The sequence below is a fragment of the Bacillus sp. FSL W8-1127 genome (genome assembly GCF_038006725.1).
In the GTDB taxonomy this organism is placed as follows: domain Bacteria; phylum Bacillota; class Bacilli; order Bacillales; family DSM-4216; genus Bacillus_O; species Bacillus_O smithii.
This window is the reverse complement of the sequence record NZ_JBBOVU010000001.1, coordinates 2,652,890-2,710,560: the sequence shown is the minus strand read 5'-3', so window position 1 is coordinate 2,710,560 and position 57,671 is coordinate 2,652,890. Positions and strand designations below refer to the sequence as shown.

Below are 57,671 nucleotides of genomic sequence, written 5' to 3'. Positions count from 1 at the left end.
AGGGTTGTTTTCCCGCAGCCGCTCGGCCCTAATAAAGAAATAAATTCGCCTTCCTCCACGGTCATTTGAATATTATGAACAGCTTCGAAAGCTGCTTCGGGGGTAAAGTAAGTATGAGAGACATGATCGATTTCGACGAAACTCAAGAATAGCCCCTCCTTAATCTTTTATGGCTTTCTCGGCAAATGAAGTGTTTACAAGAGTTTTGTAATCTACTTGCTTAGGAAGTTCACCGGCTTCCTTCATGATCGATTGCAAATGATTCCATTCTTTTGGATCGAGTATTGGATCAGTTGCATAAGTTCCTTGATTTTTATACCGATCAATCGCTTTCGCGAGCATATCGGTATCCGTATCTTTAAAATAAGGGTGGATGACTTGCGCAATTTCTTTCGAGTTATGGTCAGCGACCCATTGCTGAGCTTGGTAGATGGCACGGGTAAATTTAGAAACAGCAGATTGGTGAGATTCCATATAGCTTTTTGTCGCCATGTAAGAAGTATACGGAACATGGCCTGATTCTTTTCCGAACGAAGCGACGATGTATCCTTTTCCTTCTTTTTCAAAAATGGAGGCTTGAGGTTCAAATAATTGTACGAAGTCTCCGGTGCCGGAAGCGAATGCGTTCGGGATGTTGGCATAGTCGATATTTTGTATCAGATGGAGATCTTTATGCGGGTCAATTCCGTTTTTCTTTAACACGTATTCTCCGACCATTTGCGGCATACCGCCTTTACGTTGCCCGAGAAAACGGGAGTCTTTTAATTGGCTCCATGTAAAGTGATCTATCTTCTTCCTGGAAATGAGGAACGTTCCGTCTGTTTGGGTCAATTGAGCAAAATTAATAACTGGGTTTTTAGAGCCGCGAGTGTAGACATAAATCGATGTTTCCGAGCCTACAAGCCCGATATCTGTACCGCCCGACAACAGAGCGGTCATCGTTTTGTCGCCGCCCCAAGTGGTTTTTAACTGTACGTCCAATCCTTCTTTTTTAAAAAAGCCTTTGGCGAGCGCAACGTATTGGGGGGCATAGAAAACCGATCGTGTCACTTCTGCAACTCTTATTTTTTCTGTTTTTTGAGTTGTTTCATTCGATTGGCAAGCACTTAACCCAATGATTAACACGGCAGCAAAGAGAATGGAAAACGACATTTTAAACGTACTCGACATGGACAATGCCTCCTTTAGTCATTTTATAGTACGTTTGATTCATCCTATTTTATGATGACGGCAAAAAATGTGTGAACGCCCATTTTGAAATGCGTTGCAAGAAAAGCTGTACAATGGGCGAATAGGATGTGCCGTTTTTTGCCTCAATTTCCAAAAAACAGTAATTTATCAGTTTTAGTACAAAGTACATAGGATCGTGGAAACAAATTCTTGGAGTTGAACAAAAAACGGCTGCAAGCAAGAGAACGGGAAAGGTGGTGGTAACGTGCAAGATGGTCAGATCATTGAACGATATGTTTTTCCTTCTCCTAGTCCAAATGTGAATCTTTTTATGATTACCTATTGGTCAAGCGGTTTAAGGGTGAAAGGGTTGCTTGCGGTGCCGAAAAAAGAAGGTCTGTATGATGGATTATTATACTTGCGGGGCGGGATCAAAAGCGTCGGTATGGTTCGACCGGCCCGAATCGCGCAATTTGCTTCGGAAGGATTTGTTGTATTTGCACCTTTTTACAGGGGAAATCAAGGAGGAGAAGGAAATGAAGATTTCGCGGGAAAAGATCGTGAAGATGCTTTTTCCGGTTTTGAATTGTTAAAAAGAAATCCGAAGGTGGATCCTAACCGAATTCATATTTTCGGCTTTTCCCGCGGCGGTGTTATGGCACTGCTGACAGCGATTGAAAAACGGGATGCTGCTTCGGTCGTTTCATGGGGCGGGGTAACAGATATGGAATTAACTTATGAAGAGCGGAAGGACTTAAGAAGGATGATGAAAAGGGTGATCGGCGGAAGTCCGAAAAAAGTGCCAGAAGAATATAAGTGGAGAACACCTATCTATCATTTAGAAAATCTTTGTTGTCCAGTGTTGATCATACACGGGGGAAAAGATCAAAATGTATCAATTGAACACGCTTACCGCTTGGAAAAAAGACTGAAAGAATTGGGAAAACGTGTGACTACTTGGTATTTTCCGAACTTCACTCATTATTTTCCGCCCGCAATGAACCGCAAAATGGTGACATCCTCTTGTCAATGGATGAAAAATCAGGTCCTGTCGTGATAGGATAAGGGAGAGAACGATATTTTCATTGGGAGGGCATAAACGATGGGAATGCCGCTGGAACTGAATACAATGATTGTGACAAAAGGAAATGAGGAAAGAGTGGGAGGAAATCTATTTCAGTTAAGAAAAAAAGGGTATCGTCTTTATCCGCTGCATGTACCTGTTCCTGTCAAAAAAACGTTGGATGGCGATATTTCAGGTACCGCTGTGATTGAAAAAGTAGTGTGGGAAAATCAGGAAACTCTCATCACATACAGGCTTATTGCTTTAAACTCCACGAACTGAAAAAATCAATAGACTGTTCACCTTTTCAAAGGCAGAAAATAAGGGGTTGCGCAACAGCACCCTTATTTTTTATGTGCGCCCGGCATGTACATGAACTATAGGGTGTAAGTCCCGAACCCCGAAGACAGAAGTAGAGGTTAGCCAAGAGCAAGGGTGTCCGTGGTGACGCGGAATCTGAAGGAAGCTGGAGGCAAAACACCGGTCCGAGGAACACGAACCTCATATAAGGCTAGGTATGATTGAGTGAGTTTGCATAACAAAACAAAGCTCTTTCTGTCGAAGGTCATATCGAGTAAATGAGGCGGATAGATGGTGTGAAAGTGCATGTACTTACCCGGGGAGGTCTGGCGGATATGTGAAGTACTCTTCATAACCTACTTAGTGATAAGTAGCTGAACCGTCAGAAGTCAGCAGAGGTCATAGTATTAGTTGGTCTAGAACAACTAAGAAGGACCGAACAATTAAGAGAGAATAGCCCTTGGTATTCAGTGAGTCATGATGAACACAGAAAACGTAGTACCTCACTTGAGGGAGGAAGCGGTGAATCCCGTGGGAGACCTCTTGGAGGGTGGAGTGACCACTGGCATAAAGAGAACAGCTATTCACGGAAGTTATAAAGACTTGCGTCAATTATCTTAATTGAACCGCCGTATACGGAACCGTACGTACGGTGGTGTGAGAGGACGGGAGTTAATCGCTCCCTCCTACTCGATTTCTAATCATTTTTTAAACATCTTCCAACTGATCTACGAAGTGCATGGACCGTGTTGGTGATGGGGCATTTTGAAAGGAAAAATGGACCAAAATGATCATAAAAGCAACTATCCCCTTCTTCCGCAAGAAAATTATTGCGGGGGAAGGGGATGTTTGACGTTGGATCTCGGTATTATTGGATATCTTTCAAACGGCCGATCTTTATTGAATAGGTCCACCCAATTTTTCAATTTCTGCGGGTACATTGGTAAATTTCTTAAAGTTTTCGCGGAAGCGGGCCGCCAATTCCAGTGCTTTTTCTTCATATGCTTTTTCATCCTGCCATGTTTTTTTCGGCAGCAATACTTCGTCCGGCACTCCCGGAACATGAAGAGGGATCTCCAGACCGAAAATTTCGTCTTTCTGAGTTTCGGTATTAGCTAATTCGCCTTCTAAAGCGGCTTGAACCATTGCACGTGTATAGGATAGTTTCATTCGGGATCCGACGCCGTATTCTCCGCCTGTCCATCCGGTATTGACCAAATAGACTTGCACATTATGTTCATCGATTTTTTCGCCGAGCATTTCTGCGTATCGTGTAGCCGGAAGAGGCAAGAATGGCGCTCCAAAGCATGTGGAGAATGTTGCTTCAGGCGAGGTAACGCCCCTTTCCGTACCGGCTAATTTGGATGTGTATCCGCTTAGAAAATGGTACATGGCCTGTTCTTTTGTCAATTTGCTGATAGGGGGCAGAACACCGAAAGCGTCTGCGGTCAAAAAGATAATCGTGTTTGGATGACCTGCAATACTTGGAACGACAATATTATCGATCGCGTCAATTGGATAGGCGGCACGAGTATTTTCTGTCAAAGAAGAGTCGTTATAATCCGGAATCCGAGTATTTTCATCTAATACTACATTTTCAAGAACGGACCCAAAGCGGATCGCATGATAAATTTGCGGTTCCTTTTCTTTAGAAAGCCCGATGCATTTTGCATAGCAGCCGCCCTCGATATTAAAGACTCCTGTAGATGACCATCCGTGCTCGTCATCTCCTATTAAACGGCGGTTCGGGTCTGTGGATAAAGTAGTTTTTCCCGTTCCAGAAAGCCCGAAGAACAGAGCAACGTCTCCTTCAAAACCGACATTGGCCGAGCAGTGCATCGATAAGACGCCGGATTCCGGCAAGAGGTAATTCATGATCGAAAAAATGGATTTCTTCATTTCTCCGGCGTATTCAGTTCCGCCAATCAATATGACTTTGCGTTCAAAAGAGATAATGATAAAGGTTTCTGATCTCGTTCCGTCAACTTCAGGATCAGCTTTAAAATTAGGGGCTGAAAGAATGGTAAATTCCGCCTGATGACCTGCTAATTCTTCTTCCGTCGGACGGATAAAAAGCTGATGGGCAAAAAGATTATGCCATGCGTATTCATTGATTACTTGAATCGGAAGGCGATGAGATGGATCGGCGCCGGCGAATCCTTTAAATACGAAAATTTCTTCTTGTTCTTTTAAATAACGAATGACTTTATGGTATAATTTATCAAAAACTTCTGGAGAAATCGGCTGGTTCACCGGTCCCCAGTCTATTTTGTCTTTGGTTGATGGCTCTTTTACAATGTATTTGTCTTTTGGTGATCTCCCGGTATATTTTCCGGTTTGAGCGCGAACGGCGCCGGAAGAAGTTAATACGCCTTCTTTTCTGGAAAGGACTTTTTCCACCAGTTGTGGGACAGATAATTGAACATGGACATTGGATCCCTTAACTAATTCCAAAATTTCATTTGAAATGACAGAATTCATAAATAATAACCATCCTTTTGTTTTTATTTTTAGATGTTATTTTCGAGTTCACTTAAGAAATAGTATAACACTTTTATTCGATTAGTCTATACTATTTATCGTAAATTTTTGTCTATTTTTTTTCATCTTTTCCTTAATTGGCATGCCTATTCTATACTATATAAAAGGAAGAAAAAAGGGAGAAACAGGATATGATTCAGAGTTTTTTGGTTCAGGTTTTAATGAGTCCGTTTAAACCGTCTGTTGCGACGGGTTTAAAATAGAATTTATTTCTATTTCAGGAAGAAAACATTGCGTCAACGGAAAGACAAAATTTTGTTGACACCCGTTTGGTTTCTACGTTATAGTTTAACATTGAACGGATACTCTTATCCTGAGTTGGCGGAGGGACAGGCCCGATGAAACCCGGCAACCTTCTCAACGACAAGCGATGATTTTGAAGCCGTCAGGTAAAAGGACATGCTTCTTATGTCGTACCGGCGACGCGAGAGGCTTGTGAGAAAGGTGCTAACCTGATGCAAGGTGTAAATACCTTGAACGATAAGAGTGAAAGGCGCATGTAACCAAAAACCTTTCCTCTGCATTCTTTTGGGAAAGGTTTTTCTTTTTGATTGAGTTTGGCGCTGGACCATTGAGATTGCCGGTCCTTTGGAAACGGGCAATCATACCATACTACGAAAGGAAACGAGTACCGTTTAAAAATAAAGCGAACATTCATTTTCAAATGTTTTGACCCCAAAAAGATAAGGCTTACTTTCTCTGTTGTCAAGACCTTAACTGGCGGGTTAAAAGAAGGAAATGGAATTGATCGAAACTGCGATAGGAGGAACTTTGATGTCAAAAAAACGCCGTCTTTTCACTTCAGAGTCTGTCACCGAAGGGCATCCAGATAAAATTTGCGACCAAATTTCTGATGCCATTCTCGATGCTATTCTCGAAAAAGACCCGAATGCAAGGGTGGCTGCTGAAACTTCAGTAACAACTGGGCTTGTGCTGGTTTCTGGAGAAATTACGACGTCTTCTTATGTGGATATTCCCAAAATTGTACGCCAAACGGTGCGGGATATTGGCTATACCCGGGCGAAATACGGTTTTGACGCAGATACTTGCGGTGTCTTGACGTCTATCGATGAACAATCTCCCGACATTGCTCAAGGGGTGGACCGCGCCCTGGAAGCAAGAGAAGGATCGATGACGGATGAAGAAATTGAAGCGATTGGCGCGGGCGACCAAGGTTTGATGTTCGGATTTGCCTGCAATGAAACGGAAGAATTAATGCCGCTTCCTATTTCTTTAGCCCATTCTTTATCCCGCCGGTTGACAAAAGTGCGCAAAGAAGGGATTATTCCTTACTTGCGTCCGGACGGAAAAACGCAAGTAACGGTTGAATATGATGAAAACGACAAGCCTGTGCGCATCGATACGATTGTCATTTCGGCCCAACATCATCCGGAAATCACGTTAGAGCAAATTCAGCGCGACATTAAAGAACATGTTATTGACCCAATTGTTCCAAAAGAATTGATCGATGATGAAACGAAATATTTCATCAATCCGACCGGCCGTTTTGTTATTGGAGGACCTCAAGGTGACGCCGGATTAACGGGACGGAAAATTATCGTAGACACTTACGGCGGCTACGCAAGACATGGTGGAGGAGCTTTTTCCGGGAAAGATCCGACGAAAGTAGACCGATCTGCAGCCTATGCTGCCCGCTATGTAGCTAAAAATATTGTGGCAGCTGGACTGGCAGAAAAGTGTGAAGTACAGCTTGCTTATGCGATTGGGGTAGCTCAGCCGGTATCGATTTCCATCGATACATTCGGAACTGGAGCTGTATCAGAAGATGTATTGGTAGACGTCGTGAGAAAGAACTTCGACCTGCGTCCAGCTGGAATTATCAAAATGCTTGATCTGCGTCGCCCAATTTACAAACAAACAGCTGCATACGGCCATTTCGGACGCACCGATTTGGACCTTCCTTGGGAAAAAACAGATAAAGCCCAAACGCTTCGCGAACAAGCATTAAATCAATAGACAAATGTACAGGAGTTACACTTTTAGCTGTAGCTCCTTTTTCATTTGAACGTGAAGATTATTTAATGAATCCAAATATTGTGGCCATCTATAGTGGAGAATAAATGGTACAATTGATGAATCATCGTGAAAAAGGGGATACTTATACAACATTCCAATAGGCAAACTCTCCTACAACTAGAAAAGGACTGATAAAAAATTCGACTTTTGAACTTGGACGCTTTTCCTGTTGAGGTATTGGAAGTGATTTGATTTTGGAACTTCCGGAATGAAATGGAAATTTTTCATGAAATAAATTCCTTGCCAAGATTCACAATTTCGTTAAACTAGTAATGTGAACTTAAATTACAGAAAGGTGATAGTCATGTGCGGCTTTATCGGTTGCGTTTATGATCATAAAGATTATCCGAAATTAACGGAAGAACAATTTAAATTAATGAACGATATCATTTATCACCGTGGTCCTGATCATGATGGATTTTATCAAGATGAACACGTTCAATTAGGATTTCGACGTTTAAGTATTATTGACCTTGAAAACGGAAACCAACCGCTGTCATTTGAAAATGAACGATATTGGATTATTTTTAATGGCGAGATCTACAATTATGTGGAATTACGGGAAGAACTTTTAAAAGAAGGCGTTGAATTTGCTACTTCGTCTGACACAGAAACCATCGTCGCTTTGTACAGCCGCCTAAAAGAAAAAGCTGTAGAAAAGCTTCGCGGTATGTTCGCTTTTGTGATCTGGGATAAAGAAGAACAAGTGTTGTTCGGTGCAAGAGATCCGTTCGGCATTAAACCATTTTTTTATAAAGAAGAAGGAGGACGTACTTTTTTTGCTTCCGAAAAGAAGAGCATTTTGCTTGCCAGTGAAGAAAGCAGCTTAAATGCGAATGCCGCTCAACATTATTTTACGTATCAATACGTTCCGGAACCTGATACATTGCATGCGGAAATTCAAAAATTGGAACCTGGCCACTATTTTATTAAAAAAGTCGGCGAAAACATGACGATTCGCCGTTATTGGAAAGCCGCTTTCCAACCGATTTACCGCGAAGAAGACGAATATGTGAAAATGGTGCGTGAGGCGCTTCTTGATTCTGTAAAAGTACACATGAGAAGCGATGTGCCTGTCGGATCCTTCCTTTCAGGGGGAATTGATTCTTCTTTTGTTGCTGCGATTGCCAAGCAATACCATCCAAAGATTAAAACATTCTCTGTCGGATTTGAACGCGATGGATATAGTGAAATTGATGTGGCTAAAGAAACAGCGGAAAAATTGGGTGTGGAAAATATTAGCTACGTGATCACACCGGAAGAATATATGAAAGAACTGCCGAAGATTATTTGGCATATGGATGATCCGCTGGCCGATCCGGCTTGTGTTCCGTTGTACTTCGTAGCTCGCGAAGCAAGAAAACATGTAACAGTCGTATTATCAGGAGAAGGAGCAGATGAACTTTTCGGCGGCTATAATATTTATCGTGAACCGCAATCGTTAGCTGTTTTTCAAAACATACCGGAAGTTGGGAAAAAATTGCTTCGATTGTTGGCTTCCATTTTGCCTGATGGTGTGAAAGGGAAAAGCTTTATTGAACGCGGAGTTACGCCGATGGAAGAACGGTACATCGGTAATGCGAAGATGTTTGGAGAAGAGGAAAAACGGAAACTATTGCGACAATATCGCGACGGCCTTGAATATACTAACATTACAAAGCCATTTTATGCAGAAACGGTCGGTTATGACGATGTCGATCGCATGCAGTATATTGATATTCATACATGGCTGCGCGGTGACATTTTGTTAAAGGCAGATAAAATGACAATGGCCCATTCTTTGGAATTGCGCGTTCCATTCCTTGATAAAGAAGTATTTGAAGTGGCGTCCAAAATTCCAACGCGCTATAAAACCGCTCATGGCACGACCAAATACATCCTTCGAAAAGCTGCAGAAGGAATTGTCCCTGATCATGTATTAAATAGAAAGAAACTGGGATTCCCGGTGCCAATTCGCCATTGGCTGAAAGCAGAAATGCATGATTGGGCTGTGACCATTATTAAAGAAAGCGAAACGGGGCATCTTATTAACAAGCAATATGTATTAGATTTACTGGAAGAACATTGCCAAGGGAAGAAAGATAACAGCCGTAAAATTTGGACCGTTCTTATTTTTATGATTTGGCATGCTGTATATGTAGAAGGCAAATATGAATTTCAAACACAAAAACAACGGGAAATGCAGCTTGTGTAATAATGGGTAAAAAACTAGGGGAGATAGGTAATGGCCTGTCTCCCCATTTGCACCCATGCTTTTTCAAAGGAGTCAATGGGTGCTTTTTGATTTTTTACATTGGTTAGTGGATCGTTAAAATACACATACTGATCGTCATAACCGGTGACTAATACCGAGTGTTCTTTATAAGTAATTTTTATTTTTCCGCTCTCCGTATGCCAAGTTTGAAACGCGCTGTCCGGCAGCTTATTGTAAGTGGTATTGATGATAACCCAAACTGGGCGGCCGTCGGAAAGATGGACTTTTAATTCTTCAAAATCCGCTCCTGTCAAATCTAATGCCTTCTTGCCTTCTGGCAAATATTTATTGGCCAGTTCCAAAATGGGCTTATGATAAACTCCCAGTCCGGGTTTAGAAAGCGTATACATATCGCCGACAAATCCGTTGTCAGGGTCGCCGAAAAAAATAAGTCCATTCTCCACTCGATAAGTGGCAGGGTTCTTTTTCACTTCTTTGGCCAGTTCCATTTTATCGACGGAGACGCCTGCTGATTGAAGGAGCATGGCCAAGCTTGTCACTTCGCATCCCCGTGGCAGTTCCGGCAATTGAGAAATGAGAGGGGAATCAAGCAAAACGCTCTCTTTTACTTTGACTGTAGAATAATGAGTCCAATGATGAAATGCTATAAGCGATTTTTGGAACGGAATCGAATATTTGACTTCATCCCGGAAAAAGACTGAAAGAAACAAGAAAAAAAGCAACGCTATTAAAACGGCCGGTTTCCATTTGTCGCGGAAATATCTTATGATAAAAAGAAGAAGGATTCCTAAACTAATGAGAAAAAAGAATAAAATCATGAAAGTAAAATTCATTCAGCACCACCTAAAACATTTTTGAGAGCACCGGATGGAAAACAAAATGGATGTTTGAATCAACACCGGCGCATGAGCCTGCTTGGAAAGTGGATGGCAGGAATGGGATAATGGTTTTTGGACATACTACTAATCCTTTTGATTTTGCAGCTGCTTATAATACTGAGCTTTTTCGGCATACTCCCGGACAATTCGTTCCATTTCGCTTTTATCATGTTCATTTATGGGACGGATGACTTTGGCTGGCCGTCCGAAAGCCATTGAGTGTGGAGGGATGACTTTTCCCGGCGGTACAAGGCTGCCGGCTCCGATAAAAGCCCCTTCTCCAATTTCGGCGCGGTCGAGTATAATAGAACCCATACCGATAAGAGCCTTTTTACGAATGATGCAACTGTGCAAAATCACTTGATGGCCGATTGTCACTTCATCTTCCAATATTAACGGATTATTTGGACTTTGATGAAGTACGGAGTTGTCTTGAATATTGACTTTTTTACCGATGATCGTTGGTGCAACGTCTCCTCTGATGACGGTGTTGAACCAAACGCTGGATTCTTCGCCAATTTCAACATCTCCCGTAATGGTGACATAATCAGCGATAAAGGCAGAATCAGCGATTTTCGGCGTTTTTTCGTGATAAGGATAGATCATGACCGTTCTTGGCTCCTTTCTTTGCTCCTTTCTTTGCTCCTTCTACCTTATTCTATCGAATTTTAGAAGATTTGTATAATGTGGTGGGTATCTTCCTTGCCAAATCTGTATTTTTGCTACATGATGTGAACGGGAGAAAATCTATCTCAGCAAGTGGCCGTAATGGATAAAAGTCGACACTGTTTAAAAAAATTGGATTCTATAAGCGAAGTGTCGGTACTTATCAACGAAGCCGTTTAACGTCGGGAGAGCATGAAAGGAACAAGAAACGGAGGCAAAAGGGACCTCTAGATCTGTAAAAAAGCGAGGTTGATCAACATGTGGAAATGGGATCCCGAGGATGGACAAGGAAAGGGCGTCATTGTCATGATTCACGGCGCTTTTGAACATCATGGCAGATATGGATGGCTCATTGAAATGTGGAGAAATTCCGGTTTTCATGTAGTAATGGGCGATTTGCCCGGGCAAGGAACGACATCCAGGTCTAAGCGCGGCCATATTGAGCGTTTTGATGAATACATATCGGCAGTGAAAGAGTGGATACAGGCTGCCTACCAATTTGATTTGCCTATATTCTTGCTTGGACATAGTTTAGGAGGGCTTGTTGCCATCCGTCTATTGCAGGAAGAGCGAGTCAAACTGGCCGGGGTGATCTTGTCTTCGCCTTGTTTAGGGCTTCTGCACACGCCGCCAAAAATTCTTGATGTTCTTTCCTATGGTTTAAATTCCCTGGTGCCTTCCGTTAAATTTGCAACGGGATTATCCATTGAAATGGCGACGAGGAATAAAGAAGTACAGGAAATTGATTTAAACGATACGTTGTACGTGACAAAGGTGTCAGTCCGCTGGTACAGGGAAATGATACAGGCTGTAAAGCTTGCGTTCACAGATGTTTCGAAAATGCCTGATATTCCATTTTTGGTCATGCAAGCAGGAGATGATAAAATTGTAGATAAGTCTGAAGTGAAAAAGTGGTTTCAGCAATTGTCTCTTTCAGAAATGCATTTCAAAGAGTGGCCGAAACTGTACCATGAAATTTTTAATGAGCCGGAAAGAGAAGAGGTTTTCGCATATACGAAGAGTTTTGTCGAAAATTGCTTGCGTTCCATTGGCTATGTGGTTGATTAAAAGAGGTGAGAATATTGACCATCCCCACCCATCCATTTTCATTAATGGGGCAGGCTTATCGTAAAGTATTTCCAACTGTTCATAAAGAATTAAACAAATGGAAACAAAAGGCGAACTCGATACCTGATCAAGAATTGAAAAAACAAGCACTTGCCAGTATCGAACATAAAACGTTTCATTGTGAAGGCGGTTCGATTTTAGCGCTGCTGTCCGGCGAACATATCGGAGAAGCTGTAAAGTTTATTGTCGCTTACCAGACGATCAGCGATTACTTGGACAATTTATGCGACCGGAGCACTTCTCTTGATCCAAAAGATTTTGCTGCCCTTCACGAATCGATGATAGATGCGTTAACGGTAGGAGCTCCTTTTCGCCCTTATTACCGATTTCGAAACGAGCAGGAAGATGGCGGCTATTTACGGGAATTAGTCGGCACATGCCAGTCAGTTTTGCAAAAAATCAATCATTATCCGGCTATATCTTCCTACTTGCTTGAACTTTGCCGATATTATTGCGATCTCCAAATACATAAGCATGTTTGTGTGGAAGAAAGAGAAGAACGATTAAAAAAATGGTTTTCTCGCTATAAAGATCAGCTTCCGAAGATGGAATGGTTTGAGTTTTCGGCTTGTTCAGGTTCCACTTTGGGCATTTTTTGCTTAGTTTCTTATGCATTTAGAGACGATTTCAAGCCGGAATATGCGTCCATGATTCGAGAAGCCTATTTTCCGTATATCCAAGGTCTTCACATTTTATTGGATTATTTTATTGATCAGGAAGAGGACCGAAAAGGCGGAGATTTAAATTTTTGCTTTTATTATGACAGTCAAGAAGAGCTTTTGTCCCGCTTTCAATATTTTATTCAAAAAGCGGATAGCAGCACGAAACATTTGCCTCATGCCAAATTTCATCAATTGATCAACAGGGGGCTCCTTGGCATTTATTTATCGGAGGATAAAGTCAACCAACAAAAGGATGTTCAGTCTTTAGCGAAGAAAATTATCCGTTTTGGAGGTTCGACCAGCTACTTTTTCTATTATAACGGCAGAATGTATCGAAAATTTCGTCAGCATGTGTCCAAATAACTTTTTTCTGTTTGGACAGAAACATACAAAAAGAGCCGTTTTTCATCCGTTCGTTCATTCATGGAATGTTTCCGAAAGTATTGGTGACGTTAAGGAAGAGCAATTTATTAGACAATTAGCTACTCATAGTGAATAATGAAACAATCAAACCAAAGTTTTCAATAAGGGGATGTAAAGAAGTGGCTTTAAAATTAAGTGTTTTAGATCAGTCGCCCATTTCAGAAGGAATGACGGCGGAAGAAGCACTCTCCAATACAGTGAAATTGGCTCAGCATGTAGAAAAATTGGGATATGAGCGTTTTTGGGTTTCTGAACACCATGATTCAACCACTTTAGCAGGATCTTCACCGGAAGTGTTGATATCCTATCTGGCAGCCAAAACGAAAAAAATCCGGCTAGGTTCCGGCGGGGTAATGCTCACTCATTATAGTCCGTTTAAAGTGGCGGAAAATTTTCGTGTTTTAGAAGCGCTGAATCCGAAACGAATCGATTTAGGAATAGGACGTGCCCCCGGTGGAATGCCGAGAGCCACGCTGGCGTTAAACAACGGCCAGTACCGCAAAGTTGACCGTTATTCGGAACAAATTGATGAACTGCTCACCTATCTATACGATTCGCTGGACGAAAGTCATCCGTATTACGGATTGAAAGCTTCTCCTGTTACACAGACTGTTCCTGAAGTTTGGATGCTCGGTTCCAGCCTTTCCAGCGCAGAACTGGCTGCTCAAAAAGGACTGCCCTATACATTTGCCCAGTTTATCAATGGGGAGGGAGGTCCGGAGTTTACAAAAGAGTATCGCCGTCAGTTCCGACCGTCCAAGTATTTAAGCGAGCCTAAAAATATGGTAGCGGTTTTTGCCATTTGCGGAGAAACAGAAGAAGAGGCGGAACGAATTGCTTCAAGTTTAGACTTAACTTTACTTATGCTGGAACGGGGAACGCCGCTGAACGGAACTCTAAGCCCGGAAAAAGCCGCTCAATATTCGTACGATTCATTGGAACGAAAGATCGTTCAGGAGAATCGAAAACGGATGATTATCGGTGATCCAAAACAGATCCACGATCAACTCTTGCGCTTAAGTGAATTATATGAAACAGAAGAAATTGTGTTGGTGTCCATCACATACAGCTTTGAAGACCGTTTGCGCTCTTATGAACTGATCGCGGAAGAAGTGCTTAAGTAAAAGTCAATCTGAGTTAAAAAGAAAAGGCAACTGGTTTATCAGCCAGTTGCCTTTTTTCATCTTTCAATCTCGCCTAGGATGTCATTTCCTTTTTTCCAAGGCAATAATAAACGGCGGATCGTTAATTTGATTGATAAATTGGTAAAGCAGCACATGAGCGATGGATTGATCAATGCTGCGGACAAAAGAACAAAGTTCGTCTTTTTCTCTTTTTCCTTCTTCATGGCCGTGATAGACAACCAACACAATGACGCCTCCAGGAGCCATGATTTCGAGCAATTGTTCGACCGCTTCTTTAGTCGTTTCCGGTTTGGTGACGATCGATTTGTCGCTTCCGGGTAAATATCCGAGATTGAAAATCGCCGCGGTAATTTTTCCGTGAAACTTTTCGGGAATCGTTCGGATTAGTTCTTCATGTCCTCTATGATAGAGGACGACTCGATCAGTCAGTTGGTGCTGCTCCAAACGTTCTTTCGTTTTTTTCAACGCTTCTGTTTGGACATCAAAAGCAAATACTGTCCCCTTTTCCCCTACTAAATTGGCAAGGAATACCGTATCATGCCCGTTGCCCATGGTGGCATCTACGACAGCATCTCCTGGCGTCACTGCTTTTTCCAAAAGCGTCCGCGCATAAGGCAAAATTCCTTCTAATATCATTGATTTCACCTGCTGTTCATCATGAATGGACTTTGGCTTTTTTGAAAAATTTTCCTTGCCAGCTGTTTCGGCGCTTCAGTTCATCGTCAATGGCGTTTAAAACTTCCCATTTATTGACGCTCCACATCGGACCGACCATCAAATCGATCGGACCGTCGCCGGTAATACGGTGAATGATCATTTCAGGGGGCAGAATTTCTAATTGATCGCACACTAGTTGAACGTATTCATCAAAGGATAGAAATTTCAACATTCCCTTTTCATATTGTTTGACCATCGGTGTTCCTTTTAACAAATGAAGAAGATGGATTTTAATCCCTTGAACGTCCAATTTGGCGACAGCTTCAGCGGTTTCCATCATCATGTCATATGTTTCCAACGGCAAACCATTAATAATGTGGGAACAAACTCTGATGCCGTGTCGGCGAAGCTTTTCTACTCCTTCTACATAACAGTCAAAATCATGCGCACGATTAATCAATTGAGCGGTTTTTTCATGGACGGTTTGCAATCCCAGCTCGACCCATAAGTAAGTTCTTTCATTCAACTCTGCCAAATAGTCCACTACATCGTCGGGAAGGCAGTCCGGACGTGTGGCAATCGACAATCCTACTACTCCTTCTTGTTTTAAGACCGTTTCATATTTTTCCCTTAATACTTCTACGGGTGCGTGAGTGTTGGTAAACGCTTGAAAATAAGCCATGTATTTTGCATCTTTCCATTTCTGATGCATTTTTGCCTTTATTTTATGAAACTGTGTTTCCAAATCGTCGGCGCGGTCGCCTGCAAAATCTCCGGAACCAGCCGCACTGCAAAATGTACAGCCGCCGTATGCGACGGTGCCGTCCCGATTTGGACAATCAAAACCGCCGTCTAAGGCAACTTTAAATACTTTATGTCCAAACACCTGACGTAAGTGATAATTCCAGGTGTGATAACGTTTGTCATTGTTGCTGTATGGAAAAGGGTTTTCCATTTGCATTCCTCCTAACGTACAAATTTTATCATGAAGAGCGAATACATTCCAATAGAACAAGAATGTCACGTAAAAGTAAATAAAGATTCCATTTTTAAAAGGGAATGTAGTTGGCTGAGAAGATTGAAAAATCACGATTTTTTAAAAAACATGTCAACCGAACTTTACCAACTATAAAGGATGAAATGTGGAAAAAACTATTTAAGAGGCGGATGAAAGCCGCTTCAATTTGTCAAGGAGGCAAAATCATGGCTACGAGAGACTCCATCGATCATTTTCTTCAGACTTGCGAAAATGTAATTTTAAAAGCCCAAGAGCAATATCAGGAAGGGGCTTTGCAGGGGCATTATCATGATGTCGAATATCGTGAAGCCATGCAAGAACTGGAGAATCTTTACAATGAATGGCTGCAGCTTTATAACAGTGCCAATCCGCAACAAAGGGAACAGCTTTACCGTAAAAGGCTGCAGATACAAGATATGCAAAACAAAATGATTTTGCTTAACCACGATCGTTAGGGGGAACTGATGTGAAAAAAAGATCCAAACGACAAAATCCCGAGCAAAAAACCAAAAATGGAACGAATTCGGAGCATTATGAAATAGCGAATGAATACAGCACAATCGAAAAAACAAAAAAACAGAATGCCCGCAACAGCCAACCCGTGAAATCAAAATCGTAATGCTTTTTGGAAGCAGTCTCAAAAAGGACAGAGTTTAAGTCCTTTTTTGGGACTGCTTCTGTTGTTTATTAGACAAATGAGATGATGGCTTTTGGATGATTGAGACATTAGTCGCAGTAAAGTTAGGCTTAAGATTTTCGTACTTCATTATTGGGAAATTGGTTTGTTTTATAGACTGAAAATTTAGAATAAAATAAAAGCATTCTAACTTAAGAGTGTGTACTGTCGTTTTAACCACTATTAATGAAGGGAGAAGATAAAAAATGAATTTGGAGTTGTCTCAAGGAGTAATGAAGAGATGGCTATTTTTCATTCTTGTTCCATTTTTTGCGCTTATATTAGCATTTGCTTCTGTGTCTGAAACATTTGCAGCTACTACAACTTTTAACAATACCCTTTCTGCCGGTTCTTATGCAGGCAGTAGTCCTTGTACGACTTCTTATCCTAACATCGTGCATGAAGTGAATGTGAAAAACACCACTGGAGACGTATATGTTTATCTTCAATACCTGGATGGCGGATATTGGAAATTTACGACTGGCTATGGTTATCACTTAACCTACTGGAATACACCTTATAAAATCACCACTAAGACAAAAAGCTCCTCAACTAAATATCGAGTATTGATAAAGGCAGTCAACACATCGAATGTTATCGTTTCCTGTTACGGAACGAATTGATAAAAATCATGAGAAAACGAAAATGTATAACAGTTATGTAGCTGCTGATAGCTGGTTATTTACCCGTAACTGTCTAGTTAATAAGTTAGAAATTATAATATTTATCCGGATATAGTTTCTCTGAATTCTTTAGTTTATGAAAAAGATATCAAACCAATTCGTTTTATTGGTTCTGGAGCAATAACCATGTAGCTACATAGCTGTTTGATTCCATGTCCTTCTTTGAAACAGACTTGAAAGTTTGTTTAAATTTGTCTAAAATAATCTTATACTAAAATGATGGGTAAAAAACGATGATAAGGAGCAGTAGTGGCATAAACTCCCGATTTAGAGAGTTGACGGAAGGTGCAAGTCAACCGGGTCTGCCATGAACTCGCCTTAGAGTTGCAGACGTGAAAGCTGAGTAGCGTTTGCCGTCCTTCCACGTTAAGGAATCGAGCTGAGTGCCTTGTGCACTAATGTGGGTGGTACCGCGGGAGCGAAAGCATCTCTCGTCCCAAACTGGGGGACGGGAGTTTTTTTCTATTTTTCCTGTTTTGATATACCAATATCGCTGAAAGCAAAGGAGGAGATCAGCTACATGAGTTTCGACCATAAAAAAATCGAATCGAAATGGCAAAAATACTGGGAAGAACATAAGACATTCCGAACGACGGAAGATCCGGACAAGCCAAAATTTTATGCATTGGACATGTTCCCATACCCATCCGGCGCCGGACTTCATGTCGGTCACCCGGAAGGATATACGGCAACCGATATTCTTGCCCGAATGAAGAGGATGCAAGGGTATAATGTTCTCCATCCGATGGGGTGGGATGCATTTGGATTGCCGGCGGAACAGTATGCCCTTGATACCGGCAACGATCCTGCGGAATTCACGGAAAAAAACATTGCCAATTTTAAACGTCAAATCAAATCATTAGGATTTTCATACGATTGGGATAGAGAGATTAATACTACCGATCCCGAATATTATAAATGGACGCAATGGATCTTTTTAAAATTGTATGAAAAAGGTCTTGCTTACATAGATGAAGTTCCGGTCAACTGGTGCCCGGCTCTTGGCACTGTTCTGGCCAACGAAGAAGTCATTGATGGCAAAAGTGAACGTGGTGGTTATCCGGTTATTCGCCGCCCGATGAAACAATGGGTATTAAAAATTACAGCTTATGCTGATCGACTTTTGGAAGATTTGGAAGAATTGGATTGGCCTGAAAGCATTAAAGAGATGCAAAGAAACTGGATCGGCCGCTCAGAAGGGGCAGAAGTTCGTTTCCAAGTCGATGGCCATGATGAAACATTCACTGTTTTCACAACAAGACCGGATACTTTGTTTGGAGCCACTTATACTGTTTTGGCCCCTGAGCATCCGTTAGTGGAAAAAATTACGACAGCGGAACAAAAAGCAGCGGTTGAACGCTATTTAGAACAAATTCAATCAAAAAGCGATTTGGAACGTACCGATTTGGCAAAAGAAAAAACGGGTGTATTTACTGGCGCTTATGCGATCAACCCTGTTACAAATGAAAAGATGCCGATTTGGATTGCCGATTATGTACTGATGAGCTACGGAACAGGAGCGATTATGGCCGTTCCTGCCCACGACGAAAGGGACTTCGAGTTCGCTAAAAAATTTGGACTGCCGATTAAAGAAGTAGTCGCCGGCGGAGATGTGAACAAAGAAGCCTACACCGGCGATGGTGTGCATGTCAATTCCGATTTCTTGAACGGATTAAATAAAGAAGAAGCCATTGCCAAAATGATCGAATGGCTGGAAGAAAAAGGGGTCGGATCCAAAAAAGTAACATACCGTCTGCGCGACTGGCTGTTCAGCCGCCAACGTTATTGGGGAGAACCTATTCCGATCATCCATTGGGAAGACGGAACGATGACTCCGGTTCCGGAAGAGGAATTGCCGCTTATGCTTCCAAAAACAAAAGAAGTTAAACCGAGCGGAACAGGGGAATCGCCACTGGCCAATATCGAAGAATGGGTTAATGTAGTGGATCCGAAAACCGGCAAAAAAGGACGCAGAGAAACAAACACAATGCCTCAATGGGCCGGAAGCTGCTGGTACTTTTTAAGATATATAGATCCGCATAATCCAAAAGCATTGGCTGATCCTGAAAAATTAAAGGAATGGCTTCCTGTTGACATTTATATCGGCGGAGCGGAGCACGCAGTTCTCCATCTTCTTTATGCTCGTTTCTGGCATAAATTCTTATACGACATCGGAGTAGTGCCAACGAAAGAACCGTTCCAAAAGTTATATAACCAAGGAATGATTCTTGGTGAAAATAATGAAAAAATGAGCAAATCGCGCGGGAATGTCGTCAATCCGGATGAAATCGTTGAAAGTCATGGCGCTGATACGTTGCGTCTTTATGAAATGTTTATGGGACCTTTAGATGCCTCCATTTCATGGAGTACAACCGGACTTGACGGGGCGCGTCGTTTCCTTGACCGTGTTTGGAGACTGTTTGTGGATGAAAACGGTCAGCTGAGCAGCAAGATCAAAGAAGAAGGAAATGCGCTTGAAAAAGTGTATCATCAAACGGTTAAGAAAGTGACGGAGGATTATGAACAGCTCCATTTTAATACGGCGATCTCGCAATTAATGGTGTTTGTCAACGAAGCGTATAAAGCCGATTATTTGCCAAAACCATTTGCTGAAGGCTTTGTAAAACTGTTGTCTCCGATCACCCCTCATATTGCGGAAGAACTGTGGGAAAAATTGGGGCACAGTGACACTATTGCGTACGAACCATGGCCTGCTTACGATGAATCCAAGCTAGTGGATGACGAAGTGGAAATTGTCATTCAAATCAATGGCAAGGTACGCGCGAAACGGACCATCGCCAAGGATGCGAGCAAAGAGGAAATGGAAAAACTCGTTCTCGCCGATGAAAAGATTCAAGAACAGTTGTCCGGAAAAACGATTCGAAAAGTGATTACGGTGCCGGGTAAATTGGTGAATATCGTAGCCAATTAACCGGTGTTGTGTCCCCGCCCGCTTAACTCACGGCATTATGGCGGGGACAAATGAATAGTGCGAAAAAGAACGTCGACTGTCCAAAATTTTGAGCAGAAACTCCGTTCTTTAAACCATTGCAACAGATCATTATATTGATTCAGAAGGAGATGGCAGCATGCAAGAAATTCCAATCATTACACCAGAGGAATTGAGAGAAAAGCTGGAAAAGGGCGAAAAACTCAATTTAATTGACGTTCGTGAAGAAGAAGAAGTACAAGAAGGAATGATCCCCGAAGCCAAACACATCCCAATGGGAGAAATTCCAAATTCTCTTGATCAGCTGGACAAACAAAAGGAATATATTTTTATATGCCGCTCCGGACGTCGCAGCGAAAATGTTTGCCATTACTTGCAAGAGCAAGGATACAAAGTCCGCAATATGATTGGCGGCATGTTGGAATGGACAGGAAAAGTTCAACCTAAAAAATAGTAAGATCACAATATGAATGTTTCAGATGTTTTGGCTGTCGATAAAGTCGGCAGCCTCTACGTTATAATAAAAGCAATCGGATTTCCGTTCACAGGAAGCAGCCGATTGAATCTGTTTTATACCGCCTCTCAGTACAAAAAATCACCAAATGGAAACTTACAGTGTTATGATAAAAAGAGAAGATTAAAGGAGGTGGTAAAGAAATTCGGCAGTTATGAAGATTTTTGTTTTTACATGTTTACGGTGAATTTTCTTTTGAAACCATACCTCCTCTAAGATACAGCAGGAATATCTTTTGTAAAACGTTCATCAAGACTGTTAAGACAGGGGCCGATGAATGAAGGAACTTTGTTTTGCTTGACACAATGGTTGTTTATGAATGAAAATTTTTTTCTTTTAATTTTCAAAAAAATCTAAAAGAAATGAATATGGAATACATGGATTACCTGATATGATGGATGTCATGATTTCGATGCGACTAATTTGAAGCCGCTTGCAAAAATCGGAATGATAGGGATAGGAGGAATCAAGGATGAAGGTTGCACCCATGTTTATCGACGGTGAATGGACCGGAACGGAATTGCCTACATTTGATGTGATCAACCCGGCAAATGGAGAAGTGATTGCGGCCGTGCCAAATGGCGGGAAAGAGGAAGCGAAGAAAGCGGTGGACGCCGCATATAATGCTTTTTTGTCATGGTCCAAAAAAACAGCAGGCGAAAGAAGCGCTTTGTTGTATAAATGGCATCGATTAATTGATGAACATAAAGAAGAAATTGGCGAGATCATGACTAGAGAACAAGGGAAGCCGTTAAAAGAAGCCATCGGGGAAGTAGATTATGCAAACAGTTTCATTTCTTGGTATGCGGAAGAAGGAAAACGTATTTACGGGGAGACGATTCCAGCTTCTCACGAAAATAAACGAATTTTAGTGCTAAAACAGCCGGTTGGGGTTGTGGCAGCCATCACGCCTTGGAATTTTCCGGCTGCTATGATTACAAGAAAAGTGGCTCCGGCATTGGCGGCAGGCTGTACAGTTGTCGTTAAGCCTGCTGAGCAGACGCCTCTTACAGCGTTTAAATTAGCAGAATTAGCCGAAAAAGCAGGCATACCGAAAGGCGTTCTGAATATTATTACAGGAAATCCGCAAGAAATTGGCGAAACATGGCTGGCGGATGAGCGGGTTAGAAAAATCACTTTCACGGGTTCGACTGAAGTTGGAAAGATTTTGATGCGTGGTGCGGCTGATACGGTGAAAAAAGTATCGCTTGAATTAGGAGGTCAAGCTCCTTTTATTGTATTGGACGACGCGAATATCGAGAAGGCGGTTGCGGGAGCTATTGCCTCCAAATTTAGAAATGCCGGACAAACGTGCGTATGTGCCAACCGAATTTATGTTCATGAAAAGATTGTGGAATCTTTTACTCAAAAAATGGCAGAGGCCGTTCAACAATTAAAAATGGGCAATGGTTTGGATCAAGGAGTCGAAATTGGTCCGCTGATTGATGAAAACGCTGTGAAAAAAGTAGAAAGACATATTGAAGATGCGGTGGAAAAAGGTGGAAAAGTGGTGATCGGTGGCAAAAAAGCGGATCAATACAAAGGATTCTTCTTTGAACCGACAGTGATCACAAATGTTACGGATGAAATGCTTTGTATGAATGAAGAAACATTTGGTCCGCTCGCTCCTATCACTACGTTCCAAAGTATTGAAGAAGTCATCCAAAGAGCGAATGACACCCCTTACGGCTTAGCAGCTTACGTCTTTACAGAAAATATCAGCAAAGCCATTCAAATAACGGAACAACTTGAGTATGGCATCGTTGGCTTAAATGACGGTCTGCCGTCTGTTGCCCAAGCTCCTTTTGGCGGCTTTAAGCAAAGCGGTCTCGGACGCGAAGGCGGCCACCACGGTATGGAAGAATTTTTGGAAACCAAATTTGTATCGATTGCTTTCTGATTTTCGCAATCATAAAAAAGCCTTCCACTTGGCGATGGAAGGCTTTTTTATGTGCGCCCGGCATGTACATGAACTATAGGGTGTAAGTCCCGAACCCCGAAGACAGAAGTAGAGGTTAGCCAAGAGCAAGGGTGTCCGTGGTGACGCGGAATCTGAAGGAAGCTGGAGGCAAAACACCGGTCCGAGGAACACGAACCTCATATAAGGCTAGGTATGATTGAGTGAGTTTGCATAACAAAACAAAGCTCTTTCTGTCGAAGGTCATATCGAGTAAATGAGGCGGATAGATGGTGTGAAAGTGCATGTACTTACCCGGGGAGGTCTGGCGGATATGTGAAGTACTCTTCATAACCTACTTAGTGATAAGTAGCTGAACCGTCAGAAGTCAGCAGAGGTCATAGTATTAGTTGGTCTAGAACAACTAAGAAGGACCGAACAATTAAGAGAGAATAGCCCTTGGTATTCAGTGAGTCATGATGAACACAGAAAACGTAGTACCTCACTTGAGGGAGGAAGCGGTGAATCCCGTGGGAGACCTCTTGGAGGGTGGAGTGACCACTGGCATAAAGAGAACAGCTATTCACGGAAGTTATAAAGACTTGCGTCAATTATCTTAATTGAACCGCCGTATACGGAACCGTACGTACGGTGGTGTGAGAGGACGGGAGTTAATCGCTCCCTCCTACTCGATTTCGTTCATGAAGGAGAATGATCGATTCCGTTGTTTTTGACAGTTTGTTCTGCTGTTAAGTTGAATTTGTCGACTAAACTTCTGAGGGTAGACACGACTAGTGAACTTTGTTCAGAAGCGAATCGTGCATCTTGGATTAAGTTCACCATTTTTTTGGTCGATTCGTCAACGCTTTCGACGGTATGGGCATTTCGCTCATTAATGACGGCAATGTTATTGATAATCTGCTTCATTTGTTCTGTGGCTTCATGGGAAGCGGCAGCTTGTGACATGGATTCCAACACTTCCTGTACATTGTGAATAAAGTCTGCTCCTTTTTTGACTTCTTGGCTGCTGTCTTGAATCGCATTTTGAACGAGAACAGAACTTTCTTTAATTTTTTCTAAAGTTTTGCTGATTTCTTCTGTCGCAACGGTCGTTTGGTCTGCCAGCTTGCGAATTTCATTGGCCACTACGGTAAAACCTCGTCCGTATTCTCCAGCTCTTACGGATTCAATCCCCGCGTTGAGAGCCAACAGATTGGTCTGCTTGGCAATGTGATTGATCGTTTCGACAATACGTCCAATATTATTGGACAGTTCCATAAAGCGATCTGTTAAATTCAAGGCATTATGTACTTTTTCCACGATATCATTCATTTTTTGATCAATGCCTTGCACTTGGGTTTGAGCTTGTATCAATTGTTCTTGGGATAATCGCTCCAGTCCTTGTAAAGTTTGATGAATTTGTTCCACCTGTCCTCTGGCTTCATGAACCTCATTTAATTGCTGTTGAATGGCCGCGAACATTCCGTCCATTTGCTTGATCACCGAAACAGAATCGTTTTCAACCAGAACGGTTTTTTCCCGCAGAAATTGATTGGTTTGTTCCACGTCCAATGCGGCGAATTTCACTTTTCCTATCAATTCATCCTGACTGTCTATCATATTGTTGACCCAACGTCCCAATGATCCAATTTCATCATTGATCAGAAGCCTTGTATCTAAGCGGGTAGTTAAGTCTCCGCCGCCTTCCGCAATTTTTCGCATCATATTGGTTAATTGCTTTAATCGAGAAGCAATAGGCACCAACCCTCTTTTATAAAACAAATAAGTGGCTAAAATGCCGTATAATCCATTGAGGAGCAAATCATACCAGGAAGGCGAAAATCCGAAAAATGATATACATTGGTTGAGAAGAACGCCGATGAAAATGTAAAAAGCAAAACGTATGCCTAATCGCCAGCTAATGGAGCGGGTACGGTACACCTCTTCTAAATCAGCCTCACACATCATTCCCCACACATCCAGAGATCCCGGCAGCTGAAACGTCACACCCTTCCCTATGACGGGGATATGACGGTAGTCAGGATATCCGGGGAAATGAACAAAAAGATTTTCCCCTTTTCGAATCGTATTTTGAACACCGGGATGTAATTCTTTTGTGGCCGGATCGGTAAAACGAATTTCAAATTCTGTATGGTTTTTGATTTTAACCAATCCTCCGTCTTTCGTATGGACCCCGTCTTTTAAATTTTCGCCGAAAGTAAAGGTACGGTCTTCGAAACGGCTGCGTGATAAAGCAATTCCTTGGGGAAGCGACGGATCAAAATAGGATTTTACTAAAAAAATATAATTGTCACCGGAATCAGGATAAACGTGACCAGCCTCCCGCTGAATGAGGTCTCCGACTACATCATTGGGAACGCGTCCTGCCAAGATGGAATGCAGATCCTCTTGCAATATGACGGGCTGCAAGAATAATAACGTCACTTCATCGTGAAATTGGGATGTCCTTGGCCCAATCTGCAGAGTCGTGGGATCCAAATACGGACCGTATAAAAGACGTTCCTTCGTTTGAAGGACATAGTCGATCCCTTTTTGGAAAGAGTGATGATTAAAATCATTCTTATGGTTAGGAAAAGTCGTACTAGTCACTCTGTTTTCTGTATCCAACAGAAAAAGTTCTGTAAAATACCGGCTTTTTGTCAACATTTTTTTCAAATACAGATCAATCTCAGAAGGCAAAATGCGTTCAAACTCAGCAGTCATGTTTTCTAAAAAACTCCACTGTTCATTGGCCCATTCTGTTAATAATTCGACCCTCGTTTTGGCGATGTCTTCGAAAATTTCTTCAATGGTTCCCGTGCTTTTTCGATTTAATTGATAGGACCACCACAGTGGAAATCCTTCTCGAACTCCCAAACCCTTAAATAACCCCAATTTTTCTACCCCCTTCAAAAAACGGCTGTAAAAGAAGCGCAATGGATTAACCAAAAATTATGTTAGAATATCTAACATATTATGTTAATATTATATTCTGATTAATCGTTATTTTCAAATCTTTTTTGGGATTTCATCCATTATTCCAGATTGGTTAAAATTATTATATTTCCGAAGAAATTCCGATTTTTCAACGAAATTCAGACTGTCAAGTGTGTTTAACGGATGACTGAAAAAGGGGGCATAGTGAAAGTTTTTATCAAGAAGCCGATGACAAGTAGTATTAGCGTGGCAAAGAAAGGAAGCGGTATGATGCCATCGTAAAATCGCTTTTCAATCTTTCTTTTCAACGTAACAGATCGTTTTTTCAAAGAAACAATGAACCTTTCATCATTTTTCTTTCGAATATTTAAGGCACGAGGATCATTAAGTATGATCGACATCATAAAAGAACTTTGCAGAGCCCACAAAAAATGAAAATGGGCACTGCGTTTTTGAGGAAATCCAAAAATAGAAGAAAACGTTGGCGGGAAGATGGGAAACGATTTTGTTTCTCATCTTTTACATACTATGTTGAAGGACAATGCCGCCATAAGCGAAGGCAGCTACGATGACGAGAGCAGGGTGGAGTTTGAGTTTTTCCATCGCCCAAAAGGAAACGGCTGCAATGCCGAGTGAATGCCAAATTCCGATGGAAGAGATCGAGCTTTTTCCCATTTGCCAAGTAAGGACTACCATCATAATGGCAATGACCGGCTGCACTAAGAGAGTCATTCCTTTGACGACGAGTGAATGCCGGTGTTTTTCAAGTACTCTTAACAAAAAGATGAGCGCCGCAGCAGATGGTATGACAGTTGCTCCTAAAGCGACGAGCATGCCTACCCATCCGCCTGCATCAAACCCTACAAAGGCGGCAATTTTGGTGGCGATGGGGCCGGGAAGGGCATTTCCAAGGGCAAGCATATTGGAAAACTCTTGATTATTTAACCAATGGTAATGGGACACGATTTCTTCATACATTAAAGGAATAGACGAAGGGCCGCCGCCATATCCAAGGGCGTTTGCCAAAAAAAATCCGATCATCAGTTGAATCCAAACAGTCATGCTTTTTCGCTCTCCTTGTTTTTATGTTCTTTTTTCCATTTGGCAGCCGTCCGAAAATGGATGCTTCCATAGGCTAAAAAGAGAATGATCACGATGGCTGGATGAATATGGACCGTTTCTAAAAGCAGAAAGGCTAAAAGAAACATAGCGATGCCCATCACTTTTCCTAATCCATCGATCGTTTTTTTCGCAAATTCATAAGCCATGACCCCGAGCATGACAGCGACCACAGGCGCTACTCCCGCGATCATCCCGGCCACTACTTTTGAAGTGCTTAGCACGGAGACGACAGACAATAAAGCAATCATGGCAATGCAACTAGGAAGTATATGGGTTATGACGGCGAGAACCGCTCCAACGTTTCCTTTTAGTTTATAGCCAATGTAGGCGGCCATTTTCGTGGCAATCGGTCCCGGCAAAGCGTTTGCGATCGCTAACGTTTCTCCGAATTCATCATCTTCCATCCATCGATATCTTGTGACGGCCTCGTATCGAATCAGAGGGATAACGGATGGACCTCCTCCGTATCCGAGAATTCCGGTCCGAATCATCGCTATGGATAACTGCCAATAGAGCTTCCAAGAGTTGTTCAATACCCTTTCTCCTCCTTTTACTGCTGTCTCTTCTTCGTTTATACGTTTATCCGAGACCAAGGCAACAAGTCGTAAATATTCTGATTTCCGTCTCTTTCATGGAATATATGATTATAGGATGAAAAATAAATGATCCTAATGTTCTCTTAAAACAAAATTTCATTATGTTTGACTTTAAAACTGCTTTGCCCGTTTTCAAAGATAAACGGCCGTTAAAACAGCAAAACGATAAACATTCCCCGGCTCCCTTTAGGCTCATGTCAAGATCTCTCACTTAGCACTCCATTCATCGAACGGGAGTGTGGGGGGATTTTTCCAAGGAAAGATCGACGGACGTTTCCGGACGTACCTCAATCACTTCAAAAAACCGTTGATGAGCCGTGGTCGGGAAGGAGCTGCCGTCCTCCAAATTGTATGCTTTTTCCTTGCAAAAATCTAGAATGCGATTAAATTTTCGGAAAATTGGAAAAGATAATTAAAAAAGGAAGTGAAAGGAGTAACAATGATGATTCAAGTCAAAGTGTTTGATTATGAGCATGAAAAAGACTTGGAAGAAGAAATAAACGCATTTTTAAAAACGGTGGATGAACCAAATATTGTGGACATAAAGTATCATATTGCAGCGATGCCGGAAGAGGAAGAAGAGCAAATTTATTGTTTCAGCGCGATGGTGGTTTACCGGAAAGAAAAACGATGATAAGAAAACGGCCGAATGGGTCGATGAAACTTTTCGGCTTTTTAAAAGCAAAGAATGAAAGAAAACGCCGTCTATGCAAACGGCGTTTTAGGTTGAAACGCAACTTCTATTAATTTTGTGTTGTCCGATATTTTGCGGCGTTCAGGCCGGCAAGCCGCCCTGTTACAAGAGCAGAGGTGATATTGTATCCTCCCGTATATCCATGGATGTCCATGATTTCACCGCAGAAAAACAAGCCCGGTCTTTTTTTCGATTCCATCGTTTTTGGCTCGATTTCTTTTACGGAGACGCCGCCGCCTGTGACAAACGCTTTTTCGAGTGGGAGCGTGCCGTTTACCTGAAAAGTAAAATGTTTGCACAGATGGACGAAATTCCTGATTCGATCTATTGGAAGAGTGCTGCAAGGCGTATTTTCGTCAATCTCAGCTTTTTTCAGCAAAAACAGCAAATATCTTTCGGGCAGCAGGCCTTTTAGAGTGTTCTTGACCGATTTTTTCGGATTGTTTTTCACTTCTTGATTCACTTTTTGAAACAGTTCTTCCTCGTGAAAGTCAGGAAGAGAATCTAGGTGCATCGTCACTTTATCCAAATTCCATTTTTTCATCGCTTTGACGACAAACTGACTGCAGCGCAAGACGGCGGGTCCGGAAATGCCAAAATGAGTAAAAATCATGTCCATTTGATGAGTAATGATTTTTTTCCTTTTGGATTGAGGACGCTTAAAGCGATGTCTTTTAGTGAAAGGCCCTGTAACCTTTTTTCTTGAATAAAGGGTTCGTCGCTCGTAACAGGAACTTCCGTCGGGTATAGTTCGGTAATGGTGTGGCCGGCTTTTTTCGCCCAAGGATAGCCGTCGCCGGTTGACCCGGTATGAGGCACTGATTTACCGCCGGTTGCGATCACGATGGCACGACCGTCAATGGTCGATCCGTCGGCCAAGACAATGGTGTGTTTATGGTCTGTTTCAAACAGAATATCTTTGACGGGAGAGTTCGTTCGAATTTCGACTTTCAATTCATTTAAACGGCGCAATAAGGCGTTGACGACCGATTGTGCGTTATCCGAAACGGGGAACATACGCCCGTGATCTTCTTCTTTCAATTGGACTCCTAACTGTTCAAAGAATGTAATAATATCCTCGTTATTAAAAATCGAAAAGGCACTGTACAAAAATCGGCCGTTTCCTGGTATATGCCGAATCACTTCCTCGATCGGCCGCCGATTCGTTACATTACAGCGTCCGCCGCCGGAGATGGCCAGTTTGCGGCCAAGTTTGTTTCCTTTATCTACCAAAAGAACGTTTGCCTTCTTTTCGCCGGCTGCGATGGCCGCCATTAGACCGGCAGGACCGCCTCCAATCACAATAACATCATACATATTGTTACCACCTGCTTTACCATCTTTTTCGACACTAAAAAGACTATGAAAAAGTTTGTCAGAAACTATGTAAAGTTGTAAACTATGTCTTAGTGCATTTCAACATTTCTATGATCAGGAAGGGATGTTATGGCTTCAAAATTAATAAGAGGAACTTTTATTTTAACACTAGGTACGTTTATCTCAAAATTTATTGGCCTCTTTTATGTGATTCCCTTTTATGCCATTATCGGTGGGGAAGATGCCGCTTCGCTTTATCAGTACGGCTACGTTCCTTACATGATTTTTATCAGCATTGCCACAGCTGGTGTACCGCTGGCGGTATCAAAATTTATTTCCAAATATAATGCACTTGAAGAATATTCGGTAGGGCGAAGGCTTTTTAGATCAGGACTCGTATTAATGACGATAACGGGTTTCTTGTCTTTTCTCGCCATGTATGAATTTGCGCCATTTTTTGCAAAACTTGTGATTACTAATAAAGATCAAACTTATTCGGTGGAAGACGTGGCTACCGTTATTCGGGCGGTTAGTTTCGCTTTGATTATCGTCCCGTTTATGAGTATCATGCGCGGCTTTTTCCAAGGCCACCAATCCATGGGACCGTCCGCTGTTTCGCAAGTCGTAGAACAGATAGCACGTATTTTATTTTTATTGATCGGGGCTTATGTCGTTTTGCATGTTCTGCATGGCACGATTGTTTCCGCGATCAGCGTCGCCACTTTTGCAGCATTTATCGGGGCGGTTGCCGGCCTTCTGGTGCTGTTTTGGTATTATTGGAAACGAAAACGGCATTTGAACGAACTACTGAAGCAGGACAGGGGAGAAGTGAACGTTTCTCTCTTTGATATGTATAAAGAAATTTTTGTTTCCGCGATTCCATTTGTTTTTGTCGGCATCGCCACTTCACTGTATCAGTTGGTGGATATGGTGACGTTTAACCGAGCGATGACCGCTATTGGACAAGCCAAAGCGGCTGTTCCTGCTTTCGGTATTTTAAATTTCGGCTCGCAGAAATTGGTCATTATTCCGGTTTCGCTTGCTACTTCTTTTGCCATGACGCTTGTACCGTTAGTGACAGAATCCTTTGTTTCAGGAAATATGAAACGGGTAAACGATCAATTAAATCAGACGTTCCAAGTGCTGTTATACTTGACGGTCCCGGCTTCTCTCGGCATATCTCTGCTGGCAGAGCCGTTTTACACAGTCTTTTATGAACATAGCACTCTTGGCACGGAAATTTTGCAGACATATGCCCCTGTGGCGATTTTGTTTGCGCTTTTCCAAGTAACGGCAGGGATTTTACAAGGAATTAACGAACAACGCTTTACCGTCTTCAGCTTACTTGTGGGAATTCTTTTAAAACTTAGTTTGAACATTCCTTTGATTAAAATGTTTCAAACAGAAGGAGCTATCTATGCGACGGCGATCGGTTACATGGTTTCCATTATCATCAATCTTGTGGTGATTAAAGCATTTACGTCCTATTCTTATCGAGTGGTTTTTCGTCGGACGGTATTAATCCTTCTGTTCAATTTGATCATGTCGATTTGCGTGATCGTCGCCTATCATCTTCTTGCGCATTTCTTGAACCCGGCAAGCAAGCTTCAAGCATTGATCATAATCGGAATATGTGCTTTGGTGGGGGCTTCCGTCTATTTTTATTTAAGTTACCGCACTAAATTAATAGGGAAAATGTTCGGCAAGAAAGCGACGCTTCTCGGGAAAAAATTGAGAATATCTAGGGGATTATGATGATCCTTTTGCTTTTAGCTGCTTGTGGTTCCCATCTTCAAGGAGGTTCATGATGAGAATTGATCGCATGCTGGCCAATCTCGGCTATGGAAGCAGAAAAGAAGTGAAAAGTCTGTTGAAAAAAGGGGCGGTGCTCGTGAATGGGGCACCGGTCAAAGATGGGAAAACGCATGTTCAACCACAAACGGACAAGGTAGAAGTTTTGGGGGAAATCGTTCATTACAAAGAATTTGTCTATTTTATGATGAATAAACCAGCCGGTGTTATTTCCGCCACAGAAGATTTATATGAGGAAACAGTTGTAGATTTGTTGGATCCAAAAGATCAGGTGTTTCAGCCGTTTCCGGTTGGAAGGCGACGGATATGTAACGAAGCCGGCTCAATTGAACATTCTTCAAAGCGGGATTCGTTCTCATATTGAGTTAACGATTACTGAAGGGAAATTTCATCAAGTCAAAAGAATGTTTGAAGCCGTCGGAAAACGAGTCATCTATTTGAAGCGTCTTAAAATGGGGCCACTCACATTGGATGAAGAACTGAAACTAGGAGAGTATCGGGAATTGCGGCAAGAGGAGATCGCTTCCTTGCAGCAGTACGTCCTGATGCGAAAAAACAGCGAAAGATAAAAAAGAAAAGCGATTTCCCGTCCGATTAAGCGGGAATCGCTTTTTTTCGCATTAGGATATTTTCACTTTCTTAGACGTTGTTGTCCATTTGCCCCTGCTAGGGCTTTGAACTAAATCATTGTAAACTAACACATTTAAGTCGCGTTGGATAGTGCGAGGAGTGATGCCAAACTCATCGACAATCTGTTGCGTAGTGACAGTTCCATTTTCTTTAATGAACATGTAAACGGACTTAATCCTAGTCAACATCCGATTGGTTGAAGGTTTCAAAAAACCACTCCCTCTTCTTTTTTCCAGAGGCAATAACAACGGACGACTTATGTGGTATATTTTTATGTAACGATTTTCGTTTCAGACAACTCCTTTGCAAAGAAATTTAAGATGTCTGATAATTACATTATACCCCTTTAGGTGATATTTTACTATAAAAAAAACTTGAATTTACTGAAATTTTGCCCCAAATGTGGATAATTTATCCCGTTGTCGTAAAATAGCAGTTTTTGATTAAAGGTTTTTTCAATGGCGAAATGTTTTTTTTGCAGGCCGGGAAGAGTAAAATAAAAGAAGAAAGTAAAGAGTTAAAGGAGAACAAAATATGGCTGAAATTCGTTGGAACGAAGAAGTCGAAAAAAGAAAAGAGGAATTGATTCGCGATTTGCAATCATTGATTCAAATAAAAAGCGTTTTGGATGAAAGCCATGCGACGAGTGACGCTCCGTTAGGAAAAGGAGTAAAAGAAGCGCTTAATTTTATGCTGAAATTGGGAGAAAGAGATGGATTCAGCAGCCGCAATGTCGGAAATGTGGCAGGTCATATTGAATTTGGCCAAGGGGATGAGCTTTTAGGAATCCTTTGTCACGTAGATGTTGTTCCTGAAGGAGACGGCTGGTCTGTAGAGCCGTTCGGCGGGGAAATCAAAGACGGAAAAATATTTGGGCGTGGCTCCATCGATGACAAAGGTCCGACGATGGCGGCTTATTATGCGATGAAAATTGTTAAGGATCTTGGAGTGCCGATTAACAAACGGGTTCGAATGATTATCGGAACGGATGAAGAGAGCGATTGGCGCTGTGTCGACCATTATTTTCAGGTCGAGGAAATGCCGACTTTTGGATTTGCTCCCGACGCGGATTTTCCTATAATTTATGCAGAAAAAGGAATTGCTGATTTTGATATCGTGCAAGCGGCAAAAGAGAAGGATGCGGCTGAAAGCGAGGTAGAAGTGCTCTCCTTTCAATCGGGAAGACGGTATAATATGGTCCCTGATCACGCAAAAGCGGTTTTGATGATTCATCATGGGGAAACAAAAATTTTGCAGCAGTTTTCTGATTATTTGAGAGAAAACGGTTTGCAGGGCAAGTATTTCATGGACAGAGGCGATCTGGTCCTGGAAATGGAAGGAATATCCGTGCATGGCTCGGAGCCTGAAAAAGGAAAAAATGCGGGTTTGTATTTATGTGATTTCTTATCTCGTTTAGATCTGCCAAAATACGAAAAAGATTTTTTCCAATTTGTTTCTCATTATTTTCATCAAGATTTCACAGGAGATTCATTAGGCCTCGCTTATGAAGATGATATAACAGGCAAATTATCGTTGAATGCTGGCATTCTTTCTTTTGACCGGAATCGTGGAGGAAAAATAGGAATCAGTATGCGTTATCCTGTCACCTTTCCTCTTAAAGATCGTATAGATCAGCTAAAAAACAGTCTTCGTGAAAAGGGATTGGCCATTGAAAATTTCTCTGACAGCAAACCTCATCATGTAGACAAAGACCATCCGTTTATTCAAACGTTGGCGAATGTATATGAACAGCAAACCGGTGAAAAAGCGGAACTTTTGGCCATTGGCGGAGGAACGTACGCACGTTCGCTTGATACGGGGGTTGCTTTTGGAGCTCTTTTTCCAGGAAGACCGGACGTCGCCCATCAAAAAGATGAGTATATGCTTTTAGAAGATTTATGGAAAGCAACCGCGATTTATGCTCAAGCCATATATGAATTAACAAGATAATAGAAAAAGCTGACGGCAATTGGATTGATTTGATTGAGTTTTCAATGAAGAGGGAATGGGGGAGATACCGATGGAATGGGTGCTGTTAAATGGGGAGTTTTTCCCGAGAAAAGAAGCCAAAGTGGATATTGAAGACCGCGGCTATCAATTTGGCGATGGAATCTATGAAGTCATCAGGGTTTATCATGGTAAAATGTTTGCTGTCGATCAGCATCTGTCTCGCCTTCAATCAAGTGCGGAAAAAATTTCCCTTCAAAATCCTTATACAAATGATGAATGGAAAGCCTTGCTTGAAGAATTAATTGACAAAAATGAGTTGGATGGAGGAAGCGTCTATTTACAATTGACACGCGGTGCGTCTCCTAGAGCTCACGCCTTTCCTGATTCAAGCGTTTTACCTGTCGTGGTGGCATATACTAAATCATTCGAAAGGCCTGACAAGGAAAGAAAATATGGCGTGAAAGCGCTGTTTGTGGAAGATATTCGCTGGCTGCGATGCGATATTAAAAGTTTAAATTTGCTGGGGAATTTGCTGGCAAAGCAAAAAGCGGCTTCCGAGGGGTGCTATGAAGCGGTGCTTCATCGTGGAGAAACTGTAACGGAAGGCGCCTCTTCCAATATTTTTATTGTGAAAAACGGAGTTGTGCAAACACATCCGGCAAACAACTTGATTTTAAACGGAATTACTAGGCAGGTAGTCATTTCGTTATGCCAAGCAAACAGCATTCAAGTGGACGAAAAGCCGTTTACGAAACAAGAACTGCTGCAAGCAGATGAAGTATTTCTTACTTCCACTACGTCCGAAGTTCTTCCTGTTGTGGAAGTAAACGAGAAGCCGGTGGCTGATGGAAAACCAGGTGCGGTTACGTTAAAAATACAGGAGTTGTTAGAAAAAGAAATCGAAGCTTTAAGTAAAATTACTGAAGGATAGAGATAGAACAGAAAAAGAAAGAATAGTGGTTTAGCCAAAGCTTTTCAGAAGGGATAGAAGGCTTTGGCTTTTTTTATGAATGTGACCCCTTGCGGATTCCGGGCAAAAATATAGATGGAAAAATACCCCACCAAAAGGTTCGGCAAAAACGTGGTTTTTCCGTTATTTTTGATGGGTCCAGCATATTCCTTGGGGAGTAAGGAATACTGCTGGTGGACAGGCACGAATGATTAATATCGGAAAAGATCGCTTGATAAATAACGTTCGCCTGTATCAGCTGTCATACAAACAACGACGTCATCTTTTGAAAGCTCGCTTGCTACTTTGATGGCAGTAAAGCAAGCAGCACCGGATGAAGGACCGACAAGAATACCTTCTTCTTTGGCCAACTTGCGGGTCATTTCATATGCTTCTTCATCTTTTACTAAATGGATTTGATCATATACTTCCGTATTCAAGGTGGCAGGAATAAATCCCGGACTTGTCCCTACAAGTTTATGTTTTCCTGGTTTTCCGCCCGATAATACCGGCGATCCATAAGGTTCGGCAACATGGACTTTGAGATTGGGATAGTGTTCCTTCAGTACTTCACCGGTTCCGGTAATCGTTCCTCCAGTACCGGATGTCGCTACAAAAGCCGTCAACTCTTTTCCGAGTTCTTTCATGGCCTCAACGATTTCGATAGCGGTAGTGCGGCGATGGGCATCCGGGTTGGCGGGATTTTCAAATTGCATGGGGATAAAGCTATTTGGTATTTCCTCAGCCAATTCTTTCGCCTTTTTGATGGCTCCGGGCATTTTTTCGTTTCCTGGAGTCAGAACGACTTCGGCGCCGTATGCTTTTAATAAGTTAATGCGCTCTTTTGTCATGGAATCCGGCATCACGATAATGGCGCGATATCCTCTAGCCGCTGCATTCATCGCTAGACCAATGCCGGTATTGCCGCTCGTTGGTTCAATAATGGTGGATCCTTTTTTCAACAGTCCCGCTTTTTCTGCTTCCACAATCATATTATACGCGGCGCGGTCTTTTACACTTTTGCTCGGATTGAAATATTCCAGCTTTAAGTAAATATCGGCCCCGTTTTTGGGATTAAGACGGTTTAGTTTTACCAAAGGTGTATCGCCGATTAGATCAGCTATGTTTTGAACGATCTTCATTGTTTACGCCTTCCTTTCTAATCTTCATTATTCATCATACCTATTCTTAGAGGTCTAATCAACTTTTGCAGATTTTATACTTTTTCCCATTTTTTGATACAATGTAATTATTATTTTGGGATAGTGGCTCGATTTTTAGACATCATGTGCTGGAGGGCCAATCATAGGAGTGGTGGAAGTGAAAACTCATTATTTTTTTGCTTTAAGGCTGCCTGATGAAACAAAAGAATATTTGTATTCTTGGCGGCGCCAATTTTCATTGCCGTTCAAACGTTGGGTGCACCCGAACGATTATCATATTACGTTCGCTTTTTTAGGCGACGCAGATCCAAAGCCGTTACAAGAAGCGGTGGATACAGTAAAACGGATCGTCGAAAAAACGCCGCCTTTTTCCGTGCAGATTGACTCTATCGGAACATTCGGCCGTAAAGAATCTCCCCGAATTTTTTGGGCAGGAACCAAACAGAACAACCGCCTCTTCGATATTCAAAAACAAGTATTCCAAGCTGCGAAAGAGGCAGGTTTTCAGTTGGATTCTAAACCATTCCGCCCTCATATTACGCTGGCGAAAAAATGGAATGGGGATATTTCGTTTACAGATGCAACCGGTTTTTTGTACGCCAAACCACCTTCCCATATTTTTCAAGCAGACTCAGTGGTGTTGTATCAGACCCATTTAGACCGTTCACCCATGTATGAAGAAATTGTCCGGTTTTGTTTCGAAAATAAGGAAGGAAAGGAATCGAAAGGAAATGGCTCAGTTAATTAAGCTCCAAGATTATGTGTCTCGATATCAACAAGATGTGTACCGTTACCCATCCCAATTTATCCGATTAAAAAAACAACAGTGGGACAAGTTTGTGAATTGGAGCGAAATGCAAAAACAGGAGCATGAGGGGTGGGCGCAAGAGGAATCCCTTTTTTATGAAGATGAGAACAAGGAAAAAACAAATATGTTCCATAAATTGAAAAATATGTTTCGAAAAAGGAATTTTTCGATGGATGAAGGGGAAAATGAAAAGAAAGAGTCTCCCTTTTTTCAAATGGATCTTTCGAATATGAACGAATTGGAGTTAAAACAATTTTTTCTCGATCAGCTGTTTGAATTTCAAATCAAGTGGGCAAGTTCCACTTTAACAGAAACATCATATATTGATTACAAATATTTTTATGATGAACGCTTAAAATATTTTCTGCAAAGATTTCCAGATACGTTTCTCGTCATGTATAAGCCGATATTGGCTTTGAAAAAGGCGCCGGTCGAATTGGATGTTCTCCTGTTGACGCCCACTGAACTATGGTGTCTTACTTTTTTGGAGGAGGAAAACCGGGCTGTTTATTTTGGATCATCGGATCGATTCTGGATCAAAAAAATAGGAAAAAAAGAGAAAAAAGTGTTAAGTCCGGTTCTTTCTTTGCAAAGAATGGGGGTCATCGTGTCTAAGTTATTTCGTACGTACAATGTGGATTTTCCGGTGAAAAAAGCGGTCATATCGCGAAACGGCTACATTGATTATCCATCTCCTCCTTTTGATCTCCACATTTTCGATAAAAAAAGCTATCCGAAATGGTTTGAATCGATGAGAGAGTTCCGTTCCCCGTTAAAAATGACACAGTTAAAAGCAGCCAAAACCGTTTTGGAATTTGCGGAAACCAACAGCATCAATAGGCCGGAGTGGGACGATGAGGCGGAATGGCCAGATCATGAAATTGGAATCGGAGATGAAGCAGAAGATAGAACACTTTGAAAAGCACAAAAGCTGTGCTTTTCATTTATCACCAACTGCCTGACCGTTAGATAAAATTCGATCAGAGGGGGCAAAAGCTGGATTCTTTTAGCTGTATAATCGGATCAATTTCATCATCCGGCTGTAATTTTTCAGCGTTGTATAGGTTTCTGTTGACAAGTCAGTAAAGAAAATGATGATAAAAACATTTCCACTTTCAGAGTGCTCGGATGACAAAAAGAATTTTTATAAATGAATGGGCGGCACCGTCTCCTTGGCTAATGATCCGTTAAGCGGGAGCAAGGACTGAAACAGTGGAAAGGAAAGAAGGATGTATGCTTCCTAAAAATCAATCGTTTCATGCCTACCAAGATGAGTTGGATGTCTTCACTATTTTTCTTTCATACGATTACTTTCAAGGAGAATCGTCTTCTTTTCGACTAAAAACGGAAGATGCCACAATTGACTTAAACATACTGGAGAAACTGGATTCAGAATACGGCAGAACATATCGTTGCGAATCTCCGGTGGTTCCGGTTTTCGGGAAAAGTCATTATATTTTGGATGAAAGAGGGCAAGAAACGTTATTACTTGTCGGCAAAGTTATTCGTACGAAAGAGTTCGACCAAATGTTTTTTTATGAGGGAAAAGATTTGGGAGCTCATTATACAAAGGAAAGGACCGTTTTTAAAATATGGTCGCCGGCAGCGATAGAGGCGAAAGTCCATGTAAAAAGAAGAGGGGCAATCAATTGGGAAACGTTTTCGCTCATTCGGGAAGAACGAGGAGTTTTTTCTGCTGTCGTGAAAGGCGATTGGGAACAATCTTGCTATTATTACGAAGTTTTTATAAATGGAGAATGGAGAAAAGCGGCTGATCCATATGCAAAAGCAGTCAGTCTGAACAGCGAGTACAGCTGCGTCGTCGATCTCGGCAAAACCAATGTTAAAAGAGTTTCTCCTCCGTCTTTTGGATCGCCCGTCAATGCAATCATATACGAAACATCGATTAGAGATCTCACCATTCATCCTGACAGCGGAGTAAAGAACAAGGGAAAATATTTAGGAGTTGCGGAAAAAAATACGAGAGGAAAGACGGGAGGAATAACGGGTTTATCTTATATCAAAAATTTAGGAATCACCCATATCGAATTTCTTCCTTTTCACGATTTTTACGGCGTTTCTGACGAAAAACCGGAAGAATCATACAATTGGGGGTATAACCCTCTATTTTATAACGTACCTGAAGGATCTTATGCAAGTGAGCCTCAAAACCCTTACAATCGGATTCTAGAGTTAAAGGAAATGATTGAAGCCGTTCACTCTGAAGGAATGCGAGTCATAATGGATGTTGTTTACAACCATTTGTATGAACGGGAGAGCTCCGCTTTCGAACAACTTGTTCCGGGGTATTATTTTCGTTTTGATGAAAACGGGCGGCCGTCCAATGGCACCGGAGTTGGAAATGACTTTGCTTCTGAACGTCTGATGGCTCGAAAATTCATTCTGGATTCCATTGAGTTTTGGTTGAAAGAATATAATGTTGACGGGTTTCGTTTTGATTTAATGGGTATTCTCGATGTAGAAACGATGAAAGAAGCAGTAAAAGTGGCTCGCTCTTACAAGCCGGACTGTCTTATCATCGGGGAAGGATGGGATTTGCCGACGCCGCTCGCCCGCCAGCATAAAGCTGCGCTTCATAATCAGCATGTACTTCCCGAAATTGGCCAGTTTAATGATTTTTTCCGAGACTCCATAAAGGGGGGCGTATTTCATCTTTTGGATAAAGGATTTGCTCTTGGAAAGCTGGATATGTATGAAAAAGCTTTCCATGCGGTGTGCGCAAGCATCCCTTTAGAAGGCAGAACGGGAATATTTACAGAGCCGCTGCAATCTGTAAATTTTGTCGAATGCCATGATAATCATACTTTGTGGGATAAGTTAATGGCTTGTTTTCCAAACCAAGAGAAGGAAAACCGTCGCCGCCACCTTTTAGCTACTGCTATGGTTTTGCTTTCCCAGGGGATTCCTTTTCTTCACAGCGGCCAAGAGTTTTTTCGGACAAAAAAAGGGGTTGGAAACAGCTATAACAGCGAAGATGAAATCAATTGGCTGGATTGGAGCAGGAAGGAGAATTATAAAGACGCCGTTGATTATATAAAAGGTTTGATTGAAATTCGGAAAAATCATGGAGCTTTCCGCTTGCAAACTGCTGAGGAGATCCGAAAGCATTTGAAAAAATGGACAGTAAGGGAGGGAATCGTATCAGTTTTAATGGACGACGTGGGCGGCAAGGGACCTTGGAATAAGATTCTCGTCGTGTTTTATCCGAATGAATTGTCTGGAGAAATGGCTCTTCCCGGCGAGTCTGCTTGGAAAGTGATTGCGGATGAGAACCGTGCAGGCATTCAACCAATCCGAGAAGTGGAAAAGACGCTTGTCCTTTCTCCTATTAGCTGCTATGTATGTGTTCAATAGCAGGAATCTTTTTTATCGTCTCTGTTCATGCTATGGGAAAGAATAATAATTTAGAAAGCGGCAAGTCTTTTTTGCGCGAACTTGTTTCTATTTTTTTAAATGATGAGTTTAGATCCTTTCAACACGAGGAAAGCGAAACTTCCGTCAGTGGGGACTGTTGATGGTTAGTTGGACATAACGGTCATTTTGAGGCAATTGTCCTTTAAAATCGAACCCCTATTTTGCTTGTGATGAGAAAAAGGGACCCTCTGCTTTTTCGAGCGAAGTCCATTGGTCATTGGTCGGACCATTGCCTTCGCATTGTGCTGAAGTCGTTTTGGACGGCATCTTGACGAAAACACTCGAAAGAAGATAAAATTTAAAAAGTAGTTTCAATTGAAAAGCGGATGTTGAATTGAAGGAAAGCTGAATGGAATAGAGTATGATCGTTTTACTTGGAATGATTTCATTCAGTGGTAGCTTGCCCGTTTGGATCGAACGGACGGAAAGCTTAAAAATATAGGAGAATCGGATTGCGCAATAAGATGGATAATCAATCGGGAAAAGAGCGTATGGACAAAGCTGCCAAAATAAAATTAAATAAATTGGAACATTTGTTTGATCAAGAATGGGAGATTATCCCCGCCGGAGGACTTACCGGCGAAGCTTTTTTTGCCAAGCATGAAGAACAGAGGCTTTTTTTAAAGCGAAATTCTTCGCCTTTTCTTGCTGCTTTGTCAGCTGAGGGAATCGTTCCCAAACTTGTGTGGACGAAAAGGTTAGAAAGCGGGGATGTGATTACCGCCCAGCATTGGTTGAACGGCAGAGAGCTGTCTCCTGATGAGATGGTGGACAGAAGGGTGACGAAATTACTAAAAAAAATTCATACATCTAAACCGCTTTTGACAATGCTGGAGCGACTTGAAAAGCGCCCGGTTCAGCCGGAAAAGCTGTTGCTGGAAGTCCAAGATGGAATTGACTTGAATTTGCTGCAACATCCTACCATTCAAAAAGCCTTTGAGTTTCTGCAAAAAAAGGTCAAGTTCATTCGCTATGACGATTATGCCGTTTGCCACGGAGATGTCAACCATAACAACTGGCTGCTTTCCGAAGGCAATCGTTTGTATTTGATTGACTGGGACCGCCCTCTTATAGGCGATCCGGCCATTGATTTGGGCATGCTTCTATATTGTTATATCCCCGGAAATGATTGGGAAGAGTGGCTTAGGTTGTACGGAATGGAACTGACTACTCACCTTCAATTGCGGATGAAATGGTATGTGGTGATGCAAACCATATTATCTATTCAATGGCATAAAGATAAAAGCCGTTTTCATGAAATGAACCGCTGGCTTACCTTTCTCCATAACATCTTATGATCGTGTTAAGACAATTGGTCTATATCGCTGACCCATTGAGATAAGTGGTTTTGATGGGCTTGGATGTGCTCATCCAAATGTTGTGTATATTGACCATCTTGGCTGTATTGATAAATTTCCTGCAATGTTGATTTGACACCTTGATCAACGTTTGCATTGGCCATCAACGATTTTGCCAGTCTTTCGAGCTGTTCGCATTCCGAGACGGTTCCGCAACAATCCAGTTGATGGTCGCTTAAAATATCTCTTAATAATTGTGCTTGATCCTTCCATGTTAAAGGCATGGCACTCATCCTTTCTTTCGCATCATATAAGGAATTCTCTTATTTTAGTGTCGGGAATTCTTTTTTTTTTTATGCATGAAGATTATGAACGAATAGACAGTGGGGGATTTTTAATGCGTTTACGAAACAAACCTTGGGCTAAAGAAAAAATTCGGCAATATCCACAATATGTGATTCCTGAACCTGAAAAGCAAAAAGGAAAATGGCGGGAAATGTTCGGAAATGATCAGGCGATCCATTTGGAAATTGGCACAGGAAAAGGACAGTTTATTGTGGGGATGGCTCGATTGCATCCTGATGTCAATTTTATTGGAATTGAACTGCAAGAAAGCGTGATTGTATCTGCGCTTGACAAAGTAATAGAGGCAGAATTGCCGAATGTAAAGCTGTTGAATGTGAACGCCGGTCATTTAACCGATTTTTTTGCCAATGGAGAAATCGAAAGAATTTACTTGAACTTCTCAGATCCTTGGCCAAAGAAACGACATGAAAAACGGCGATTGACTTACAAAAATTTTCTGAAAGCCTATGAGGAAATTTTGGCGGAGGGCGGCGAGATCCATATGAAAACGGATAATCAAGGATTGTTTGAATACTCGCTTGTCAGCTTCTCGCAGTACGGTCTTATTTTAAAGGATGTGAGTCTTGATCTTCACAACAGCGATTATCAAGAAAATGTCATGACCGAATATGAAGAAAAATTTTCGCAAAAAGGAAATAGAATTTATCGCTGTGAAGTGCAGTTTCCGGCAAAAAAGGCAGAGGAGAATGAAGTTTTGCTTTAAAAAGGGGCCTTAACAAAACCGAAAAAAAAAGAGATGATTTTTCCACAAATCAACTGTCCGTTTTCGAAGTGGGAAAGCGTTTTGTCAGTGCCAACGGGAACGATCGGACCGAACCCGTTGGCGAGCGATCAGGAGAGGCGATAGACGTCCATAATGGTTCCGGTGCTGGCATCGGCAATAAATTCATACTGCTCCAATTCGCCATCCCGTCTTCTGGAAATTCCGCCTTTATAAACAGTTGTGTCAATTCCAAGTTTTTGATATTGTTCCGGTTTCATTTGAATCCATGACCCTTCAATGATTCCTTCTTTGTTAAAGGCTTCTTTGACGCGGGCAAGGACCTTTTCAGCTGCAACGGTAGGCGAGGACGTTACCGCTTTTTGGGCAAACAACGCGCCTGCTGCACCGGCGACTGCACCTAATGTAAAAGACTTCCACCCAATTCTCATGAGCACACCCCCAAAAAAGTTACTATTTTCAGTATACATGAATTTGAAAAATTCGCCATATGGCAGGGGAGGCTCAATTGGAAAAGGGTTTCAAAGTTTTGTAAAATAACGATGTACATAGTTTCGCAACAACGAAAAGGAGCATGATCTCATGAATCAAGAAACGTTGGAATTGTTTCGACAATTAACCGAACTTCCGGGAGCTTCCGGAAATGAACATGCTGTACGTGCATTTATGAAGGAACAGCTTTCTCAATACGCTGATGAAGTAGTGCAAGATCGGCTAGGGAGTATTTTTGGGGTCAAAAAAGGAAACGGACCTGTCGTGATGGTAGCTGGTCATATGGATGAAGTAGGATTTATGATTACTTCGATTACGGATAACGGAATGCTCCGATTTCAGCCGCTGGGAGGCTGGTGGAATCAAGTGCTGTTAGCGCAGCGTGTACAAATTATAACGGAGAACGGACCGGTAATCGGTGTGATTGGATCCATTCCTCCCCATTTGTTAAGTGAAGAACAGCGGAAAAAACCGATGGAAATAAAAAATATGCTCATTGATATTGGAGCGGACGACCGTGAAGATGCGGAACGGATTGGCATTAAACCGGGGCAGTTTGCCGTGCCGATTTGTCCATTTACTCCATTGGCAAATCAAAAGAAAATTTTAGCAAAAGCTTGGGATAATCGCTATGGATGCGGGCTTGCCATCGAATTGTTGAAAGAAGTAAAAGATGAAACGCTTCCTAATACGCTTTATTCCGGAGCGACTGTTCAAGAAGAAGTCGGCCTTCGAGGTGCGCAGACAGCTGCCAATATGATTAAGCCGGATGTTTTCTTTGCGTTGGATGCAAGTCCCGCCAATGATATGTCCGGAGATAAAAATCAATTCGGCCAATTGGGGCAAGGGGCTTTGATTCGTATTTATGACCGGACGATGGTAACTCATAGAGGAATGAGAGAATTCGTTCTCGATACGGCAGAATCGAATCAAATTCCTTATCAGTTTTTTGTTTCACAAGGAGGGACGGATGCCGGAAGAGTGCATTTGTCCAATGAAGGCGTCCCTAGTGCGGTGATCGGAATTTGCTCCCGCTATATTCATACGCATGCCTCGATGATTCATATAGATGATTACCAAGCTGCCAAAGAATTATTGATTAAGCTAGTTCGTTCATGTGATCAATCAACGGTTGAGGCCATTCGGAATAACGGGTAATGGAATATTGGAATACATTCCATCCGTGAATGGATTTTTCTAAAAAGATGTGACAGCCGGAACGGAAAGGTTTTTCATTTATAGAGAAAGTGGTTTGATTGAGACAGAGGGAGTGCTATCCATGAAAATAGCCGTGGGGTCAAAAAATGCAGCAAAAATAGCTGCCGTGAAAGAAGGAATTCAATTTATACGACTGAGTGCCGAAGTGCTATCGGTTGACGTCGAATCGGGTGTAAGCAATCAGCCTTTTTCGGATGAGGAAACAATAAGAGGGGCCATTCAACGAGCGGAAAGATCGCTGTTGGCGGAAAATGCTGATGTCGGAATCGGTTTGGAAGGCGGCGTAACGGAAACGCCGCATGGTCTTTTGCTTTGTAACTGGGGAGCTCTGGCGGAAAAAGGAAAAGAGTCCCTCGTGGCCGGAGGAGCTCGGATTCTCTTGCCGAAAGAGATTGCCGAAAGATTAAGAGCGGGGGAAGAGTTGGGACCGGTGATGGATGAATTTTGCCGCAGAAAACAAATCCGTGAAAAAGAAGGAGCTGTAGGCATCTTTACTAACGGGCTTGTCACAAGAAAAGACATGTTTTTCCATGTGATGAAGCTGCTCCTCGGACAATGGCTGTACCGAAAGAATGAAAGGTAAGATCTTATTCTTATAAGGATATAGCCATTGAAGCCCCCGGTTTGTTTGTTGAAATAAATTTTTGTTTTTTGGGTAACTCTTGGCAGGTTTTCGAATTTCAAGCAAAAGAGATCTTTGCTTGTCGATCAGAACAAAGCGCTCGGTGGCTTTAAAAAACGAATGAAGTTTTTTTCGGCATGGTGAGCGCTATTCTTCATTTTACTGGGCAGTTTATGATAATCTTATGATAGATTGGGATGTATCTTTCTCTGTGTGTTTTTAAAGGATTCGATTTCCAATATTTATTAAATGAGAATGGTCAGGAGGAATAAACGATGCAAGAATTAAAATCAATAGAACAATTTGAAGAACTTAAAAATAACGGGAAACACATTTTTCTTTTTTCAGCAGAATGGTGCGGAGATTGCCGCTTTTTGGAACCTTTTCTTCCTCAAATTGAAGCAGAGCACCCGGATTATACGTTTGTCCATATTGACCGGGATGAATATATCGACCTTTGCCAACAATTAGACGTTTTTGGAATTCCTAGTTTTATTGCTTATGAAGACGGAAAAGAGCTTGGAAGGTTTGTCAGCAGAGACCGTAAAACAAAAGAAGAAGTGGATCAGTTTATTGACAGCCTCCAAAAATAAGTTCCTTTGGACAGGAGGAAAATTCATTGGACAGTAAAGCGCTGCGAAAGGAATTGGAAAAACGATTAAAATCAGAAAACCGCCTTTTTACATTTGATCGGGAAAAAGATGTTTTACGAATCGAGGACAAGGAAACGAGAAAAGGGGTCAATGTTTCACTCCCTCCCATTCTAGGCAGATGGGAAACAATGAAAGAGAAAGCAATCGATGAGGTTGTTTACTATGTCAATGAAGCGCTGGCTGTCATGGGAAAAGAACCAAGCTTATCGGAAAGAGAAAAGTACATTTATCCGGTTATTCGCTCCACATCTTTTCCAAAGGAAGCGAAAGAAGGCGTACCTTTTTTGTATGATGATCATACGGCCGAAACAAGAATATATTATGCCCTTGATATGGGGACTACTTATCGGTTGATTGATAAGGAACTGTTGGAAAAGGAAAACTGGGATGCCAGAAGAGTGAGAGAGACGGCGAAATTCAACGCCCGCTCCCTTTCTACTTCCGTTAAAAAAGATGAGGTAGCGGATAATGTTTTTTATTTTTTAAATACAAATGACGGTTATGATTCAAGCCGAATTTTAAACGAAAAATGGCTTTCTGAGATGGAGGAGAAAGTTGAAGGTGTGATGACTGTCTCCGTGCCTCATGCAGACGTGCTGATCATCGGGGATATCCGCAATGAAACCGGATATGACATATTGGCTAATATGACGATGAGCTTTTTTGCCAACGGACGGATACCGATTACGGCTTTGTCATTTTTGTATGAAAATGGCAAGCTGGAACCGATTTTTATTTTAGCCAAAAACAAAAGAAAATGAAGGGATGGAAGATCGTAAGTGAACGTATTTTATAATCGAAAAGGTGTAGGGGATACTCTACTAATATCGATCAAAGATTTTCCGCAAGAGGAAATTGCCGTAGACGTGCGAAAAGAAGCGGCCAGAATTTATCATGAACCAACCAATGAAACGGCTGGTTATAATATTTTTCATATATCCAAATTCCTGGAAATTGAAGGTAATGGCCCCGTCGACATGAACGAAGACCTTCTCGGCAAAATCAACCGGATTTTGCAGGAGTGCGGTTTTGATGAAACGTTAGAAGGAGATTTTTCTCCTAAATTTGTGGTAGGATATGTGAAAGAAAAGGAAAAGCATCCTAATGCAGATAAATTGAGCATCTGCCAAGTCGACGTAGGAAATGAAACATTGCAGATTGTATGCGGAGCACCTAATGTGGAGGCGGGCCAAAAAGTGGTTGTCGCCAAGATCGGCGCTGTCATGCCAAGCGGAATGGTTATAAAAGATGCGGAGCTGCGAGGAGTTCCTTCGAAAGGCATGATCTGTTCGGCTCGCGAGCTTGAGCTGCCGAATGCTCCTAAAGAAAAAGGAATTTTAGTTTTATCAGATGAATATGAAGTCGGCCAGCCGTTTTCCTTTTAATGGATAATGGCCGGTGAATAAAGATGTGAACAAGGGTTTGGTTCTTTCAACCTTTATAGGAAGATGATTGTATCCTATTAATGGTTGTAGAAGGATCGGACCCTTTATTCGTTTCAATGGATTTCTTGTTGTGGATATTGAAAGGATCGGTTGAAAAGTGAGCAACGAGTAAAGATTGGATGGTATTTCTGCAAAAATGATTTTCCGAGATTTTCAGTATAGAAAGATCTAGGTGGAGTCTGTTCTGGCTGGTTTGCCATTCCCTTAGGGAGAAAAGCCCAAAGCCTTCATCGATGAAAAGAGGCTTAAGAATATTTGTTGTTCTTGCATTTTCAGCCTATTTTCCTCTCGAATTTTTCTATTTAACTGTTAAAATAGAAATGATTCTTTAATAAAGAAAGAGTGGTAAACTTTGAGCTGGCTGAAACGATTTATGAAACTTTTTATAGATGAAGAAGTAGTAGAAATTGAAGAGAGCGATTCTCCGCATGTACCGCGGCAGGTACCAAAGGAACGAACAGACAATCTGAAAAAAAATCCAATAAAGCCGGTGCGGGAATTGAAAACGAGAATCGCTTACCATTATCCGCAAAAACCCCTATCTTTGCCTACTGTGTCGGAGAAAATAGAAAGAAAAACGCTTGAACGACATAATCGGCATCGGAGGAATGAGCCGATCAAACCGGAACCAAAACCAACAACGGAGAACTTAAAGAGTGCTTCTTATCATGTGTCGAGCGAACGGAAAGGCAACCGTCCTTTTCGACCAACGAATATTCCGTCTCCTATTTACGGGTATAAACGTCCGTCAGAAGCAAGCCAAAGCGAAGTTGTAGAGTACGAGTTGAAAAATTCTTTTGTGGAAGGAGAAGTGTCAGGTCACACAGAGACGCTAAAAAGAAAGAATGAGAATTTTGAAGAGCAGAAAGAACGAAATCAGACTTTGGCTGTTCCGTTTAAAAACGAAGAAAAACAGGCCGAACCTTCTGGAAAAGAACAGGTTGCGGCAGAAAAAGAACAGGTAATCCTTGAAGAGAATCATCTGAAAGACGAAGCGGCTTCCAATGAATTTTCTCATTTGGAAGACTCCCCATTATCAACAAAACAATCATCACAAGAAAACGATTTTCCTACGGTAGAAGAAGCGGTAACAGAAGAATATGAAAATGTAAGAAAAATGGAACCAGTCGAGGAACAGAATTCTGTTGTCCGGGAATTGGACACTAGTAAGGATTCGAATCAAGAACAGCGATCGGAAACTGTTTCTGAAAGGGCAGACGCAGACAAATCGAATAAATCACGTCCGCATCTCCCCTTTAATGTGCTAATGCTTAAGCAGGACAAACGGAATTTAGAGAAGAAAAATATCGCGAACAATCGGAAACAGCCGGACATGGCTCCTCATATCCATAAAGTGGAAAAGGGACAAGCGGAGGAGAACATCGAAAAAGAAACTGACCATCAGCTGCCCGATATCCGTTTTTTGACTCCGCCGGCTGAAAAAAAAACGAATGAAGCATGGATACAACAGCAAATTCAATTATTAAACGATACGCTGAAAAACTTCCGTGTACGCGCTAAGGTGGTGAATGTCACGGAAGGACCGTCTGTCACCAGATTTGAAGTACAGCCTGAACCAGGGGTGAAAGTGAATAAAATTACGAACTTGTCGGATGATATTAAGTTGAGCTTGGCGGCCAAAGATATTCGGATAGAGGCGCCTATCCCGGGAAAACATACAATCGGAATTGAGGTTCCGAATAAAGAAAGCCGCCCCGTATACTTAAGCGAAATTATTATGAGCCCTTCATTCCAAAACAGCCAATCTCCTCTCACGATTGCGATGGGACTGGATATTTCCGGCCAAGCGGTTGTGGCTGATTTAAAGAAAATGCCCCATGGATTGATCGCCGGCGCAACCGGCTCTGGAAAAAGCGTCTGCATCAATTCCATATTGATCAGCCTTTTGTATAAAACGACTCCTGAAGAATTGAAACTGCTATTGATTGATCCGAAAATGGTTGAACTCGCGCCGTACAACGGCATTGGACATTTGGTCAGCCCGGTTATTACGGATGTAAAAGCAGCTACCCAGGCGTTAAAATGGGCGGTGGATGAAATGGAAAGGCGGTATGAATTATTTGCTCATGCTGGTGTTCGAAATATTGAACGGTTCAATCAAAAAGCGTTGGAAGCAAAAGAAAAGCGTATGCCTTATATCGTCATTGTGATTGATGAATTGGCTGATTTAATGATGATGTCTCCCGCTGATGTCGAGGAAGCGATTTGCCGAATTTCCCAAAAAGCGCGGGCATGCGGCATCCACTTATTGGTAGCCACTCAGCGGCCGTCCGTCGATGTGATCACCGGGTTAATTAAAGCCAATATTCCTACTAGAATTGCCTTTTCCGTTTCCTCTCAAGCGGATTCACGAACGATTTTGGATGCCGGGGGAGCTGAAAAATTGTTAGGAAAAGGCGATATGTTATTTTTGGACAACGGAACGTCAAAGACGGTGCGGCTTCAAGGCAGCTTTGTTTCTGATGGGGAAATCGAAAGAGTGGTTTCCTTCGTGAAAGAACAGTGGGAATCCGATTACTTGTTTGTTCAAGAAGAACTTGTTCAAAAAGCCAACTTTCTGCAAGATGAAGATGACTTGTTTAAGCCGGCTTGTGAGTTTGTCGTCCGCCATGGCGGTGCTTCCGCTTCTTTATTGCAAAGACATTTTCGCATCGGCTATAATCGCGCGGCTCGGCTGATTGAAATGATGGAAGAACAAGGAATCATTTCGGAACAAAAACCCGGCAAGCCCAGAGACGTTTTAATCACGGAAGAAGATTTTGAGGATTTAAAGGAATCCAGCCAATTCTAATGCGTGCTTTCAAAACAAAAAAGCGGCTCATTTGCGATGATTTTAAATCTTGAATGAGCCATGAAACATTCTTTTTGAAAATTAAGGTCGTGAAAATGGATTGAAACAAAGACAAGAAAAAAGGAAAAATCCTATTAATAGTCACGAGCCTGAAAAAGTGCTATAATGTTTCAATATGAAAAGCTCATTATCCATTTTGAGCAAAGGGAACCAAAATTACATATAATGCTTATTGATAGACGATTGTTGGAGGGTCTGTTATGACAACATATCACTTTGTAGGAATTAAAGGATCGGGGATGAGCGCCCTCGCCCAAATTTTGTTCGATAAGGGCTATAAGGTGCAGGGTTCTGACATTGAAAAATACTTTTTTACTCAAAAAGCTCTGGAAGATGCCGGAATTCCGATTTATCCCTTCAGTAAAGACAACATTAAACCTGGTTTAACGGTTATAGCAGGAAATGCATTTCCTGACACACATGAAGAAATTCAAGAAGCGTTAAAACTTGGATTGCCGGTAATCCGTTACCATAAATTTTTAGGGGAATTTGCCCGCAAGTTTACAAGCATTGCTGTGGCAGGCGCTCACGGGAAAACATCGACGACAGGGTTAATGGCGCATGTCATTGGCGGGGCAAAACCTACTTCTTATTTAATCGGTGATGGTACTGGGAAAGGCGTTAAGGACGCCGAATATTTTGTTTTTGAAGCTTGTGAGTATCGGCGCCATTTCTTATCCTATTATCCCGACTACGCCATTATGACCAATATCGATTTTGACCATCCTGATTATTTTGCGAATATCGATGATGTTTTTTCTGCCTTCCAGCAAATGGCGATGCAAGTGAATAAAGCCATTTTTGCTTACGGTGATGATGAACTGTTACAAAAAATTCAAGCGAAAGTTCCCGTTGTGTATTATGGCTTTGGCGAAGAGAACGACTTCCAAGCTCGAAATATTAAGCATACAAAAAATGGTACGACATTTGATGTATTTGTTAGAAATACGTTTTATGGCTCTTTTGAAATTCCCTTGTTTGGCGACCATAACGTTTTAAATGCTCTAGGAGTAATAGCTGTTTGCCAATATGAAAATATTGATACGGAAATCGTCAAAGAACGGCTTCTTACTTTTGAAGGGGTCAAAAGAAGATTCACCGAGAAAAAAATGGGAACGCAAATCATTATTGATGACTATGCACACCATCCAACGGAAATCAAGGCAACGATTCATGCTGCACGTCAAAAATATCCTGATCGGGAAATTGTGGCCATTTTTCAGCCTCATACGTTTTCAAGAACTCAGGCCTTCTTAAATGATTTTGCTCAAAGCCTTAATGAAGCTGATTCTGTTTATTTATGCGAAATTTTCGGTTCAGCACGTGAAAACCATGGCAAACTGTCTGTAAAAGATCTTCAAGAGCGGATTTCAGGAGCGCAAATTATTGAAGAAGAAGACACGTCTCCGCTCTTAAAGCATGAAAATGCGGTTCTCATCTTTATGGGAGCGGGAGATATTCAAAAATTCCAGCTTGCCTATGAAAAGCTGCTAAGCAACACTTTGAAAAAATAGACAATGATGTCATGATAGTCATCGATTAGGAAGTCTGAATGTTTTAGAGCTGACTTAGAGCCCGGCCTTTTCTCCACGCTGGGATGGCGTTAGGAGGCGGCAGGCTTTAAGTCTGCTCTTTTTTTAGATGATCGGCCTTTCAGTTTATTTTAAAGTATGGTAAAATAAAAATTATCTGATTATTCTTTCTATTTAAACAAGGGGGGATAGAGTTGAAAGATCGTGTTGTGATCATAACAGGCGGATCAAATGGGATGGGAAAATATATGGCGAAACATTTTTTTCAAGAAGGAGCGAAAGTCGTTATTACAGGAAGAAATGTTGAAAGGCTGGAGCAGGCAAAAAAAGAGATAGAATCACAGGGAAATAGTGAGATATTGACGATTGCCATGGATGTCAGAAATCCGGATGATGTAGATAAAATGGTCCGAGAAACGGATCAAAAGTTTGGAAGAATTGATGTTTTAGTGAACAATGCCGCAGGAAATTTCATTTGTCCGGCAGAAAAATTATCCGTCAATGGCTGGAAAGCGGTGGTGGATATTGTCTTAAATGGAACCTTTTATTGTACAAGAGCGGTAGGAAAATATTGGATCGAAACGAACAGCAAAGGTAATGTTCTGAATATGGTTGCGAATTACGCTTGGCAGGCAGGCCCAGGGGTGGTTCATTCCGCTGCGGCGAAGGCCGGGGTTCTCTCGCTCACTAGAACGCTTGCGGTAGAGTGGGGCACCAAATACGGCATTCGGGTAAATGCCATAGCTCCCGGTCCTATTGAACGAACAGGAGGAGCAGACAAGCTGTTGGATTCTGAGGAGACGGAAAGAAAGGTTATCGACAGCGTGCCGTTGAAACGATTAGGAACGCCGGAAGAAATCGCTGCTTTGGCTGCTTTTATGGTTTCAGACAAAGCTTCTTATTTAAATGGAGAATGCATATCTTTAGACGGGGGGCAGTGGTTGAAGCAGCCGGTGTTTTTATTTGACGAGTCAAATTAGCTTGAATGTTTTTAGAAAAGCAAGAAGACTTTCGTAAGAATTTTGACAAGAAAAAGCAAGGTACTTCCCCACGCAGGGGTTGGCCGGTACTCTATTATAGACCATGTAAATTGAAATTCTATCACACCGTTTTTCGACCGCTGATAGGAGAATTGTTTGTAGTATGGCTGCCGAAGAAAGCCGGCGCTTTTTAAAAAGGGATTTTGAACATTTATTTCTCGCTAAAAGATGCGTTTTTATTCTTGTCAGTAATGGAATTGAAGCCCATTCAAACATAAAAAGAAATCGTTTTCCGTTTTGAAAACTTCTATTTTGCATGTTTCATTGAATGATGTGGCAAATATCCTCTTCGAAATGCAGTATGATATGGACTTGCATGTTTCTCCAGTGCATATCCCTTTTGTTGCCATCTGTAGATTTTTCTTCATTCTTCTAAAAAACGATGAGTCCGTTTGTTTAAAAACATCGGTTTCGTAATAATCTGTTACAAGTTCCGGCCACACTTACGCTGCAGCTTGATATAGGTGGATGCAACATTGGAAAAACTCCTCGATTTATTCATTGGATAAGGCTCGACTCTACTTTATAGTCTCATAAAATCCATAAAATAGAATGGTCATCAGATTATAGCGAATCTTGATGATGAAATTGACGCCTCCCTAAAAGAAATAGTAAAATTTATGAAGGATTCGCGAAAAAGAAGTATATTTTAGAAGTTTCATTTTTTCGCCGAAATTCAATGAACAATAAGTTGAGGAGGTGTTTAAAGTGATTGTCATTTTGTACGTAAGTGTGGCGGTGATCGCTGTTGCATTTCTTATTTTAGCTCTTAGTGTTTCCAGAACATTAAGGTCGGTTGACAGTACTTTAAACAGTGTATCAAAAATGTTGGACGGCTTGGAAAACCAGTTGAAAGGAGTCACCCAAGAAACGGCTGAACTTTTACATAAAACGAATGAGTTGGCTGAGAATATTGGGGAAAAAACGAAAGAACTGAATTCGGTCGTTTACGCAGTGAAAGGCATTGGCAGTTCGATTGAGACGTTCAATCAATCTTTGAAAAAAATCACAACGACGGTAGGGTCGCAATTAGAAAAGAATCAGAATAAAATTTCACAGGTGGTCCAATGGAGTCAAGTCGTCAAACAAGTATTGGATAAATGGAAGCGTAAAGAAGAGTCGCCGGCTGCCCAAACACAGAATAACACCGTATCTGAAAGCCGCGGTTCGATAGAGAGGGCTAGAAATTAATTCCTGATTTTTCCATCTTACAATATGAAAAGGAGTGAGGAATGTGGAAAATAAAGAAAAAAGAAACTCATGTGGATTTTTAGCCGGTGCATTTGTCGGAGGAGTCATTGGAGCTGCAGCCGCCTTGATTCTCGCCCCCAAATCCGGAAAAGAATTAAGAAGGAATTTAACTGGACAAGCAGACGTTTTTAAAGAAAAAGCGTCTAGTTGGGTAGAATTAGCCAAAGAAAAAGGAATACAATGGACATGTTCAGCAAAAGAAAAAAGCAGTGAATTAGCTTCAGCTACAAAAGATAAGGCGGAACATTTATCCAAAACGGTGCAATCAAAATCCGGTGAAATGGCAGGCAAAATTCAAACGATCACATCGAATGCGAAAGAAAAAACGATTCAGATGGCGGATAAAGTGAGCCAACGATTTCAATCACAAAATGGCCAAACTTTAGACGAAGTAAGCAAAAAACTGGAAGAAACGAAACGGGCGTTTGAAAAAACTGAAAAATCGGTTAATAAAAACGATTAATTTGATGTGGGAGCGGTGAAATGGTATGATGTTTTCACCCTCTTTTTTTTGTCAAACTAGTTTTTTGTTATATGAGTCTATCAAGTGATGACGGTATTTAAAATTCATGTGATCGGCTTTCTTTGTATAAAAAGGCTGGCTGCCTTCCAATAATGATTGCAAAGGTGATGATTATGAATAAAATAGAAACCATTGAACAGTTTGAACAATTGCTGACAAGGGAACCACGCGTGTTCTTTTTAAAGCATAGTCTGACGTGTCCCATAAGTGCTCATGCTTATCGAGAAATGGACCAATTTTTGCGCGAACATCCAAGAGAAAAGGGGTATTTTTTAGCTGTCCAAGAATCCCGGGAGCTATCCAATTACATCGCTCGAAAATTTGGAATCCAACATGAGTCGCCACAAGCCTTCCTTTTCATTAATCAGCGTCCGGTATGGTATGATTCTCACTACCAAATCACGGCTGACACATTGGCAAAAATTTAGATTCAGTGGAATTTCCAGTCTGTTTTTGCTGCGGTCAGTAGCATGCTGGCCGTTATTTTCATAATATTCATAAATAAAACCGGCATTTCTGCCGTTAGCGGCGGGGTGTCCAGCTTCGTTTTGAACCGTAAGAGATTTTGAAGCTGCCGCTAATCGTAGTTTATCTCTAACGGTTAAATGTTTTTATCAAAAAAGGCGTATTATCCAGTTTTTATACAGAATACTTTATCGCTTAAAAGCGTTTAATTGTTGAAGCAAATTTTTCGTGACAATTTAAAATATATGATTTATAATTATCACTAAATTATCGCCGGTGATAAAACTTATACCAGTGAAGGGCTGGGAATTCACTTTTGCTAGGTGTCATCATAAACTGAAAAATATTCAGCAAATTGAGAAGGGATTGAAGGTCGTGGGAAATCAAGAGCTCGAACAATTAAGACAAAGAGTGGATGAAATTAATTTAAAATTGCTCGAATTGATTAATGAACGTGCCAAAATTGTTCAAGAAATTGGACGTGCGAAATTGCCGCAAGGGGTGAACAAATACGATCCGGTTCGCGAAAGAAAAATGTTGAACACGATTATTGAGCGAAATGACGGACCGTTTGAAAACTCTACTATCGAGCATATTTTTAAAGAAATTTTTAAAGCGAGCTTGGAACTGCAGGAAGATGATCATCGGAAAGCTTTGCTTGTTTCACGCAAGAAAAAACCGGAAGATACGGTTATTGAAATTAACGGTGAATTAGTAGGCGCAGGGCAGCCAACGTTTGTATTCGGTCCATGTGCCGTTGAATCGTATGAGCAAGTAGCGGAAGTGGCTCAATCCATTAAGAACAAAGGATTAAAGCTTATTCGTGGAGGGGCGTTTAAACCACGCACTTCTCCATATGATTTCCAAGGACTTGGGTTAGATGGATTAAAAATATTAAAGCAAATCGCGGACGAATTTCAACTGGCGGTCGTCACAGAAATCGTCAATCCGGCTCATATTGAAATGGCGCTAGATTACGTGGACGTTATTCAAATCGGAGCCCGCAATATGCAAAACTTTGAACTTTTGAAAGCGGCAGGGTCTGTGAAAAAACCGGTTCTACTAAAACGCGGGCTTTCCGCTACTTTGCAAGAGTTCATGTATGCAGCAGAATATATAATGTCAAGAGGAAACGAACAAATTATACTCTGTGAACGCGGAATTCGCACTTATGAAAGAGCGACTCGCAATACGTTAGATATTACGGCAGTGCCAATATTAAAACAAGAAACGCACTTGCCAGTCTTTGTAGACGTAACTCATTCTACGGGCCGGCGCGACCTCTTGCTTCCGGCTGCAAAAGCAGCTTTAGCCATTGGAGCAGACGGTGTGATGGCGGAAGTTCATCCAGATCCGGCAGTGGCGTTGTCTGATTCCGCTCAACAAATGGATTTAAAACAATTCGACGAATTTTACAATGAAATTTTAAAAGCCGTTCCTGTCAAAGCATAGAAAGTAGACCTTTCTTATTCGCAGAGGAAAACGATGGCACTTAGACTAGAATAAGCGTACAGCAGTCTGATTCAACTGGTAGGACATACCATGTTGAATCAGACTTTTTTATTAGAATATGTCGTTTTTGGAAAAATAATAAGAAAGGGAGAAAAGAAAAGGCTATAATGAAGATGAAATGGAGATATTACAAAACAATAGAGAGGAAAGGCTGGATGATTGTCGGGATCATGCATTCAACTATAGCGATAAGAGTTTCTTGAATGGACTTTGCGGAAAAATCGCTTTACTTTTCATTGCATAATGAGAGGAATTTAAGGTATTATAGGAGAACGAGACCAGTTCGTAAACAATTTCACAAAGTTTTTTACAAGAAAAGCTTTTTATTTCCTAGGTTTTAATATAATAGAAATAAGAGGAAAAGTATGAAGGAGTGGGAAATGCAGTGACTGTTACGATATATGATGTAGCAAGAGAAGCGAATGTTTCCATGGCGACGGTTTCAAGGGTGGTGAACGGAAATCCCAACGTGAAACCAACGACAAGAAAAAAAGTGTTGGAAGTGATCGAAAGATTGGGCTATCGTCCGAATGCGGTAGCTAGAGGGCTGGCCAGCAAAAAAACGACAACAGTCGGTGTGATCATTCCCGACATTTCCCATATTTTTTATGCGGAACTGGCCCGAGGAATTGAAGATATTGCTACTATGTATAATTACAACATTATTTTGAGCAATTCCGATCAAAATAAAGAGAAAGAGATTCGTCTTTTAAACACGATGCTTGGCAAACAAGTGGATGGGATCGTGTTTATGAGCGGGACCATCACAGAAGAACATGTAAAGGAATTTGAACGTTCGTCTGTACCGATCGTTCTGGCGGGATCCGTTGAACAATCCAATCAAATCCCTTCTGTTAATATCGACTATAAACGGGCCGCTTATGAAGCCGTTGAAATGCTGACGAAAAAAGGGCATAAACGTATCGGTTTTGTGGCTGCACCTTTCAACAACACCATCAGCAAGGAATTTATATTCGAAGGTTATAAAGAGGCCTTGAAAGATGCCGGTATTTCTTGGAAAGAAGAATGGCTATTTGAAGGGGACTACACATATGACTCCGGAATGGAAGCTTGGGGAAAATTTCGGGAAAATGCAGAAAAGCCGACCGCTATTTTTGTCAGCAACGATGAAATGGCATTAGGCGTTATTCATGGAGCGCAAGATGACGGTGTTCATATTCCGGATGATCTGGAAATCGTTAGTTTCGAAAGTACAAAGCTCTCGGTGATGGTTCGACCGAAATTAACAGCTGTCGTACAGCCGCTTTATGACATAGGAGCTGTTGCTATGCGTCTGCTGACAAAATATATGAACAAAGAGGAAGTGAAAGACCATATTGTTATACTGCCACACCGAATTGAAAAACGGAATTCTACAAAATAAGGTCCAACAATAGCCAGCCACGATCTCCGTCGCTGGTTATTGTTGGGCCTATTGCATTTAGGAATATAATTTCCCCTTGCTTCTTTCAATCAAGAGGAAAGCAGGGACCATATTCAACTCCATTCACAAGAGACAAATAAAATAGTGATCTAATGCTCATAAGAAGAAACATAGCACCTGTTCCGCCAGTCGGATAGGTGTTTTTGATTGGTTCTTGTTTAAAAAAATGAAAATTCGAATA

General features: G+C 41.6%; 51 protein-coding genes, 1 pseudogene, 1 riboswitch and 1 other annotated feature (1 of these 54 cut by a window edge). Of the genes and pseudogenes, 36 read left to right on the top strand and 16 right to left on the bottom strand.

Annotation, left to right across the window (positions count from 1 at the left end; genetic code table 11):
* Positions 1-146, bottom strand: the start of a protein-coding gene (locus NST12_RS12685) for an ABC transporter ATP-binding protein (RefSeq protein ID WP_327823836.1). It extends 625 nt beyond the left edge of the window; only the first 146 of its 771 coding nucleotides appear in the window; its start codon is at positions 144-146; the stop codon falls past the left edge of the window.
* A 13-nt stretch (positions 147-159) separates the two neighbouring features.
* Positions 160-1,170 carry an ABC transporter substrate-binding protein gene (locus NST12_RS12680; protein ID WP_003352724.1) on the bottom strand — a complete coding sequence of 337 codons (1,011 nt, stop codon included), beginning with the start codon at positions 1,168-1,170 and terminating at the stop codon, positions 160-162.
* 331 nt (positions 1,171-1,501) lie between these two features.
* Between NST12_RS12680 and NST12_RS12675 the strand changes: the two genes are divergently transcribed.
* A complete protein-coding gene (locus NST12_RS12675) occupies positions 1,502-2,227 on the top strand; it encodes an alpha/beta hydrolase family protein (RefSeq protein WP_244878074.1) in 726 nt (241 codons plus the stop codon).
* Positions 2,228-2,272: 45 nt separating this feature from the next.
* On the top strand, positions 2,273-2,515 hold the full coding sequence (locus tag NST12_RS12670; protein ID WP_003352726.1) for a DUF2584 domain-containing protein: 243 nt from the start codon (positions 2,273-2,275) through the stop codon (positions 2,513-2,515).
* 915 nt (positions 2,516-3,430) lie between these two features.
* On the opposite strand, the gene pckA is transcribed toward NST12_RS12670, so the two are convergent.
* Entirely contained in the window at positions 3,431-5,014 is a 1,584-nt protein-coding gene (pckA, locus tag NST12_RS12665; RefSeq protein WP_341030080.1) for a phosphoenolpyruvate carboxykinase (ATP), read from the bottom strand.
* Positions 5,015-5,379: 365 nt separating this feature from the next.
* A riboswitch (SAM riboswitch) is annotated at positions 5,380-5,561 on the top strand.
* Between the two features lie 287 nt (positions 5,562-5,848).
* On the opposite strand from pckA, the gene metK reads away from it, so the two are divergent.
* Both metK and asnB read left to right on the top strand, forming a co-directional pair.
* Positions 5,849-7,051 carry a methionine adenosyltransferase gene (gene metK / locus NST12_RS12660; RefSeq protein WP_048623869.1) on the top strand — a complete coding sequence of 401 codons (1,203 nt, stop codon included), beginning with the start codon at positions 5,849-5,851 and terminating at the stop codon, positions 7,049-7,051.
* Positions 7,052-7,415: 364 nt separating this feature from the next.
* Complete coding sequence (gene asnB / locus NST12_RS12655) at positions 7,416-9,305, top strand: asparagine synthase (glutamine-hydrolyzing) (protein WP_048623868.1); 1,890 nt, start codon at positions 7,416-7,418, stop codon at positions 9,303-9,305.
* Positions 9,306-9,319: 14 nt separating this feature from the next.
* On the opposite strand, the gene NST12_RS12650 is transcribed toward asnB, so the two are convergent.
* A complete protein-coding gene (locus NST12_RS12650; RefSeq protein ID WP_082142330.1) occupies positions 9,320-10,159 on the bottom strand; it encodes a C39 family peptidase in 840 nt (279 codons plus the stop codon).
* A gap of 129 nt (positions 10,160-10,288) precedes the next feature.
* On the bottom strand, positions 10,289-10,810 hold the full coding sequence (locus NST12_RS12645; RefSeq protein WP_003353834.1) for a gamma carbonic anhydrase: 522 nt from the start codon (positions 10,808-10,810) through the stop codon (positions 10,289-10,291).
* Positions 10,811-11,128: 318 nt separating this feature from the next.
* Between NST12_RS12645 and NST12_RS12640 the strand changes: the two genes are divergently transcribed.
* From NST12_RS12640 to NST12_RS12630, 3 genes are all read left to right on the top strand, one after another.
* Entirely contained in the window at positions 11,129-11,938 is an 810-nt protein-coding gene (locus NST12_RS12640; RefSeq protein ID WP_341101419.1) for an alpha/beta hydrolase, read from the top strand.
* Between the two features lie 14 nt (positions 11,939-11,952).
* The gene (locus NST12_RS12635; protein WP_327797764.1) at positions 11,953-13,023 is read left to right on the top strand and encodes a tetraprenyl-beta-curcumene synthase family protein; all 1,071 of its coding nucleotides are present in this window, start codon (positions 11,953-11,955) and stop codon (positions 13,021-13,023) included.
* A 179-nt stretch (positions 13,024-13,202) separates the two neighbouring features.
* Positions 13,203-14,207, top strand: coding sequence for an LLM class flavin-dependent oxidoreductase (locus NST12_RS12630; protein WP_341101416.1), 1,005 nt, complete (start codon positions 13,203-13,205; stop codon positions 14,205-14,207).
* An 81-nt stretch (positions 14,208-14,288) separates the two neighbouring features.
* On the opposite strand, the gene NST12_RS12625 is transcribed toward NST12_RS12630, so the two are convergent.
* Together NST12_RS12625 and NST12_RS12620 are read right to left on the bottom strand one after the other, a co-directional pair.
* Complete coding sequence (locus NST12_RS12625; protein WP_327797765.1) at positions 14,289-14,864, bottom strand: tRNA (mnm(5)s(2)U34)-methyltransferase; 576 nt, start codon at positions 14,862-14,864, stop codon at positions 14,289-14,291.
* A gap of 19 nt (positions 14,865-14,883) precedes the next feature.
* Positions 14,884-15,846 (bottom strand): TIGR01212 family radical SAM protein, encoded by a 963-nt coding sequence (locus NST12_RS12620; RefSeq protein ID WP_040341210.1) that lies wholly within the window; start codon positions 15,844-15,846, stop codon positions 14,884-14,886.
* Positions 15,847-16,088: 242 nt separating this feature from the next.
* On the opposite strand from NST12_RS12620, the gene NST12_RS12615 reads away from it, so the two are divergent.
* The 6 genes from NST12_RS12615 to NST12_RS12590 all read left to right on the top strand — a co-directional run bounded on the left by NST12_RS12615 (position 16,089) and on the right by NST12_RS12590 (position 22,626).
* Positions 16,089-16,358, top strand: a complete 270-nt coding sequence (locus NST12_RS12615) for a YtzC family protein (protein ID WP_003353827.1) — start codon at positions 16,089-16,091, stop codon at positions 16,356-16,358.
* 11 nt (positions 16,359-16,369) lie between these two features.
* A complete protein-coding gene (locus NST12_RS12610) occupies positions 16,370-16,522 on the top strand; it encodes a glycogen biosynthesis protein GlgD (RefSeq protein WP_327803722.1) in 153 nt (50 codons plus the stop codon).
* 263 nt (positions 16,523-16,785) lie between these two features.
* A complete protein-coding gene (locus NST12_RS12605; RefSeq protein ID WP_327803723.1) occupies positions 16,786-17,202 on the top strand; it encodes a hypothetical protein in 417 nt (138 codons plus the stop codon).
* Positions 17,203-17,486: 284 nt separating this feature from the next.
* Positions 17,487-17,704, top strand: a binding site (T-box leader).
* Between the two features lie 78 nt (positions 17,705-17,782).
* The gene (gene leuS / locus NST12_RS12600) at positions 17,783-20,194 is read left to right on the top strand and encodes a leucine--tRNA ligase (protein ID WP_327803725.1); all 2,412 of its coding nucleotides are present in this window, start codon (positions 17,783-17,785) and stop codon (positions 20,192-20,194) included.
* A gap of 157 nt (positions 20,195-20,351) precedes the next feature.
* Positions 20,352-20,666 carry a rhodanese-like domain-containing protein gene (locus NST12_RS12595; RefSeq protein WP_327797769.1) on the top strand — a complete coding sequence of 105 codons (315 nt, stop codon included), beginning with the start codon at positions 20,352-20,354 and terminating at the stop codon, positions 20,664-20,666.
* A 532-nt stretch (positions 20,667-21,198) separates the two neighbouring features.
* Positions 21,199-22,626 (top strand): NAD-dependent succinate-semialdehyde dehydrogenase, encoded by a 1,428-nt coding sequence (locus NST12_RS12590; protein ID WP_341030076.1) that lies wholly within the window; start codon positions 21,199-21,201, stop codon positions 22,624-22,626.
* Positions 22,627-23,322: 696 nt separating this feature from the next.
* Here NST12_RS12590 and NST12_RS12585 read toward each other — a convergent pair.
* From NST12_RS12585 to NST12_RS12575, 3 genes are all read right to left on the bottom strand, one after another.
* Entirely contained in the window at positions 23,323-25,518 is a 2,196-nt protein-coding gene (locus NST12_RS12585) for a methyl-accepting chemotaxis protein (RefSeq protein ID WP_341030075.1), read from the bottom strand.
* A gap of 561 nt (positions 25,519-26,079) precedes the next feature.
* Positions 26,080-26,622, bottom strand: coding sequence for a chromate transporter (locus NST12_RS12580; protein WP_003355715.1), 543 nt, complete (start codon positions 26,620-26,622; stop codon positions 26,080-26,082).
* Complete coding sequence (locus NST12_RS12575; RefSeq protein ID WP_003355714.1) at positions 26,619-27,215, bottom strand: chromate transporter; 597 nt, start codon at positions 27,213-27,215, stop codon at positions 26,619-26,621. Before NST12_RS12575 ends, NST12_RS12580 begins: the two co-directional genes overlap by 4 nt.
* Before the next feature lie 505 nt (positions 27,216-27,720).
* On the opposite strand from NST12_RS12575, the gene NST12_RS12570 reads away from it, so the two are divergent.
* Positions 27,721-27,912 carry a sporulation protein Cse60 gene (locus NST12_RS12570; protein WP_040341861.1) on the top strand — a complete coding sequence of 64 codons (192 nt, stop codon included), beginning with the start codon at positions 27,721-27,723 and terminating at the stop codon, positions 27,910-27,912.
* A gap of 109 nt (positions 27,913-28,021) precedes the next feature.
* On the opposite strand, the gene NST12_RS17150 is transcribed toward NST12_RS12570, so the two are convergent.
* Both NST12_RS17150 and NST12_RS17145 read right to left on the bottom strand, forming a co-directional pair.
* A complete protein-coding gene (locus NST12_RS17150) occupies positions 28,022-28,585 on the bottom strand; it encodes an aminoacetone oxidase family FAD-binding enzyme (RefSeq protein WP_445662331.1) in 564 nt (187 codons plus the stop codon).
* Positions 28,582-29,289 (bottom strand): aminoacetone oxidase family FAD-binding enzyme, encoded by a 708-nt coding sequence (locus tag NST12_RS17145; protein WP_003355709.1) that lies wholly within the window; start codon positions 29,287-29,289, stop codon positions 28,582-28,584. The genes NST12_RS17150 and NST12_RS17145 overlap by 4 nt, the downstream gene beginning before the upstream one ends.
* Positions 29,290-29,418: 129 nt before the next feature.
* Between NST12_RS17145 and NST12_RS12560 the strand changes: the two genes are divergently transcribed.
* Both NST12_RS12560 and NST12_RS12555 read left to right on the top strand, forming a co-directional pair.
* Entirely contained in the window at positions 29,419-31,044 is a 1,626-nt protein-coding gene (locus NST12_RS12560) for a putative polysaccharide biosynthesis protein (RefSeq protein ID WP_048623856.1), read from the top strand.
* A 52-nt stretch (positions 31,045-31,096) separates the two neighbouring features.
* A pseudogene (locus NST12_RS12555) lies at positions 31,097-31,670 on the top strand (pseudouridine synthase).
* 51 nt (positions 31,671-31,721) lie between these two features.
* Here the strand turns inward: NST12_RS12555 and NST12_RS12550 are convergent.
* Complete coding sequence (locus NST12_RS12550; RefSeq protein WP_003355705.1) at positions 31,722-31,940, bottom strand: DeoR family transcriptional regulator; 219 nt, start codon at positions 31,938-31,940, stop codon at positions 31,722-31,724.
* 325 nt (positions 31,941-32,265) lie between these two features.
* Here NST12_RS12550 and pepV point away from each other — a divergent pair, with 325 nt between their 5' ends.
* Both pepV and dat read left to right on the top strand, forming a co-directional pair.
* Positions 32,266-33,681 (top strand): dipeptidase PepV, encoded by a 1,416-nt coding sequence (gene pepV, locus NST12_RS12545; RefSeq protein WP_341101410.1) that lies wholly within the window; start codon positions 32,266-32,268, stop codon positions 33,679-33,681.
* A 70-nt stretch (positions 33,682-33,751) separates the two neighbouring features.
* Entirely contained in the window at positions 33,752-34,612 is an 861-nt protein-coding gene (dat, locus tag NST12_RS12540) for a D-amino-acid transaminase (protein WP_327823847.1), read from the top strand.
* 230 nt (positions 34,613-34,842) lie between these two features.
* On the opposite strand, the gene cysK is transcribed toward dat, so the two are convergent.
* Complete coding sequence (gene cysK, locus NST12_RS12535) at positions 34,843-35,772, bottom strand: cysteine synthase A (protein ID WP_327803737.1); 930 nt, start codon at positions 35,770-35,772, stop codon at positions 34,843-34,845.
* A 178-nt stretch (positions 35,773-35,950) separates the two neighbouring features.
* Between cysK and thpR the strand changes: the two genes are divergently transcribed.
* The 4 genes from thpR to NST12_RS12515 all read left to right on the top strand — a co-directional run bounded on the left by thpR (position 35,951) and on the right by NST12_RS12515 (position 41,334).
* Positions 35,951-36,541, top strand: a complete 591-nt coding sequence (thpR, locus tag NST12_RS12530) for an RNA 2',3'-cyclic phosphodiesterase (RefSeq protein WP_244878007.1) — start codon at positions 35,951-35,953, stop codon at positions 36,539-36,541.
* Positions 36,525-37,520: an NERD domain-containing protein gene (locus tag NST12_RS12525; protein ID WP_270583289.1), complete on the top strand. Its 996-nt coding sequence runs from the start codon at positions 36,525-36,527 to the stop codon at positions 37,518-37,520. Before thpR ends, NST12_RS12525 begins: the two co-directional genes overlap by 17 nt.
* 314 nt (positions 37,521-37,834) lie before the next feature.
* Positions 37,835-39,976, top strand: coding sequence for a type I pullulanase (gene pulA, locus NST12_RS12520; RefSeq protein WP_341101408.1), 2,142 nt, complete (start codon positions 37,835-37,837; stop codon positions 39,974-39,976).
* A 584-nt stretch (positions 39,977-40,560) separates the two neighbouring features.
* Positions 40,561-41,334 (top strand): phosphotransferase family protein, encoded by a 774-nt coding sequence (locus NST12_RS12515; protein ID WP_048624514.1) that lies wholly within the window; start codon positions 40,561-40,563, stop codon positions 41,332-41,334.
* Between the two features lie 5 nt (positions 41,335-41,339).
* Here NST12_RS12515 and NST12_RS12510 read toward each other — a convergent pair whose 3' ends face one another.
* A complete protein-coding gene (locus NST12_RS12510; RefSeq protein ID WP_003355696.1) occupies positions 41,340-41,618 on the bottom strand; it encodes a YtzH-like family protein in 279 nt (92 codons plus the stop codon).
* 113 nt (positions 41,619-41,731) lie between these two features.
* On the opposite strand from NST12_RS12510, the gene trmB reads away from it, so the two are divergent.
* On the top strand, positions 41,732-42,403 hold the full coding sequence (gene trmB, locus NST12_RS12505) for a tRNA (guanosine(46)-N7)-methyltransferase TrmB (RefSeq protein WP_048623851.1): 672 nt from the start codon (positions 41,732-41,734) through the stop codon (positions 42,401-42,403).
* A gap of 128 nt (positions 42,404-42,531) precedes the next feature.
* Here the strand turns inward: trmB and NST12_RS12500 are convergent, their stop codons facing one another.
* Positions 42,532-42,846 carry a PepSY domain-containing protein gene (locus NST12_RS12500; protein ID WP_040342037.1) on the bottom strand — a complete coding sequence of 105 codons (315 nt, stop codon included), beginning with the start codon at positions 42,844-42,846 and terminating at the stop codon, positions 42,532-42,534.
* Positions 42,847-43,003: 157 nt separating this feature from the next.
* Between NST12_RS12500 and NST12_RS12495 the strand changes: the two genes are divergently transcribed.
* The 13 genes from NST12_RS12495 (at position 43,004) to ccpA (ending at position 57,430) form a co-directional block, all read left to right on the top strand.
* Entirely contained in the window at positions 43,004-44,071 is a 1,068-nt protein-coding gene (locus NST12_RS12495) for a M42 family metallopeptidase (protein WP_327823849.1), read from the top strand.
* Between the two features lie 121 nt (positions 44,072-44,192).
* The gene (locus tag NST12_RS12490) at positions 44,193-44,714 is read left to right on the top strand and encodes a DUF84 family protein (protein WP_048623849.1); all 522 of its coding nucleotides are present in this window, start codon (positions 44,193-44,195) and stop codon (positions 44,712-44,714) included.
* A gap of 314 nt (positions 44,715-45,028) precedes the next feature.
* Positions 45,029-45,346 (top strand): thioredoxin family protein, encoded by a 318-nt coding sequence (locus NST12_RS12485; RefSeq protein WP_003355690.1) that lies wholly within the window; start codon positions 45,029-45,031, stop codon positions 45,344-45,346.
* A 26-nt stretch (positions 45,347-45,372) separates the two neighbouring features.
* Positions 45,373-46,167, top strand: a complete 795-nt coding sequence (locus tag NST12_RS12480) for a DUF1444 domain-containing protein (protein ID WP_003355689.1) — start codon at positions 45,373-45,375, stop codon at positions 46,165-46,167.
* Positions 46,168-46,185: 18 nt separating this feature from the next.
* A complete protein-coding gene (gene ytpR, locus NST12_RS12475; protein WP_327803744.1) occupies positions 46,186-46,791 on the top strand; it encodes a YtpR family tRNA-binding protein in 606 nt (201 codons plus the stop codon).
* 412 nt (positions 46,792-47,203) lie between these two features.
* A complete protein-coding gene (locus NST12_RS12470; protein ID WP_048623847.1) occupies positions 47,204-49,663 on the top strand; it encodes a DNA translocase FtsK in 2,460 nt (819 codons plus the stop codon).
* A gap of 260 nt (positions 49,664-49,923) precedes the next feature.
* The gene (gene murC, locus NST12_RS12465) at positions 49,924-51,237 is read left to right on the top strand and encodes a UDP-N-acetylmuramate--L-alanine ligase (protein ID WP_003355686.1); all 1,314 of its coding nucleotides are present in this window, start codon (positions 49,924-49,926) and stop codon (positions 51,235-51,237) included.
* Between the two features lie 206 nt (positions 51,238-51,443).
* On the top strand, positions 51,444-52,235 hold the full coding sequence (fadH, locus tag NST12_RS12460) for a 2,4-dienoyl-CoA reductase (protein WP_174521046.1): 792 nt from the start codon (positions 51,444-51,446) through the stop codon (positions 52,233-52,235).
* Between the two features lie 768 nt (positions 52,236-53,003).
* Positions 53,004-53,486 carry a DUF948 domain-containing protein gene (locus tag NST12_RS12455; RefSeq protein WP_341101403.1) on the top strand — a complete coding sequence of 161 codons (483 nt, stop codon included), beginning with the start codon at positions 53,004-53,006 and terminating at the stop codon, positions 53,484-53,486.
* Positions 53,487-53,529: 43 nt separating this feature from the next.
* The gene (locus NST12_RS12450; RefSeq protein WP_341101401.1) at positions 53,530-54,009 is read left to right on the top strand and encodes a YtxH domain-containing protein; all 480 of its coding nucleotides are present in this window, start codon (positions 53,530-53,532) and stop codon (positions 54,007-54,009) included.
* A gap of 173 nt (positions 54,010-54,182) precedes the next feature.
* Positions 54,183-54,497 (top strand): bacillithiol system redox-active protein YtxJ, encoded by a 315-nt coding sequence (ytxJ, locus tag NST12_RS12445; protein WP_082142326.1) that lies wholly within the window; start codon positions 54,183-54,185, stop codon positions 54,495-54,497.
* A 412-nt stretch (positions 54,498-54,909) separates the two neighbouring features.
* Complete coding sequence (locus NST12_RS12440) at positions 54,910-55,986, top strand: bifunctional 3-deoxy-7-phosphoheptulonate synthase/chorismate mutase (protein WP_327824315.1); 1,077 nt, start codon at positions 54,910-54,912, stop codon at positions 55,984-55,986.
* A gap of 445 nt (positions 55,987-56,431) precedes the next feature.
* Positions 56,432-57,430 carry a catabolite control protein A gene (ccpA, locus tag NST12_RS12435; protein WP_003355677.1) on the top strand — a complete coding sequence of 333 codons (999 nt, stop codon included), beginning with the start codon at positions 56,432-56,434 and terminating at the stop codon, positions 57,428-57,430.
* Positions 57,431-57,671 lie beyond the last annotated feature (241 nt).

Excerpts from the sequence above, each read along its gene's own strand:
- NST12_RS12625 (WP_327797765.1), bottom strand. The coding sequence starts at position 14,864 with ATGATATTAGAAGGAATTTTGCCTTATGCGCGGACGCTTTTGGAAAAA.
- leuS (WP_327803725.1), top strand. The coding sequence starts at position 17,783 with ATGAGTTTCGACCATAAAAAAATCGAATCGAAATGGCAAAAATACTGG.
- NST12_RS12680 (WP_003352724.1), bottom strand. The coding sequence starts at position 1,170 with ATGTCGAGTACGTTTAAAATGTCGTTTTCCATTCTCTTTGCTGCCGTG.
- NST12_RS12485 (WP_003355690.1), top strand. The coding sequence starts at position 45,029 with ATGCAAGAATTAAAATCAATAGAACAATTTGAAGAACTTAAAAATAAC.
- NST12_RS12495 (WP_327823849.1), top strand. The coding sequence starts at position 43,004 with ATGAATCAAGAAACGTTGGAATTGTTTCGACAATTAACCGAACTTCCG.
- metK (WP_048623869.1), top strand. The coding sequence starts at position 5,849 with ATGTCAAAAAAACGCCGTCTTTTCACTTCAGAGTCTGTCACCGAAGGG.
- NST12_RS12670 (WP_003352726.1), top strand. The coding sequence starts at position 2,273 with ATGGGAATGCCGCTGGAACTGAATACAATGATTGTGACAAAAGGAAAT.
- NST12_RS12615 (WP_003353827.1), top strand. The coding sequence starts at position 16,089 with ATGGCTACGAGAGACTCCATCGATCATTTTCTTCAGACTTGCGAAAAT.
- trmB (WP_048623851.1), top strand. The coding sequence starts at position 41,732 with ATGCGTTTACGAAACAAACCTTGGGCTAAAGAAAAAATTCGGCAATAT.
- NST12_RS17145 (WP_003355709.1), bottom strand. The coding sequence starts at position 29,289 with ATGTATGATGTTATTGTGATTGGAGGCGGTCCTGCCGGTCTAATGGCG.
- asnB (WP_048623868.1), top strand. The coding sequence starts at position 7,416 with ATGTGCGGCTTTATCGGTTGCGTTTATGATCATAAAGATTATCCGAAA.
- NST12_RS12675 (WP_244878074.1), top strand. The coding sequence starts at position 1,502 with ATGATTACCTATTGGTCAAGCGGTTTAAGGGTGAAAGGGTTGCTTGCG.
- NST12_RS12605 (WP_327803723.1), top strand. The coding sequence starts at position 16,786 with ATGAATTTGGAGTTGTCTCAAGGAGTAATGAAGAGATGGCTATTTTTC.
- NST12_RS12595 (WP_327797769.1), top strand. The coding sequence starts at position 20,352 with ATGCAAGAAATTCCAATCATTACACCAGAGGAATTGAGAGAAAAGCTG.
- pepV (WP_341101410.1), top strand. The coding sequence starts at position 32,266 with ATGGCTGAAATTCGTTGGAACGAAGAAGTCGAAAAAAGAAAAGAGGAA.
- pckA (WP_341030080.1), bottom strand. The coding sequence starts at position 5,014 with ATGAATTCTGTCATTTCAAATGAAATTTTGGAATTAGTTAAGGGATCC.
- NST12_RS12510 (WP_003355696.1), bottom strand. The coding sequence starts at position 41,618 with ATGCCTTTAACATGGAAGGATCAAGCACAATTATTAAGAGATATTTTA.
- murC (WP_003355686.1), top strand. The coding sequence starts at position 49,924 with ATGACAACATATCACTTTGTAGGAATTAAAGGATCGGGGATGAGCGCC.
- NST12_RS12490 (WP_048623849.1), top strand. The coding sequence starts at position 44,193 with ATGAAAATAGCCGTGGGGTCAAAAAATGCAGCAAAAATAGCTGCCGTG.
- NST12_RS12590 (WP_341030076.1), top strand. The coding sequence starts at position 21,199 with ATGAAGGTTGCACCCATGTTTATCGACGGTGAATGGACCGGAACGGAA.
- NST12_RS12640 (WP_341101419.1), top strand. The coding sequence starts at position 11,129 with ATGTGGAAATGGGATCCCGAGGATGGACAAGGAAAGGGCGTCATTGTC.
- dat (WP_327823847.1), top strand. The coding sequence starts at position 33,752 with ATGGAATGGGTGCTGTTAAATGGGGAGTTTTTCCCGAGAAAAGAAGCC.
- NST12_RS12560 (WP_048623856.1), top strand. The coding sequence starts at position 29,419 with ATGGCTTCAAAATTAATAAGAGGAACTTTTATTTTAACACTAGGTACG.
- pulA (WP_341101408.1), top strand. The coding sequence starts at position 37,835 with ATGCTTCCTAAAAATCAATCGTTTCATGCCTACCAAGATGAGTTGGAT.
- NST12_RS17150 (WP_445662331.1), bottom strand. The coding sequence starts at position 28,585 with ATGATTTTTACTCATTTTGGCATTTCCGGACCCGCCGTCTTGCGCTGC.
- NST12_RS12525 (WP_270583289.1), top strand. The coding sequence starts at position 36,525 with ATGGCTCAGTTAATTAAGCTCCAAGATTATGTGTCTCGATATCAACAA.
- NST12_RS12620 (WP_040341210.1), bottom strand. The coding sequence starts at position 15,846 with ATGCAAATGGAAAACCCTTTTCCATACAGCAACAATGACAAACGTTAT.
- NST12_RS12650 (WP_082142330.1), bottom strand. The coding sequence starts at position 10,159 with ATGAATTTTACTTTCATGATTTTATTCTTTTTTCTCATTAGTTTAGGA.
- NST12_RS12570 (WP_040341861.1), top strand. The coding sequence starts at position 27,721 with ATGATTCAAGTCAAAGTGTTTGATTATGAGCATGAAAAAGACTTGGAA.
- NST12_RS12645 (WP_003353834.1), bottom strand. The coding sequence starts at position 10,810 with ATGATCTATCCTTATCACGAAAAAACGCCGAAAATCGCTGATTCTGCC.
- NST12_RS12580 (WP_003355715.1), bottom strand. The coding sequence starts at position 26,622 with ATGACTGTTTGGATTCAACTGATGATCGGATTTTTTTTGGCAAACGCC.
- ytxJ (WP_082142326.1), top strand. The coding sequence starts at position 54,183 with ATGAATAAAATAGAAACCATTGAACAGTTTGAACAATTGCTGACAAGG.
- cysK (WP_327803737.1), bottom strand. The coding sequence starts at position 35,772 with ATGAAGATCGTTCAAAACATAGCTGATCTAATCGGCGATACACCTTTG.